Below are 57671 nucleotides of genomic sequence, written 5' to 3' on the forward strand. Positions count from 1 at the left end.
GGATTAACTGTAACTCACATCATCGAAGGATATCCTGATCAAACATTTCGTCCGCATTCGATACTGACCCGCGCTGAAAGTGCGGCGATGATCGATCGTGCGATACAGAAGTATAGGCTTGCAAAGGCAGTGAATTAAAAAGTTGTATAGAAAACAATACCGGAAATATCCCGTATTGATAAAATGCAGATCAGCCTACAATTAGATAGGAGTACGGGTTGTAATTCGCTCTAAGTTGACCAGAAATATATCAGCTTAGGGCTTTTTATATTTCTTCTTATTTACATATTTTACAAATGATTTCCCGAGAGTAAAAATTAAAAAATGAAAATTAAAGTGGACGTATTGAGCACAATACACAGTTGATGAAAGAGGTTGATGAAAGAAGAAGGAGAACCCCTAAGTTTAAGCTGTTTTTAAGACTTTGGGCTAGCATAGCAGCGCAGTTTGTGGTTCACTGAAATAAACAGTAGTTTTTTCATTGTTTTGGATAGAATAGAAGGGTGGAGAGAGTTTTGATCGAAACAAAACGTCTTATGATTAGAGAAATGGTGTATTCCGATTATGAGGCATTATGTAAAATATTGTGTGATGAGGAGGTAATGCATATTGGTTATGGTAGCGCGTTTAATTTAGAAGAAGCGCAAAATTGGCTTCACAGGCATTTTAAACGATATAAAGAGTGTGGTTTTGGATTTTGGGCTGTCGTCTTAAAAGAAACGAGCGAAATGATTGGTCAGTGTGGCTTGACCATGCAAAACTGGAAAGGAAAAGAAATTTTAGAAATAGGATATTCATTTCAAAAAGCACATTGGCACAAAGGCTATGCAACAGAATCAGCAATTGCTTGTAAGGAATATGCTTTTTCCGTTCTTGATGCAAATCAGGTTTATTCTATCATCAGGGACACCAATATAGCTTCCCAAAAAGTGGCTATTGGAAATGGCATGAAGATTATTGATAAAGATACTAGAAATTTCAGGAATATAGATATGGAGTTGTTTCTGTATTGTGTAGAGCGAACCAAATAAACATATGAGTAGGTTGCATTGTTTAGAAGCATCATGGTGGATATACACTTATTAAATAGAGTATAGAGTATCGTTTTCGATAGTTATACATATGTACAAAATACGAGTTTTGTGAAAAAGTTATCTATATACTGTTTAATTTCAATTAGTTTATATCCATGAGTGTATACAAAAATCAAGCGCTGATCATGTCAGGATTCTCCCTTAATAATTAGCGCTTGATTTTTGAGTCATTTTGTATTTATACTACTACTTTTGTTACAAAATCTCTGATGTTTTAAGTATGACTTCTTCAGCCATAAATTGTATTAATGGATACATCCGTGTTTCAAATGAAGTTTTTCTTGCCAGCAGAAAGTTTCAAAGCGCTTTAGCGAAGTTAACCTTCTTTAACTGTTAAAAAAATAAATACAGCCAAGTGCCAAACTCGCTGCTCTTTCTTTTTCTGCATCGGCAAAGTCGTCATGCATCTTACTTAGAAATATCATGCCACTCTACAATAAACTCTCCTTCAAAGTCGCTGTCCTCATGCTTGCTCCGTTCTTCGAGCGCATTCCCACATTCGCAGGCCATTTGGTCGGCGCCATAATTGTCCGTTCCAAAACTAATACGCTCATTTCGAAAATTGGGACGTCTTCCCGGCACGAGCTTCTGTTCCTCGCCGCATTTCAAGCAGCGGATCATAAATCCGGCTTCCATACTGCCACCGCCTTCTGTAGTTGTTCATAATGTGAGCTTATTCCAAAAAATCTTTCAATCGCTGGCTGCGACTTGGGTGTCTCAGCTTGCGCAGCGCCTTCGCCTCAATCTGACGAATACGCTCGCGGGTAACGCCGAACACTTTACCCACTTCCTCTAGCGTTCTTGTACGGCCATCATCCAATCCAAAACGAAGACGCAGAACATTTTCTTCGCGTTCGGTGAGTGTGTCCAGCACATCCTTCAGTTGCTCCTTGAGCAGCTCATATGCAGCGGCATCCGCGGGGGCTAGTGCTTCCTGATCCTCGATAAAATCACCAAGATTCGAGTCGTTTTCTTCGCCGATTGGCGTCTCCAAGGACACGGGCTCCTGAGAGACCTTCATGATCTCTCTCACCTTTTCTACGGTAATTTCCATTTCCTTGGCGATTTCTTCCACAGTGGGCTCGCGCCCGATTTCCTGCAACAGTTGCCGGGATACCCGGATCAGCTTGTTAATCGTCTCCACCATATGAACCGGCACGCGGATAGTTCTGGCTTGATCGGCAATCGCTCGGGTGATCGCCTGCCTAATCCACCAGGTTGCATATGTACTGAATTTGTACCCCTTGGTATGGTCAAACTTCTCCACCGCTTTGATCAGCCCCATATTGCCTTCCTGAATTAAATCCAGGAACAGCAGGCCACGGCCGTTATAACGCCTCGCAATACTGACGACTAGCCGCAGATTCGCTTCAGCCAATTTGCGCCTCGCGACTTCATCCCCCTCCTCGATTTTTTGAGCCAATTCCACTTCTTCTTTTGCGGATAGCAGGGGAACACGCCCGATTTCCTTCAAATACATCCTAACTGGATCATCTATTTTAATGTCAGACGGAAGGAGTACGTGCTCCTCCATATTCAGATCATCCATCACAGGAGCATCTGAGTTATGCGGCTGCTCCTCTTGGGATTCGTCGCCTACATCAATCCCATTTTCAACCAGGTGCTCAAAAAATTCATCGAGCTGCTCCGGGTCTTGATCAAACGGAGCGAGCTTATCTATAATTTCCTTGTAGGTCAGCGATGCGTTTTTCTTTCCTTGTTCCAATAAAAACTCTTTCGTTTGTTCAAGCGTAAACTCAGTGTCTAATCCTGCCTGCTGTTCGTTCGTCATCCTTCAGCTCCCTCTGCTTTGAAAACAGAACTTACTTTTGTATTTTCAAGCTTGTATAAAACCATTCTGTTTCCCGGTCTTGACTATTTCTCTACAGCTGACATCTGAACGGCTGCGTTCGTCCAGTAGGTTGTAGAGTGTAACTATCAGCATCGCAATCATCGTTGGCAATGAAAATTGCACTAACAGCCTTCCGATCTTATCTTCGCCCAATCTTTAAAATTGATTCATGATTCGCCCAATCTCTCAGATTACATACCGTTTCAATTGCTTTCTTCATCGTCGTGTAAAATCGTCGTGTAAAATTTTTTCGGTACTTGACACGCTCTTTGATTTATGTTAAATTAATATAAATATTGTGAATATATTATATTGCAATATTGCGCCTTTTTCAAATTTATTTTTACTTTAAATGATTTTGTGCATTAAGTTGTCTGTTCAACCTTATTTCGATGCTTAATCGGGATAAGGTTTTTTTGTTTTAGCCAGCGTTATAATAGGCGCTTGCATCCTACAACAAAACAAGGGTGCATTCTCAGATTCTCTGGAAATACCCCCTTGTTATCTAAAAAATGTGCCATATAATGCCTATCAACAGTTCACTTTAATATACATTTTGATTTCTACTAGCTGTAGATCGCCAATCTAGTACTTTGACCGAGATTAATTTGATTGTTGAATCTGTTTTAAGGTCGCATGGATCAGCATTTCAATACACAATCAAAATTAACATTTAACTTGGTCGAGGTACTAGTAGCTTGTCTCGGATAAATTCACGGTATGCCTAGTTCATAATTGCTTGACAATGAACACGTTTAGGTATGTGTGAACCTGATTTTTATTTGAGACAGCCTACTAGAACCATTTTAAGCTTTACGAAGCACATGTCTTTCGCTCAACTTACAAAGCATATCTTTCGTCATCGCCTTCAAATCATAACGGGCATGAAATCCCCACTCCGTTTTTGCTGCCGTTGCATCTATAGAATGCGGCCAACTATCTGCAATTGCCTGTCTTTTAGGGTCTATATCATAATCAAGGATAAAACTAGGAATTTCCTCCCTAATTGCGGTGGCGATCGCTTCGGGATCAACGCTCATAGCGGTGACATTAAATGAATTTCGGTGCGTCAACTTTGATGAATCCGCTTCCATTAAATCGATGATCGCATTCAGCGCATCTGGCATATACATCATGTCCATATTGGAGTCTTTGGCAATATAAGAGGTATAGCGACCGGTCGTTACGGCTGCGTAATAAATTTCGACCGCGTAATCCGTCGTTCCTCCGCCAGGAGGTGTCATATACGATATCAAACCTGGGAAGCGCAGCCCTCTCGTATCCAAGCCGTATTTGTGAAAATAATAATCACACAGCAGTTCGCCGGACACCTTATTCACACCGTACATCGTATTCGGTCTCTGGATCGTATCTTGCGGCGTATTGTCTTTCGGCGTCGACGGGCCAAAAGCGCCAATCGAGCTTGGGGTGAAAAATTGGCAACCTAGCTCTCTAGCTACTTCCAGTGCATTCATCAATCCACCCATATTCAAGTTCCAGGCAAGCAGCGGCTTCTCCTCCGCAGTAGCGGATAACAATGCAGCCAAATGGATCACCGTATCAACTTTGTATCGCTTGGCGATTTCGAACATTGCCCTATCATTTGTCACGTCTAACAGCTCGAATGGCCCGGATCGTGTAATTTCGTGGGCAGATGACTTCAGGTCTGTAGCCACCACATGATCAGCACCATAGATTTCACGTAATCGTATCACTAACTCCGAACCGATTTGACCTAATGCCCCAGTCACCAAAATTTTGTCCATACGACATTCCTCCCGAAATAGACTCTCGCCAATTCATCTAAATCAGCTTCATTTCCTTGCCTACTTTTTTGTAAACAGCGATCACCTGATCGAGCATCTGCCCGGTATGAGCAGCTGTCGGCATATTGCGTATTCTTCCGGTTCCTTGCGGAACGGTTGGAAACACAATCGCTTTGGCGTACACGCCTTCTTCATAAAGTCGTTTGCTAAACTGTTGTGCTGTTACTTCATCGCCAATGATACAAGGTGTGATCGGCGTTTCACTTTTGCCTATATTATATCCAAGCTGTCTCAAGCCATTTTTCAAATTTATGCTGTTGTCCCATAGTTTCTGGATCAGCTCCTGATCATTCATCAAAATGTCGACCGAAGCGCTACAAGCAGCGATTGCAGCTGGAGGTAACGATGTGGAAAACAGAAACGGGCGACTTCTCAGCTTCAACCATTCGATCAATTGCTGTTTACCAGCTACATAACCGCCGACAACACCGATCGCCTTGGAAAGTGTGCCAATCTGAAAGTCGATGCGGTCAGACAGTCCAAAATGCTTTACCGTGCCTGCACCAGCTCCAAGAACGCCCGAACCGTGGGCATCATCTACATACGTGATCAGATCGAATTGTTCTGCGATTGCTACGATTTCAGGCAGCTTGGCTATATCCCCATCCATAGAGAAAACCCCGTCAGTGATGACCATGATTTTACGGTACTGACCGGATTGTTTCGCCTCTTTCGCCTGCTGTCTCAAATCATCCATATCTGAATGTTTAAAGCGAATGACTTTAGCTTTGGATAGGCGGCAACCATCAATAATCGAAGCATGGTTCAGCTCATCCGATAAAATAGCATCATGCCCATCCATGACTGCGGATATAGCAGCCATATTACAGTTAAATCCCGATTGATATACAATGACAGCTTCTGTTTTTTTGAACTTTGCCAGCTTTTGTTCAAGCTCAATATGAATATCCATTGTGCCATTAATCGTTCTTACAGCCCCTGCCCCTGCACCGTATGTTTGTGCCGCTTGGATAGAAGCATCGATTAAGCGCTGATCTGTTGCCAGCCCCAAATAGTTATTAGAAGATAAATTGATTAGTGATTTTCCATCGATACGAATAACAGCACCATTTGCGCCTTGTAGCGTATCAATAACGTTGTATAGACCTTTTGTCTTTAAATCTGCGATGTTTGAACTTAAAAATTGCGCTAATATGTGACTTGACATTTCATTCCCTCCTCAGTACACATATGTCCTCTCAAGGAAGACATACATTTTTAAAGAAAACGCTTTCAAATTAGGTATTAAGCTACTTTTAATGTATCATCTTTTTTATTCTTTGTACACACATGGAGGACAAAAACGAAGATTGTTAGTAAAAAGACAACACAATGGGCAGAGTTATTTGCGCTTTTGCTACAATATTTGTGAATGTTATAAATATCGCTCTTATCGTGTAATAACACTTTCTATAAAAACACTTTCTATAGAAATCCTTTTTTGGAAATCGTTCATTCGAGCATAGAACAATTAACAAATGGATAATGCCTTTACAACTAAAAACGCCGTAGCTATGATTTAAAATCACAGGCACGGCGTTGTTATCATCTCATTGTTATGATCATTTCGTCAATTAAACCCACCGTTTACACGAATCGTCTGTCCGGTAATCCAGCGTGCTTTATCACTTACTAACAACTGTACCGCATTAGCGATATCTTCAGGTTCTCCTAAACGACCAAATGCATTCATGCGTCGAAATGAATCAACCAGCTCATCAGATTTGCCTTTTAAAAACAAATCTGTTGCGACTTGTCCTGGTGCAATGCTGTTAATTGTAATCCCTTTTGGACCCAATTCTTTGGCTAGTTGACGTGTTAGCTGCTCTACTGCACCTTTGGTAGCGCCATACAAACTGTAGCCTGGCAGCATCGCTCCAGATACCGATGTGGAAAAATTAATAATCGTGCCGCCTGCCCGCATATGCTTCATCGCTTGCTGACAGGCAAAATAAGTTCCTTTTACATTCAATGCCATATGCTGATCGAATTGTTCCTCTGTTACTTGATCCAATGTTAACGTATTCATCATACCAGCATTATTGATCAAAATATCGATTGATCCATACTGTTCTAACGTTTCAGCAAATAGGCGCTCCACTTCGCTCACTTTACGTATATCCGCGTGAATCGCAATTGCCTTACCGCCAGCAGTTTGAATCAGGTCAACGACTTGCTTTGCTTTTTCGCTACTGGATGCGTAGTTGACTACAACTTGAATACCCGATTCAGCGAGTTGAATGGCGACTTGACGACCGATGCCACGAGAGGCTCCGGTCACAATTGCTGTTTTACTCATTTCCATTTTATAATCTCTCCTCTACACCGGGATATGGATATGTCCTTCGCCTCAATCTCCATCCGAATGTGACAGTCCTCGAACATACGTATCCAAATACGCATTGCTAAATTTCCCGTGTGGATCATACTTTTCAACGAGTTTACGGAACTGTGGGAGCTTGTCAAATTGCTGTTGTAGCGTAGCTGCGGGAACCGTGAATAGTTTGCCCCAATGCGGTCGTGCTTGGAACGGTGCGAACGCTTCTTCAAGCAGCGGTAACACACGCTCGACAGCTTGCCAGTCGTCTCTCCATGTAAAATGAAACGCAACGGACGGTTGCGCATAAAATGGGCTTAACCATAGCTCATCTGCGGCGATCGTACGCAGCTCGCTTACGAGCAAAATCGGTGCCAACTGTTCGCGCAGCCGATGAACTGCAAGACTCGCTTCATAGATGTGCTCACGCGCCATAATATACTCGCTTTGCAGCTCCTTACCTGCACTTGGTGTAAACTCCATCCGGAAATGTGCAAGCCGCTCATGCCACATGCCGGGCTTACCGAGCTGTTCGGTACAGTTTTGCGCGTGCATATTTGGCAATGGATGCAGAGCTTCAGTTGCAGGGGTTGCTCCGTAAAAATCCGCTCGTCCTGTATAACTTTCTCCGTCTTCCTCCCTGCTTTTCGTCCATACTTGATGAAAACGCAATTGCTGCCAGTCGGTAAACAGGCTAACACTGTATGCGCTTGCGAAAATGGCTTCGGCATGTTGCTCAAGCTGGGCTACCGGCAGATTTTCATACACAAATTGCCGGATAGGATATGCCGGTACCACTTGTAACGTCAGCTTGGTGACGATGCCAAGTGCGCCCAGATTAATAACGAGCCCGGCAAATTCGTCGTCCCCGGAACGGGCTGTATGCAGTTCACCATCCGCATCGATCCACTCGATCCCTTGCACCGCTGACGCCAAACTACCATTATTGCTGCCTGAGCCATGTGTCGATGTAGCTACCGCACCCGCAATTGTAATATGTGGCAATGAAGCAAGATTGTGCAGTGCGTAATCGCTTTCAGCAAGCTGCGCGCACAGCTCGCCATATGTAGCCCCAGCTGCTACCGTTACTGTACTGCGTGCTTGATCCAATGTTAGCAAACGGTTCCAATGTCGCAGCGATACAAAAACGCCGTCCGTATCGGTCACCGAATTGAATGTATGACCGCTGCCAAGCACTTTAATTTGGCGATGCTGCTTCACTAACTGCTGCAACTGCTCTATGCTGTCTGGACGAATCATATCTGTTGCACCATATGTATAATTGCCTGCCCAATTTTGATAGCTCACTAAATAGCCTCCCTTAATCTCAACTAGATGTTTTTATATTAATTCCTATAATATAGCAAACTTCCGCGCTATAAATCCAGCAGTCGGGTTAGGATCATCAATCCACTAAACGCCGAGCAAGGCACGATCAGTAGGCTGTCTCAAATAAAAATACGGTTGGCATGTACTTAAACGCGTCTGTGATCAAGTCAGAATGAGATCGATATTACTATGAATGTATCTGAGACAAACTAATAGTACATTGACTGCTTTCAATATTGGTTTTGAATCTATACTCTCTCTTTATTTATAACGGTCATCTGCCTGATTTTACATTTACAGTTAAAGCGGTCAGAGTATTAATAGGCAGACCGTGCTAAATGTGCAGTATACTCACTCTCTACGACGAGTATATAAGCTAAATATATCGCTAGCTTACGACTGTCCAATCAAGGGATGAGGGTCGTACAATACTCTGAATTGCTTTCACAAAGTAACAGCAACAGCGTACCTATGAGGCGCTGTTGCTGTTAGTGTGTAGCGAATTTTTATTACAGTTTCTCTCGGTATAGACCTTTTGTCTTTAAATCTGCGCTGCTGCTTAATCAATGCCAAGTTTGCTTGGCCAAGTGCCATACCAGGCGTAACCTGCTCTCCGTTCTTGCTCGATATCCTGTAGCTTATATTTCACCACCCCATCGCGTCCGACAAAGATAGGACGATTGGTGTTAATTTCGTAAAAGCGTGCCCAAAGCGGTGGTGCAGTCGGATCAGCGATCAGACGACCGTCCGATTTGTTGCGTTCAAATCGATAGCCTTTGATTTCAACTGATTTGAGCCATTTTTCCGCTGCCTGAATCGAAGTTTTGATACGTGCATCGTCCGGACGCGTTTTCAGAAATTGAATAATACCAACACTTTCACTCGCTGTAATTGCTGGCACTTCAAATGAACGCGCGCCTGCTGGTTTAAGCGTTTTCTCATTGTATTGCTGGCACCAAGCGGTTAATTTGCCATTGGACACAATTTGAGTCTTTAAAATGCATTCTACCCCTTTGTGTACCGCTTCTTGCGCTTGTTTTGCCAGTGCGTTGCTGATGAATGAAAAGTCTCCTTTTTGATTGGAAACATCCTCTAGCAAAAATAACACATTGGTCATCGCGTCATCATTGAATGTGATCTCGGTATGATAACCTTTACTTTTATACACTTGCGGAAAACCGCCATTGGCATACTGCATATTCAGCAAGAAATGAATCCCTTTGATGGCTGCATCAGCATACTGCTGATCTTTCGTTTTTGTATATGCATCCGCTAGTCGTCGAATTTCGGTATAGGTCGCTTTATTATCGATCGAAGATTTCGCCCATTCCCCTTCATCTTCCGTATAAAACTTTCTCCAACCGCCATCTGGACGCTGATTTTTTAAAATGTCAGACAAGCTTGCTGTCGTACCTGAAGCATCGCCTTTGAAGAATTTCTTGTCAGAGGAACTTTTCGCCATTACGAACGAGTGCGGAACGGTCATAGCAACACCGATTGAACTAAGCAACGCGACAGACAAAGCACATGCCAATGCACGGTTTTTCATTTGAATGTCTCCTTCAATGATCTTTTAGTGAATTTTAATGTTGTTAATACGTTGTTTTATGTCTTAATCGTGATGAGTGTGTGTAAAATTGGCGGTTGTGTTTGATGATTAATATAGACCACTTTACATCTTCTTGAGACAAGTCACTAATCCATTGAGTACAGGACAATCCGCTTCATTATGATCCAGGTAACGAAGTTAATTATGTCCTTATTACTATAATAATAGATCGTAGAATCAATATCAATTTTCGTAAAAGTCATATGATGTTTAGAATTATTTTACATTTTAAAAATATGGATGAAAAATAAATTTCGCTATACTTGAATTGCACGATCGCTAAGCTTACGTACCGATTATGTATCGCCTAATCGCTTGGCTGTGAGCAAATTTAAGCATAGGTAAACTCGACTTTTTATTAAGACAAACGACTAGTAGCTTGTCTCAAATTTATCCAGGGATTGCGTTCGTCTGAATCCTGCACGGTTCAAGCAGGGTTCAGATGGACGTAACCTTACATCTTCCTGAGACAAGTCACTAGACTTTCAACTGCAATAATATTTAGGTATACTATTTATATCAAGAGATAAGCAACTACTACTTTGACCAAGTTCAATGTTAATTTGGATTGTGTGCTGAAATCCTGATCCATGCGATCTTAAAACAGATTCAACACCCCAATTCATCTCGGTCAACGTACTACATATTTCTTGCCTATTCATATTTGCATATTTTGTACGATAGGAGCACATTATGGACAATGCGATCGAACAGCTTAAACATATTCGCCACAATGTTACGCGTTTTATGATGATGTATGAGTTTGCGCTTAAGGAATTGGAAACGAAAATTGAAATTTTAAATGATGAGTTTCTGGCTCTGCATGAGTACAATCCGATTGAGCATACAAAATCACGCGTCAAATCGCCGGAAAGTTTAATGAAAAAACTGCAACGTAAAGGTGGTGCGGAAAGTCTGGATGAGATTCGCGAGACGATTCGCGATATTGCCGGGCTGCGGATTACATGTTCATTTACCGAGGATATTTACTGGGTATGCGATATGCTCAAAAACCAGACTGATATTCAGGTAATCGAAATTAAAGATTATATTAAGCATCCAAAGTCGAACGGTTATCGGAGTTTGCATATGATTATTCAAGTACCTGTATTTATGTCGGATCGCCAGGAATCGGTCTATGTTGAAGTACAAATTCGTACGATTGCGATGGATTTCTGGGCAAGTCTGGAACATAAAATCTTTTATAAATACGAAGGCGCCGTGCCACCACAATTAACTAGCGAGCTGAAAGATGCTGCCGATTCGGCAACAGCGCTTGATCATAAAATGGAAAAACTGCGTCATGAGATCGAATCGATGAAGCTTGCTGAACATGCCGATGAGCATTATGAGCTGATGGATAGCTTAAATGGCGAAAAGATAGTGTTACCTGATGCGCTGTTAAAACTGGCTGGTGGACAGTTAAATACGCTGAAGTAATGGGCTGAAGAAACGCGGATTTGGGAAGTAGCGGCTGCATTGTATATTAAACATAAACATCATATCTATACGAAAAGCAACAGTATACCGTATCCGGTGCTGTTGCTTTTCGTATGCGCTGAGTAGCGAGGTTTATTTATCGTTACCCGTTCATATGCAGTTACTGATCGTTCAAGATCACACGATTCGTGTATCGTGCTGTCCGTGTACGATACTTTCCGGTATTCTCGACATTATTAGTAAGAAGTTTTATTCATTTCATTATGAATGATGTACTTGGATCATGCTGCGGTTGATTTGTACAGTTGCTTTGATTTCTGCTATGGCAATGGCATAAACCTGAAATCAAAGCTCATAATCGAAATAAGCCCATCCACTAATTAATGCCAATCTTACTTGGCCAATTGCCATACCAGGCGTAACCGGCACGGCGTTCCTGCTCGATCTCTTTCAAATTGTATTTCACTACGCCATCGCGTCCGACAAAGATCGGTCTGTTCGTATTCAGCTCGTAGAAACGTGCCCAGATTGGGCTTGCGCTGCTATCGGCAATGATGTAACTGTCAGAGCTGTTGCGTTCATAGCGGAAACCGGTAATTTTAACCGCTTTGAACCAGTCTTCCGCTGCTTTGATCGACGCATTAATTTGCGAGTTGGATGGTCGTGTTTTCAGGAACTTCACGATACCTACACTTTCTCCTGCACTGAGGGAAGGCACTTCAAATGCGCGTGCACCTGCCGGTTTGAGTGAGCTGGCATCATGTTGTTGTCCCCATGCGGTCAGTTTGCCACCGGACGTTACCTGTGTTTTCAAAATACAGTCTACTCCTTTGTCGACCGCCTGCTTCGCTCTGCTTGCTAGCCCGCTATCGATAAAAGAGAAATCGCCTTTTTTGTTTGCCACTTCGTCCAATAAGATCAGCACATTAATCATCGCATCGTCATTGTACGTAATATGGGTGTGGTAGCCGGAGCTTTTGTAAATTTGCGGGAAACCGCCGTTTGCATACTGCATATTCAACAAGAAATTGATTCCTTTTACCGCGGCTGCGGAATATTTGCTATCTTTAGTTTTCATATATTCGGCAGCAAGCCGGCGAATTTCGGAATAGGTCGCTTTGTTGTCGATCGTCGATTTAGCCCAATCGCCGCTCATTTCGGAATAGTCCTTTTTCCAACCGCCATCGGATTGCTGATTTTTCAAAATATCCGCCAAACTTGCGGTCGTACCGGAAGCATCGGCTGCCATGACGACAGTTGTTGGTGTCAGCATCGCCGCCCCCATTGAGCCAAGTAGTGCGATAGACAGTGCACATGCGATCGTACGTTTTTTCATAACAACGTCTCCTTTGAGGTTCATTTGATAAGCATAATTCCTATTCAATGAATGATGTGTGTTTTATGTAATCGCCACGATGAACACGAGACTCATTCTAGCGAAGGGGTGAATATATTGTCAATTATTTACTTTCAGTTCTAACGAAGTAACTTAATGAATGCAATTGCTTTTGTTTCTTTATTGTTATGTGCGTTCGCTTACGAATTAAAGGTCGATTTTTTCATATTTACATAAATGAAAACGTTAACATTTTATATTGGAATGGATAAATGAAAAAAAGTGCATTGCTGCTTCCACTTGTGAATTACACTGCACAGGTACAGATTCGCTGTTTGCAAATAAAAACAGGATTGCCTCTTTCATCAGGCAATCCTGAAAATGATAGCTCCAACTCCAACAAAACGGAAATGGACGCTATCATTCGCTCATTTCGCTTCATTGGCGATTGCGCATCGATATGCATAAAGGCGCTCCACAATTTTATGTCGATTTTAGCTAATTTTCGGCTGTCTAATCGCGCGAATGACTCGTTCCGAACAGAACAGCATGATCAAAATAAAGGCCATAATGACAAACGGGAACAAGCCGATATGCACATAAGCAGCAACCAAGCCAAACAATGGCGGCAGCAGCGTAATACCGGTATAAGCAACCGCCATCTGGTAACCCATCAGACGAGCTGAATTGTCAGTGCCAAAACGTGCTGGTGTCTCATGCAATAGTCCCGGAAAGATAGGTGCCAACCCGATTCCGATCAAAATAAGCCCAGTCATCAGCAATACATTGGGCATTGGCAACATCAACAGTAGCGTCCCTATCGCAGCACAAAGCTGTCCTAACAAAATAAGCATCCGATTCGTCACCCGCAATGTCAAAAACCCAGTAATTAGTCGACCGATCGTAATCCCGGCAAAATAAAGCGAAATCCACCCGGCAGCAAGCCCTGGCTCAATTTGCCGTGAACCGACGAGAAAGCTTGCGCCCCACAGACCGACCGTCGTCTCGACTCCACAATAAAAAAAGAACGTTAACAACGTAAAACGCACACCTGGCAAACGAAACAAGCTCGCACGGCTAGTCACTGTCTCTTGGTTCGCCTGGCTATCGGATCGTGGCGGCTGACTATTGGCTGACTGTTCTGCGACTGTTATAGATTCGCCTGCTGACCCGGACGCCGCATCTAACTGTACCGACTTGCTCCCTGTTTGCCCGGTAGCGGAAGCTGGTAATGGCTCTTGACTACCAAGCTCTGCCAAACGTTCCGCTTGCCGCAGCTTGACTACCTTTTTCCACAATGGCAGTGTAACGAACAGAATGAATACGAGCACAAACTGGATCATCGCTACTGCCGTATAGCCGTTACGCCAGGAACCTTCAGTTGTAATATAATGCGACATAATGATCGGCCCGGCGGTTGCCCCGACACCCCAAAAGCAATGCAGCCAGCTCATATGATGTGCCTTGTAATTGGCGGCAACAAAATGATTAAGCCCTGAATCGACCGCGCCTGCACCAAGACCGAGCGGAATGCAAAGCACGATCAACCATCCGAGTGTAGGCACAAAAGCAAAACCGAGCAATGCGCCCGCCGTCAGGCAGCAACTCACCAATGTGACCCAGCCTGTACCGATCCGCTGGATTAAACGTCCACTTGCCAGACTCGATACGATCGTGCCGCAGGAAGCGACGATCGATAGCATCCCGGCTGAACCGAATGGAGCGCCGATATCACCATGCATAACCGGCCAAGCTGCTCCCAACATCGAATCAGGAATGCCTAGACTAATAAAAGCAAGGTAGATGACGATTAGAAATAATGTAGCCATGATATAACCTCCAAATATGTAATTCACCCATCTACGTACAGATTATGGAAAATCACGACTATCATATCATCAATCACCAATTTTGCAAGCATGCTGGAACTTAAGTAGGCAGTACTAGAGGAGCGATGAGTAGTAAGGATAGTTTCGTCTCTTTGTTAAGCGAAATAAATCGGGTAGCAGATTTTTGCCTGCATCAAAAAGCTTCAACTTCATTACACGTAAAATAAGTTCATAATCATATCGACATAACATATCCAGATCGTCAATGGAAATGACACCATGTTGTTACGTATAAGAGCGGGTTGCAGGTGAATGATCGCTTAGACGCAGCCCGTCATTACTGCAAGCGGCATAACCAGCAATACTTTTACATACCTTTTTCAAACGTGCCGCTTCACCGACAATTTCATCAACCGAGCGATATGTCCGTTGTCGGTTGCTCACAATGGCAATCGACAGCGTGACGAGCGGGATCGGGCCATAATTGCCGAGCCGATCCTCAGCCATGACATAACCAAGCTGTAAGTCGTCGGTATGATACATTTCCTTTTTCAGCTGTTCAAACTCGGTTAAGATTAGGCGGCAGATTGGCTCTACGTCATAGTGATTCATCACGACGATAAAGTCATCCCCGCCAATATGTCCAAGAAACTGATCGGGTAGCGTAACGACCCGGCTAAGCACATTAGCGGTCTCTTGAATCATACGATCGCCCATTTTAAAGCCATAAATATCGTTATACGTTTTAAAATGATCCAGATCGATATATAACACACTATACTGCGCTCGCTTCAAAGCAAGCTCTAGCTGCTCATCGATAATGCGGTTCCCCGGCAAGCCGGTCAGTGCATTGAGGAAAGTTGCCGATTCGGTGCGAAGATCAGCGACGGCGAGCAGCAATTGCCGGATCGTGACCGCACCGTACAGTTCACCATCTTTGCTCACTAGCAACAGATCGTACAATTCTTCGTCTTTACGCTGCATTGCCTTCACACTGACATCGGTAATGGATTCACAATAATCGACAACGAGTGGCTGCCGGTTGGCAAGCAGGCGAATAGGTCGTCCCATGTATAAATTATAGCCGTAATGAGTCGCCAGATGCTGATAGAAACCGACACGCATCATTAAAGCCGGTTCCGTGCCACGTCTACGCACAGCAAGCCCTTCACATTGACGATGAAGTTTGAATAATGCATCCACTTCACTGCAGCAAGTATCCGCTTCTACGATCGGAACTTGCTCTGCAATCTCACCGATCTTTGTAAACATGGTGTTCACCCCTTATTGTTTCCGCTTCTCCCACTTGGCGTATACTCATGCTGTTATCCTAAAAGGATGATATTATCGTAGCAAAAAGCAAGCATGTTTGCGTCAACGTAAGGTAAAATGTGAGCAATCAGTAGCTTTTATAATGTGCTGGCACGCCTGTTCGAGCGATAGTTGCTCATTTTCGCCAGTTAATCGGTTCATCCATTCTACCTGTCCATTGCTAATACCTTTACCGATAATCAGGCGAAGCGGAATACCGATCAGATCAGCATCGTTAAATTTAACACCTGGGCGTTCATCTCGTTCATCAAGCAATACATCGATACCGCGCTGTTTTAATTGTTCGTACACGGTAATCGCCACTTCGCATTGCTGTGCATCCTTCATCGAAATGACGATCAGATGTACATGATAAGGCGCAATCTGTAGCGGCCAGACGATTCCTTGTTCATTGTGATGCTGCTCCACGATCGCTGCCATTAGGCGGGATACGCCGATACCATAACAACCCATAATCAAAGGCTGTCGATCTCCATTTGCCAGTTGTACATCTGCTTGTAATGCTTCACTATATTTGGTGCCAAGTTTGAACACATGTCCCAGCTCCAGACCACGCTTCATGTACAGCTTGCCTGTCTGACAGCGCGGACAGCATTCTCCCTCAATCGCGTTACGAAAATCGCCCTGTTCCACCTGTTCTAAATCACGCGCAGGTACGATATGACGGTAATGATCATACTCGGCATTTCCGCCCATCACCGCTTCCGGCATAGCATATACCGCATGATCGATAATGATCCGAATGCGCTTCTGATCCGCTTGCCCATCATTCAACCGATACGCACCGAGAAATCCAATCGTTGTGCCGGTCATATGCAGTACCGTATCGGCATCGGCAAGCACTAACTCTGTCGCTTGCACATAATTTTTCACTTTTACTTCATTAACGTCATGATCGCCGCGAACGACAACGAGCAGAGGCACACCATCTGCTAAAAATAATAGGCTTTTCGCAATCTCGCTTGTAGAAATGTTTGCTAATTGTGCAACGGTTCTAATATGTGGCGTATGAACCCGTTCCGGCTGTGCATAAACATGCAAGCGAGTTGAATTTTGCGGGATATGGCGATATTCCGCCTTTTCCAAATTAGCAGCATAATCGCAGTCACTGCATAACGCAATGATATCTTCCCCCGCATCTGTCAGCGCGACAAATTCATGTGTTGCACCAGCGTCAGCGATTGTCCCCCCATCGGCTTCTACCGCCCGAAACTGCAATTGACAATGTGAAAATATAGCTTCATATGCGTTGTACATCGACGTATACGTCTCATCCAGCTCCTGCTGATCAGTAGCAAACGAATACGCATCTTTCATCAAAAACTCACGTCCACGCAGCAAACCGGAACGCGGACGACTTTCATCCCGAAATTTGGTCTGAATCTGATATAACGTTACTGGCAACTGACGATACGAACTAAGCTCATTGCGCAGCACATCGGTAATCAGTTCTTCATGGGTTGGGCCTAATATGAATCGCCGCTCATGTCGATCTTGCAATTGCAGCAAATTGTCTCCATATCCTTCATATCGACCTGATTGTTGCCACAGCTCTACAGGCTGCATAGCCGGCATTAGTAATTCCTGCGCACCCACATAATCCATCGCTTGACGGATAAGCTGTTCCAAACGATGAAGTACCCGACATCCAAGTGGCAAATACGTATAAATGCCAGCTGCGGTCTGCCGAATATAACTGCCGCGAACTAACAATCGGTGGCTTGCTGCCTCTGCTTCGGCAGGTGCTGAACGTAATGTGTGAATAAAAGCTTGACTCTGTTTCAATCCATTCCCCTCCTTCATCCATTCTTGATCCATGTATAAGCATCGTATAAGCGCCAAAAAAGCAAAAAGACACACTCGTCAGGGACGAATGTGTCGTGGTACCACCCTAGGTTTGTTTATTTTAGCGTCTGTTTGCATAAGCAGACCCAAATAAACCTCAAAGCTGATAACGGAGCAACCGGCGCTCAGGATATACCTGGTACGCAACTCACAGGATAGGACTTGATCCAATCGCATGCAGGAAATCTTTCAGCCGATGAATTTCCTCTCTGTATTGCGGTCTGGCGGAACAAGGGTCCTGCTCATCGTCGTTAAAGCGTATCTGTTCTCATCATATGTAGAATCCAGAATAATGGATGATGCATCGTTCGTCAACCCACTTCTTGTAAAAGTTGGCTACATATTTGTAGCTTTTCGCTGCTGAGGCTGTATTTGACCTACAATCTGCTCGATAATCTGGTGTGTAAGAGCGATAGATGGACGTCCAAGCGCGTAACCCTGTCCATAACTAATCCGTTGCTGTTGCAGAAACATCAGCTCCTCCAGACGTTCGATACCTTCAGCAATAACAAAGGTGCCTGAACTTTTGGCAAATTCCTGCAGCATTTTCACGACATGCTGTTGATCGGGACGGCTATCGATATGTTGCACAAGTGAGCGATCCAGTTTGATAAATTCGGGATTTAGGCTCACAATAGATTTGAGACTGCTATAACCTGACCCGACATCATCGATCGCGATACGAAAACCTTGCTCCCGGTAACTGGACAATACATGCTTAAATGCTTCAAAATCTTCTACTGCCTGCTTTTCCGTTAATTCAAATACGATTTGCTCCGGCTTTAGTCCATAACGCTGTAAATGACGGATCGTCTCACCGCTACGATGGTTCGTATCGCGCAGCACATCAGGATGCACATTCAAAAAGACGTTACAACCTTCAAACATCGATGAATGTTGCAATGCTTCACAATAACGTTTGACCGACAATTCACGGCACAACAGTTCAAATGCAAATACTTGATTAGTCGTACCAATATACTCATAAAACGCATCCGTGTTAGGGAACCATTCGGAAAACGGCGGACGATTTAATATTTCGTAACCTAAACAACTTCCGGTCTGAATATCCATAATCGGCTGAAAATACGTCGTCAGCTGTTCTTTTCTCATAATGTTATGCAGTTCAGCGAACCGGCGATTGGAACGAAAGAAATGTTTGGTCAAATAACAGAAATATTCGATGTAGCTATACGTTCCATAATCAGTCTGTTTTTGGAGAAATGGGATTCTCATCAATGTATTCATCCTTTAAGTCAAAAGACAGGATTGTATGTCCTATCTCAAACATTTGATAGGTCTATAGTAACATTTTTTTGCGCAAAAATCGTTAAATTAAAATAAAAAATGAAAAAGAATGGACATCTGTCGCGAAACAGATATCCATTCTCTACCGTAAGCTCGCCTAGAGCTAATATTCAATGAAGGAGGACACTTCCAAATGTGTATCGATAAGTGATGTTGCGTAAGCTAGACGATATAGGGGCTAACTCGTTATCGTCGCTAAGATTACTGCTGCATGTCAGTCTGCCTGACTGATGTTGCTAAAGCACATGCCATGTTTTGCCGCCGTCGATCGTCTGCATAAGCAGTGAGCGACGTTCTTCATTTTGCGATACGAGTAACCAGCCGACTTCGCGCGAGAAAAATTGTAGCTTGACTAACTCCGGGTAATTGACAAGTGTTTTTTGCAATGTATCGCTTTTCGGTAATGCCTTCCAGCTTTTGCCTTGATTGTCCGTGTAATACATAATGCCATCGATAATCGACCAGCCGGTTTGTTCATTCAAAAAGGTGGGACCCATACTTTGATTGACTCCGCTTTGCGGCTGTAGCGCAAATGGGGCAATCGTCCAATTTTTGCCGCCATCGATCGTAAAATAACCAAAATAACGTGTTCCAGTACTACTTACACAGCCGATATTCATCCAGCCTTTTGTTTTGCTTGATCCGAAAAATTCCGGCTTCCCCGTTGTCAGTCGATCACATATATCGACATCTTTGGGCACCAGTTCTTTGCCTTCCGACCAGGATTGACCACCGTCTGCGGTTGTGTACAGCCTCGGCATCCCGTCATTTTGCAGCGTCACAAAACCATTCTGTGCACTGCGAAAAGACATATCAACGAGCAGACCATTTTGCGGGATCGCATTTGGCGTCGGATTTTTAGCGACAAAATCACCGGTGTTTTGCATCAGCTTCACCCAGTTTTTGCCGCCATCCTGTGTGCGATACAGCGCCTTCTCTTGCTTGTTGTCCGCCGAATCGGTTGATGTCATCACCCAGCCTGTATTTTCGTCTACAAAGTATATGCCGAGCACAGTTGCATCATTATTAAACGTATTCACGTTCCAATTTTGACCGCCATCGATCGTATGCAAAATGAGCGTCTGACCGACACCGCTCGCATTACGCGCCACCCAGCCATTTTTTTGATTTAAAAAAAATATGCTGCTACCGTACACTGGTGATTCGTAAAAAGCGACCGTTTTTGCTGGTGATACATTGTCCCATGTTTTGCCATTGTCCTGGGTCACATAAATGCGCAGCTCATTGCGCGTAATCCCCCACGAAACCCCTGCCTTTGCACTAAGTAATTGAAAGTCGGTCAGTCGGGTCTGGATTTTGTAGCCGGATTCGGTTGCTTGTCCGCCGCCACCTTTATTTATATTGTAATCGGTCGTCTTCTTAAGTGTTATCGTTTGTCCTTGATCTTCTTTTGACTGCTGGAGCTGTTCACGTACTGACTCACTGACAGGAGCAACATCCCCGCCTGTTGACGTACAAGCTGACAGAAGAAGGATCATCGAAATTCCGGTAAGAAGCGACTTGGTGATATTCCACTTCATAGGTAATTCTCCTTCCACACACTTGCCCTAAGCTAAAGCGTTTCATTTTCACAACTTCTACTAGAGTAAACTATAATTTTGATAGGTGGTTTACAGAAAAGTTACAAGCGATTACAGATGCGGGTATTTTCGAAAGGAAATGTACTGTTTTTCGATCGGTTTTCCGCAATGTTATTTTTACTTTGCCCCTTCTTTCGGCTACAATAGTAGCGATTCTGTAACACAAACTGTGAAGGAGATGATAATGTATGCCCCAATCCGTATCCAAACCCCATCGTGTCGTCGTCATTGGCACAGGCGCTGTAGGTGCGACAACCGCCTATACGCTGTTATTGCGCAACCGCATGTCTGAGCTTGTGTTTATTGATGCCAACCACGACCGAGCGCTAGGCGAAGCGCTTGATATGAATCATGGACTGCCTTTTGTAGGTGGAGTCAAACTGTGGGCTGGCGACTATTCTGATTGCGAGGACGCCGATATTATCATCATTGCAGCAGGTTCGAATCAGCGTCCAGGCGAAACCCGTATCGATTTGCTAAATCGTAATGCTGCCATCTTCGACGACATTATTAAAAATATTACCAAGTATAACAATCACGGCATTTTGCTGATTGCGACCAATCCGGTCGATATTCTCAGCTATGTATCTTGGAAAAAGAGCGGTTGGCCGGCGAATCGAGTCATCGGCTCCGGTACGCTGCTCGATAGCGCGCGCTTCCGCTATTTAATCGGCAAGCACAAAGGAATTGATCCACGCAGCATCCATGCCCATATTATCGGTGAACACGGCGATTCCGAGCTGCCGGTATGGAGCCTTGCCAACGTTGCTGGCGCAGAGCTCGATTTTGAGCAAGCCGAACGTGACGATATTTTCAATAGCACCAAAAATGCCGCTTATGAAATTATTAACGCCAAAGGCTCCACCTCATATGCGATCGCGCTGGCGTTAGATCGGATCGTCGCCGCCATCTTGCAAAATGAGCATGCGGTATTGAACGTATCTTCCTTGCTCGATGACTATCATGGCATCTCTGATGTGTACCTCGGCGTACCGTCCATCGTTGGGCGTGAAGGCATACGGGAGAAGTTGCAAATTCCGCTGAATGTTCACGAGGAGGAACTGTTACGTTCTTCAGCACAGAAACTGAAAGATCAGATTGCACAGTTGAACATTTAAACGTACCCATTCTCATTCCGATGACCTTTGCAACAGCAGCGCTCGTATGGCCTAAGCCCGAGTGCTCTGTAGTAAAGGTCTTTGTTGCGCAGAGAAAATGCGTCCTGTTTATGAACAAAATTTCAGGCAAAACTTACATATTGTCCAAAAGGCATGCTTATTTATTGTAAACGTTATGTTGTCTAGTTTCAACGACAGGGCATAATCTTCGCTTAAGCAGCGGCATAATATGCGTAACAAACAGGATCGACGGTATAGCAACCTGTGATCCTTTTTTAATGCTTATTAGTCTGAAATGTGTATTTATTAGTCTGGACATTTGTAAATGATGTGTATCGACACGTACCCCTTCGATTTGCGCTCTTGTTGCAGCGAAGTTGAATGATCGTAAGCTGATATGAATGGCTTACCCATCATATTGTACGGGTAAGCCATCGAGAGTGTATTATCCAATTAGTACGGCATCTCATCATCCTGCTCTGGCGGACGATTCGCACGTTCAATCAACTGTTGCGCCAAATTTTCAAAACGATCCGGTTGCAGTAACTCCACCGGCGAGAAGCCTTTTTCAAACGTAAACGCATCCCCTTCTACTACCATTGCATAATGATCGCCCAATTTGGCGATATGCAGACGGAAGCCAAAGTCAGCTAGCAGACCGCGTACGCTCGTATCGCCTAGTTTCACCCGTATCTCGATCTCTGGCTTAATCTCAACGATGCGTTCTGCCGCTTCGATCACTTGCTGCGGCTCCCATTTCTCCTGCAAATCGCGCTTATCGCTCGCTGCCCATAGCTCCAAATCCTGCTCCTCACGCTGGCGATCTTCATTGCTCGCATCGGGCCACTTTTCCTCCACATAGGTCTGCACATAGTCCATTACCCGCTCATTGACAATTTCCGGAATGGACTGCTCATACGTCACAAATTTCAAAAAGTCCTCAAAATAACGCGCATGGGACGACTGATGCACCTTTAGCTCCCATTCTTCAATCATGCCTTCTTCCGGCATATGCGGATATTGGATCGACTTCATATTGCGCGCGCTGATCGCCATTTCGACCTCACTAATCAGGCTGCGCTCATCGGAAATACGGGCGATTTGTTTCTCGAAATCGCATTTCATCACAAATATAAACGGATCGTCTAAATGTGTATCCAGCTTCACCTGCGAGATGATCAGCGCGCCGCCGCGTACAGAGCTTGTATCCAAATAGCTGCGCACCAGATCATCGCCGGCATTTTTGAAATCGTCTTTGTTGTCGACCGTACGCAGACGAGCAAACAGGTTAAAGTTCGGGTTACTCGTCAGTTCATGCCCTGGCTCCACCAGAAACGTACCGATCTTGGTCGGTGGCTGCTCGCTTGATGGATTTTTTTCCACCTTACGCTTGGCGGTACGGGTAAACTCAGCATGCAAAAATTGCTTAAGCTGGCTTAGTTCATATTCGTCCTCGTCCAGCGTCTGATAATGTTTGTAGTTTTTGGTAGTCTGGCCTTCTTTGCCTTCGACCTGTAACACGAAAAATGATAAATATTGAACGCTAAATCGCATGATGTGCTCCTTTATGTCATTTCGTTGTCCGTTATAATGAGTATGAGTTATGATCCGTATACATCGTATAATCTTTGGCTACGTAACAATGCTGTTCATTGCAACTCGTGTTAGATTATGCCCAAACACTGAAACCGTTCCATTGGTGACTAAGCTTAAAGATGAACGTGTTGCCAACTGGATTAATGGCTACCCTCTACACTATACTTGAAATGGAGACGAAACGTAAGTTTTCAATTGTATCTACTTGCGTATGGCGATGGTGCTCAAACCGTGGGCTAACGTAACCGAATAACCGGATCGGAGGCTATTTTATGTCGGACATTAAATGTAAACGTATTGACGTCTCTACCGAGCAAGCCTTGCAATTGCCAAATGAACCGTTTGATTCGCCCGGCAAATTGATCGTTACGCGAACGAACACAGGTTGGCAACATAAGGAACTATTATTCGCTTCGCCTGAACGTCAGCAGTTTCCAGATGAACATTATCAATTGGAAGCGGTGAATCAAGCCGGGTTTGCGCTCGGCGCTTTTGCCGGAGAAACTTGTGTCGGTATCGCCGTATTTGAAAAACAATGGACTCCTTATTTGTATTTGAGCGATTTAAAGATAGCTGCAACGCACCGACGGCAAAATATCGCTTCCAAACTGCTACATGCAGCAGTGCAGATTGCCCAAGCGCAGCAATTAAAAGGGCTATCGACCGTTGCGCAAGACAATAATTTAAACGCGAATCGGTTTTATTTAAACTATGGTTTTGAAATCGGAGGATTGAATACAAAAGACTATCATTTTACGAATCAACGCGGCAAGTATGATATATACTATTATTTGGATTTTTCAGTTTAATGTTTAAAATAGCCAAGCAGCTGCATATACGCAATGCCTATCCTATTTACTACAATCGGAGGTTACATACGATGAAAATGGACTTTGCTCACCAACAGCTAACTGCTTTGCCGCAATTGGATCATTCTCTGCAAGCAATAACAGACCTGAATTTGTTCGATAACGCGTTAACCGAAATTCCAGTTGAAGTATTTGCAATGACAGCGTTACAAATACTCAATGTATCGGTCAATGCACTCACGCATATCTCGCCGCAAATTAAGCATTTAACACAATTGACGATGATCGATTTGGGACATAATCGGATCACAGAGGTTCCTGCCGAGATTCAACATTTAAGCGCATTGTCTGACTATTTGTATGTACATAACAATCAGATTACCCGGCTGGGCGCAGAAATTTGCGCATTTCCGCTACTGCGCTATCTTAATGTAAGCGATAATCCGCTTCAGCAACTGCCGGCGGAAATTGGGAATTTAACCGCGCTCGTTGAACTGCGCGCGATGAACAACAAGCTGACTGCTGTGCCGGAAGCGATCGGTCGATTGGAGCATATCCGCGAGCTGCATCTGCGCAACAATGAGTTGTCTGCATTGCCGGAATCAATTGCACAGCTAACTACGTTACGTGTGCTCGATCTGGAAAGTAACCTATTGACTGCTCTGCCTGCCGGAATCGGGCAATGTCGGCAGCTACGTCGATTGAATGTGCGGCATAACCGATTGTCTATATTACCAGAATCAATCGGCAATTGTCAGTCTTTGCTGGAAATCGATCTGCGCAGCAATGAGCTGAAATACTTGCCCGAATCATTACGCCAGCTGACAGGGCTGGAACGGCTCGATTTGCGCTGGAATCATCATTTGCAGCTACCGGAGTGGCTAGGGGAACTTGAACAGCATGGCTGTATCATTTATCGGTAATGAGCGTTCAGTGATCGTATACACCTGTTTTCATTTGCCGGAAAGCTACAGCAGTTTGAAGGCGTCATCATATGATCGATCCCATTGTCGTTTACGTTGTCGTTATGCCATATGATCGCTCCGCTACATTACGAATAAACACCGTTTCTGTGTCGTCTATATAACGATAATAGAAAGCTTAAGTATGGATAGTACAAGCAGCAAGCGTCACTTCGTCTCGCCCTGTATCCTAATGATCGTGAACCTTTAATGCAACTACTGTATGTTCGTTTGGGCGCGCTTGCCTTTACTCCGTTTCCGGCTTGCGCCTGGTTGTCGCATCGATAGCCAGGCATTTACGACGACACCACTTACGACAAGCACCATTCCCGCCCACATGCCTAGCGAAGTCAGCATAATGCCAAGCAATATCCATTCACCAAGTAGTGTAAACACGACTTCCAACGCTTGTGTCGCTTCGACCGCAGCAAGACGTGCCGGATGGTTACGCGCCTGATCGGTAGCGCCGAAAAACAGCACCGTTGCAATCACCCCGGAAAACAGTGCCACTAACAAAGACTGCCCCACCTGTCCAGCGGAAGGCAAACCGCTATGTACCCATCCAAACAGCGATAACACGAGCCAAAATGGTAAGCTGGCAATGCTCATGCCTAATGTGCGTTGAAAAGCATTCAATCGTCCGTCACACACTTCCATCATTTTCCGATTACCGAGTGGGTAAGCGATCGCGGCAATTATAATTAAAATGATCCCTTGCCAGCTACCTGCTCCTGCTTGTGCCTGCTCTAACTGCATTAATCCGATGCCTGCCAGCATGATGAGTGCAATACCAAGCGCACTGCGCGGAATGCGCCCACGCTGACGTACGCCTCCATGCGCTCCGCTAGACGTAAACCAAAACAGCGGTGATAACAACATACCTGCCACAATCGTCAATTGAAATCCTGCTGCGGTTAACCAAGCAGGAGCGTACATTGCTGATGCGCATAATGGCGCATAAAATAGCCCAAACCCGACCGTGCTCCAAAGCAACCAGCGCAGCGGCTGACGACGCAGCTCCTGCCAAACCGATCTCAGTTCCTTACGCAGCAGCACAAGCATACCGAGTAAAGGCACCATAAAAAAATAACGCAATGCCCCACTCCACACCCAATAACCGCCATCCACTTCCATCAGCCGATTGAGCACAAAACTGGATGCAAAGAAAAACGATGCCGCCACACCGATCCATACCGCTTTCATCGTGACTGCTCGTTATTGGATGAATTGGTGATGTTTCGCACAGCTGTAACATTTGCGGGCTCGGACAGATGTGGCATATCACTATTGGTAGAAAGTAGATTGGTTGGTCGGTCAGCTGACGGCGCTGTTTCCAGCCATTCTGCTAGGCTTAGCCAGTTATTTTCCATTTCGCGGGCAGCAAGCACTTCATCTTGTTCACGGCAAGCAGCGATAATCCGCTTATGATCTTCCGGGGAATGTGTATGATCGATACTGCTGAATTTTGCCAGCTCCAATCGTCTAATATTGGACATGACCGATGCTAGCGCTTTGTTCAACTGCGGATTGGCGCATACATGTAGAAATACATGATGAAAATCATCATCTGCTGCAATCGCTGCTAGCGCATCTTGCTGTTGCAGCGCAGCAATCAATTGCTCATTAGCATGCATCAGCTTATAGATATGCTGTTCGTTTAGATGCGGCACTGCAAGTCGTGCAGCAAGCCCATGCAGAGACGCGGCAACTGGAAACGCATGCCGTGCTGCATCCGTATAAAGCGGTGCAATTCGTGTTACCGCACCCGGAAACGACTCGATTAGTCCCTCATCTTCCAAACGTTTAAGCGCTTCTCTGACCGGCGTACGGCTAACACCGAAACGTGCCGCCAATTCGGTATCGTTTAACTTTTGCTCCGGTGCGAGTTCCAGTGTAATAATGCTCTGGCGCAAGGCGGTGTACACTTGATCCCGTAGTGAAATACGGTTAATTTTTTGAATGTTAGGCTCATTGGTCGTAGTCATAGGAAGCCTCCTTGTTTATGGTGGAGCTGGTGTGCACGATGATGCTATGGTGTATTTTAGTTTAAGTTACGTACTGTGCAAATTGACCTATTTTAAAAGAGAATAAAACCAATATATTGCATATTAATAATTGACGCAACAGTTTTCGAATACGTTGTTAACATTGCTAACACTTAACACTGTTCTACTGTTCTGTGATCTTCTAAGCAAAAACAGCTACAATAACCGTATCGCTTTACTGAAAAGATTTGAGTCTGCGGCAAAATAGGTTGAATAGACCGTTCAACTTATGTATTCCATCCATGTTCCTACTGCGTATAAGTAAACATAACAAAAAGCGCGTCCTTCCCCCATACGAAGGAAAAACGCGCTTGGATCATATTATTATTTGTAAAAAACCAGTACCTTGACCGAGATTAATTTGAGTGTTGAATCTGTTTTGAAATCGCATTAATCAGCATTTTAGTACACAACCCAAATTAACATTTGGCTTGGTCAATGTGCCAGTAATCCGCGATCATCGTCCTCCAACTTATTGACCGCGACCGAGTAGACTGTGGCGGCGACCATAAGCGAAATAGACCACCAGCCCGATTGCCAGCCAGATAAAAAATGTAATCCAAGTCAATGCTTGCAGTTGAAGCATCAAGTATACGCAACCCAGTGCGCTCAAAATCGGCAGTACCGGTACGAATGGTACGCGGAAACCTCTTTTCAGATCAGGTTGCGTACGACGTAATACGATAACACCGATACTTACAACCGTAAAGGCAAACAGTGTACCGATATTGGTCAATTCCGCCAGACTACCGAGCGGAATAAAACCAGCGAAGAAAGCGATAATGATGCTGGCTACCCATGTACCTGTTGCAGGCGTTTTGCTTTTGCCGCTAATTTTGGAAAATACCGGTGACAGCAAACCGTCACGCGACATCGAGTACAGCAGACGGCTTTGACCGTACATCATAACGAGCAATACCGTTGTAATACCGGTAATCGCACCAAGCGAGATCAATGCCGCCAGACCATTCATTTGAATGTATTGCAGCGCATACGCTACCGGATCGCTAACATTGAGCAAGTGGTAAGGCACAATACCTGTCAAAATCAACGAAACGATAATGTACAACACCGTACAAATCGCAAGGGAAGCGATAATACCGATCGGCAGATCGCGCTGCGGACGTTTGACTTCCTCCGCAGCAGTCGATACGGCGTCAAAGCCGATATACGCAAAAAATACCGTTGCTGCACCAGCCGTTACGCCGCCCCAGCCAAATGGCAGGAATGGTGTCCAGTTCGACGGCTGTACATAAAATACGCCTACCGCAATAAAGATCAGTACGACGAGCAGCTTGATCGCTACCATCACGCCATTGGCGCGTGTCGCTTCTTTAATGCCGCGTGTTAACAGGAAGGCGATAATTAATGTGATAGCAGAAGCGATCACATCAAAATATGTGCCTTTTGCCGGATTGAAGGCACTTGTTAAGGCGGTTGGCAAATGAATGCCGAAGCCTGAAATCAAACTTTGGAAATAACCCGACCAGCCACTGGCAACCGCCGCACTGGCGAACCCGTATTCCAAAATCAAATCCCAGCCCAAAATCCAGGCGATAATCTCGCCAAATGTTGTATAGCTGTACGTATAAGCACTGCCAGATGCCGGTACGGAGGATGCAAACTCCGAGTAACAAAGTGCAGCAAACGCACACACTAAGCCTGCAAGCAGAAAGGATAATACTAAACCTGGGCCAGCATATTTAGCTGCTGCCACACCTGTCAGTACGAAAATCCCTGTACCGATAATAGCACCTACACCAAGTGTAGTCAGATCAATCGGTCCCAGCACACGTTTCAGATTTCCCTCAGCAGGGGCAATCGGCTTGCGCCGAAACAGTGAAGTATTCGGTTTAAGGTTGCTCATATAACAAATCCTTTCTTCCTGTAAGGTATATTTACATTATTCACTTATGTTAAACGCCACCTATAAAAAACTACATAATCCTACACTTTGCTGCGTTAAATTGTCGCATTATTTTTTTCGAGAGTGATACTAAAGCTTCCACCGTATTGGAATGCGATAAGATTATATACACAATTTTCGTCATATTATTGTGCTTTTGCGACAAAAAGTTTTTTAAAAGCCGATTATTGTGACTTTTTTGACGATTTTAATGCAAAAAGCTGTCGATATGGAGTGAGGAATCAGAAATGAATCCTTTGCCTGGATCGACAGCTTGTTTGTATATCATTCGATTCATGTTGTAGGCATACATTTCGATCAAGTAACCGCGAGTATCAAGACGCGAGTGCCAAGATCAAGTTAAATTTTAACTTTGATTATGCACTGACATCCTTACCAATAAGAGGTTGAGCCCGCTTCGATATTCAAGTTAATCGCGGTCAATATACCGGGTTGGCTATAGGCGTAGTTTAACACCATGCCTCAGACACGCAGATCATTTGCTGACAATGTGGACACTCGCTTTGCCAAATACGGTGTTCCGTTTACTCCATAGTGGACTGTGCAGCTCAACCATGTTTGTCCTCCTCAGTGGCAGGATGTAAAGCAGGCAGTTGAACATGCAGCTTGGAAATCGCTTCCTCCTTCTCCTGATCGCGCACATGCGTATAAATGATCGTCGTTTGAATAGAGGAGTGACCGAGCAGCTCCTGCACGGTACGCAGATCGGTACCCTGACGCAGCAGCATCGTTGCAAACGAGTGCCTTAACTTATGACTGGAATACGGCAGTCGGCGGGAAGGCTCTACATCGCTCTGGAATCGATCGAATGTATCGGCGGCGATCTGCTGAATGTTGCGAATCGACAATCTTGTCCCTTTTTGCGAAATGAACAGCGCATATTCTCCATCACGCCACGGGGTAAGGCGTTCAGCGATCGCTTGTGCCAGCATGGTGGCAACCGCTTCCGGTACAGGCAATGTACGCCATTTGCGACCTTTTCCGAACACTTGCAATGTGCGGCGTTCTTCGTTGTAATCTTGCACATTTAGCAAATGAACTTCACCTACCCGCAGCCCCATATATGCCATCAACAAAAAAATCGTCAAATTGCGCGTACGATATTTGCCAGCGATCGAGTTGAAAAAATCAGTTAATTTCGTCTCATCGAGGTATAACGGTTCTTTATTTTGCTCGGTTTTGGCTTTTTTGATGCCTGCTGCTGGGTTGCTGACCGCCAGTTCCATTTCGATCAACGCTTTGAAAAAACAACTGATTGCCGCATGTTTGCGATTACGCGTTGAATCGCTCACCCCGCGTGAACGCACACTGCTAAGGTAGGACAATACATGTCTTTTTTTTAGCTCATCCAGCGATTTGCCCTGCACGGAAGGGGCTTGTAGAAACTCATGAATATCATGTTCATAGGAGCGCCGGGTATAAGCGGTATAACCAGCATCTTTCATCCAATCTTGAAATGCCTCCAATTCCTCGTCATAGCTTGCCAGTATGTCGGCAGTTTTTTGATCCTCGGCAAAAGCAGCAGAATCCGTTGCACTATCGTCTATTTGGTTAGACAAATGTTCTGCATTACTGGAAACTTCACTAGCAACTTCCATATCGAGATCGGACGGTTTGCGCTGACGACTGTATGGCGAACGGGTTATTGGATGTTTATTCAGATGTTTATTCATATGACATTATGTTTCCTTTGCGGGATTGGTATTGTAAGCCAAAGTATAACAGATTCGTGCGTATGCGTGTATTAGGGCGTGTACGCAAACCTGGTAGGTTGAGGCAAACACCACTGCGGTCCTTCCCCTTATTTCCTTCCCTCCGTTCTCTACATCTCGGATCATACGAGTTTGTGTACACGTCCTAAAGCGGATGTTGCTTATTGAATTGGAGTGTGCTACTATTTAATTATTAAATTGTATACAATTTATTTTTATGCAAAATATAAAGACGGTGAAATGCAGCTATTTTCATTTCAAAATCAATACGATTGCCAAATTGGATGTTTTAGGAAATGCAAATACGTTTATTACTAATTTGCAAAGCTCGTTAGTATCATATCGATAAATGAAAGATTTCTTTTGATCATGATATTAGAGTTTTCGGCAACATATGACGATCACCTACCTATCTATTTTTTGAGGAGGCTTTACTATGAGTAAAGAAAAAAGAATCGTATTGGAACCTGCAGCACAGAAATTCGCTGATGATAACGCCAAACCACCATTTCTATATCAACTCGGCCCAGAAAAAGGTCGTGAAACCGTCAATGAAGTGCAATCCGGTGACATTGCCAAGCCGGATGTTGATATCGAAGATTTAACATTGCCGATCGGCCCTAAAGGTGAAGTGAATATTCGCATTTTGCGTCCGAAAAACGCGCCAGCACAGCTACCAGTACTGCTGTACATTCATGGTGCTGGCTGGGTATTCGGTAATTCCCATACGCATGACCGCCTTATTCGCGAGCTGGCTGTCGGCAGTGAAGTCGCTGTCGTTTTCCCGGAATATAGCTTGGCGCCTGAAAATCATTATCCGGTAGCGATCGAAGAAATTTATGCGGTACTGGAGTGGATTGCCGAGCAAGGCAGCGCACAGGGCTTTGATACGTCCCGTCTGTATGTTGGTGGCGACAGTGTTGGCGGTAATATGACGGCTGCGATGACGCTGATGTCCAAAGAGCGCAGCGGCCCTACGATCGCGAAGCAATTGCTGTTCTATCCGGTCACAGATGCGAATTTTGATACCGGTTCTTATGATCGTTTTGCTGAAGGCTATTTCCTGGCGCGTGAAGGGATGAAATGGTTCTGGGATCAATATACGACCGATGAATCCGAGCGTGCTCAGATTACCGCCTCCCCACTGCGTGCTACGACAGAGCAATTGCAAGGATTGCCTGAAGCGCTCGTCATTACCGGCGAAGCGGATGTACTGCGCGATGAGGGCGAAGAATATGCAGCCAAACTGCGTGAAGCAGGCGTAACGGTAACGGAAGCACGCTTTGGCGGTATTATTCACGACTTTATGATGCTGAATGTACTGGCTGATACACAGGCGAAAAAAGGCGCGCTTATTTTGGCGAATGCGTTTCTGCGTGACGGTATTTAACATAGCATTTCGTTGCTAGCGTGTCGATCGGTGGGCGTATCCGTGCTGATGATAGGCTAATGACTTGTCTCCATTTCATTCACGTTCATTCACGGCATGCCATTTTTATGATCGCTTCAATATGAACAGTTTTGGAAGTGCACAAACTAGACGTTTAAGTGAGACAGAGTACTCGTGTCGGAGCGAGCTACGAACAGCTCATTTGCCAGCCGCTGTCGTCTGCTATGCGAAACAGAACTATAGATAGATATGGAGAAAATAGGAAAAAACCGCGCTGTGCGCTTCGTTTGGAGTCGAAGCATACAGCGCGGTTTTGTTATGAACTGAAGGTATTGCTCTACTCTGTTTATTACCTATTGATCGCTTACACCGCAGACATCGCCTTCATCGCCCCAGCTGCTTTCGCTTTAATGCGCACAAATTCGGATGTAACATACGCCATTGGCAGTTCTTCCAGATCGATCAGTTCGACGGTAGCTGGATCGGCTCCGGCGTCGATTGCTTTCTGCTTTGCTTCATTTGCCGCTTCTTCCAACACCAGCTCGCGCTTGCGTCCAGCCATCGAGAACATTTTGTCGATATCACCGCTCACTTGCGCAATCGCTGCGCCGAGCGCATTGGCACAGCCGGAATGCGGCGGACGAATAACCTCAGACGCCCCTGCAATCCCGCCCGGAATAAGGATCGCACCGCCGCCAACGAGCACGACCGGTACATCTGCTGCACTCGTCTTGATTCTATCGATCGCGGTTTGCACTTTATCGTTAATGTAAGCAATCGCTTGCTGCCATACCGATTCCGGTACGACTGCAAGGCGCGCCGGATCGCAGTTCGGATGATGTACAGTCGCTTGACCAGACGCGAGCAAGCAATCGGTGGCGGTCAGCACATTGCCGCCAAATGCGATACTATCGCGCACGATATTATAGCCTACACTGTCCGGCCCTACAGTAATGCCAGTTTCGGTCTGGCGGACGATGCTGCCGCCACCGATGCCGATCGATACGATATCCGGCATCCGGAAGTTGGTACGCACACCGCCAAGCGTTACCGCCACACTCGATTCGCGCGGAAAACCATTAACAAGAATGCCGATATCGGTCGTCGTGCCGCCAATATCGCAAATAATACAATCTTTCAGCCCGCTTAGCTCGGCAGCACCGCGAATGCTGTTCGTTGGGCCGGAGCCAATCGTCAAAATCGGATATTTGCGCGCATAGTCCAGCGTCATTAGTGTACCGTCATTTTGGGCAAAATAAATGTGCGCCTCAATGCCATAACGTTGCAGCGCCATCTCCAAGCCGCCGGAAACCGCCGCTGCAACCTTTACTAGCGCTGCATTAAGCGCAGCGGAGTTTTCACGTTCAAGCAAACCAAGACTGCCAATTTCGGACGAGATCGTCACCGGAAAATCGTCACCGAGCACCTCGGCTGCCCAGTTTGCAAATTGCTGCTCATACGAAGATAATACCGGGGAAAAGATCGATGTTACCGCAATCGATTCGACATCAGATGCTTTAATTTGCTGCAACACATTCATACATTCTGCCTGGTTGAGACTTTTGGCTGCTAGCGGTCTGCCATTTGATTCACAGCCGCCATGCACATAGTAGTAATCACTGCCTGCCGCTGCCTTGAGTGAAGCATCCCACGTAAACATCGGTTCGACCGCTGTACCAGCAGGCAGACAAATGCGCACACAGGCGATCTTCGCTAGCCGACTACGCTCAATAATCGCATTAGTAGCATGGGTCGTACCGAGCATAACGGAAGAAATGCGCTGCGGATCAATCGCCGATTGCTTCAAAATGCGCTCCAGCGCATCATAAATGCCGGATTCCACATCCTGTGTCGTAGGTGCTTTCACATTGGCGATAATCTGCTGCTGTTCGTTCATCATCACTGCATCCGTATTCGTGCCACCTACATCGATGCCGATTTTATACATGGTGCTCACTCCTTCTCTGCTGAATCTGCTCGACCGGCTCATAATCGGTATCATAGCCAAAATAACGCGGCCCCCATACGTCCAGCGCTGCCGCTGTACGCATAATGTCCGGGGTTGGAATGGCTAGACAGATAACGCGAAAGCCGTATTTGATCGACTCGGTCGTAATCGGCATCCCTGTTTCCTGATCGAGAAAGGTGATCAGATCGGGCACCATCGCTTGCAGCTCGCCGTCGATCAGTGCACACAGATTTTCATTTTGGAAATCGACACGCAGCTCTTTGCCTTCATAGGCGCCTAGCCCGGATACAAGCGCTTTACCGCGCACAAAGCCATCGGTGGATTGGCGCTCAATATCCGTTATTTTACCGCGAAAAATGACTAATGCTTCGCCATAAATCGATTGGCGCGTCACTTCCTTGATCGCTTCAATCGGATCACGTTTGGTCGTCTGCGCTTCACGAATTGCGCGTCCTAGCTCCATACAGAGCGTCATCGTACCGTGAATAGACGTACGCTTCACATCCGCACCGTTCATCATATATTCCGCCACATGAGCCGCCCCGCCCATCCGTACGGCAATGCCGCGCGAAATGTATTCCAACATATGATTGTCCAGCGTTTCCAACATGACCCGATCACCGCGTTCATTGTGTAGCGCCATCGGTGTACCGGAGATGCCATAAATGTGGAACGTCTCCATTTGTAGCTCGGGAAATGCACGCCCCATCCCATCCGCATCGACGAGCGGAATACCGGCTTTGGAAGCGACGACAAACGGCACGGTAGAGTTTAAACCGCCACATTCAATCGGCATCGTAGCATAAGCGATCACACCTGCTTTTTGTTCTAATAAACGCATCGATTTGAGCGCTTCGTCACCGTTTGGTATTTTTTCCATCATAATCGTAGGGGCGCCCATCATCGCGGTCGGAATGACCCATGCTTCATCCGGCAGCTCGGACGGGTCGATCATCCCGATCGGCCCGTTTTCGCGAATACATTTTTGCACCATCAGCTTGCCCAAATACGGGTCGCCACCACCGCCAGTGCCGAGTAATGCCGCACCGACCGCCAAATTTTCGATATCTTCTTCGGTAATCCATCTCATGCATGTATGCCTCCTTAGGTGGACTGTTTTCGATGCGATATTGTTGAATCCGCTATTATGATGATGTTGCTAGTCCCGTGACTGCTTTCCATAGTGGCTGTGCATCCGCTGTATGACCTTATTTATAGCGTAATCTACACCACATCAAACGATATATCAAAAGCGGTCAGCGTACTGGATATATAGGCAACTACGGAACGTATGCTGCCTTATCCTTTGGTCAGATCAAGCACTTTTTTCGGCGCCAGCAACTTCATGCCCACATAATAGACGAGCGAGCTGACGATAATTGAAGTGAGTGCCTGTACGCCCCAAGTAATAAACAGACCAGCGGCAAAGCCAATAAGCCATGAGAAAATGGCAACCGGATTGAACTTTTCACAAAATTCTGGCAATTCACCAAGCGCACGCGATGTGTCTAGCTCCTGACGGAATCGTTTTAAAATATAATAATCAATCGCCATAATGCCAGCAATCGGCGGAATCGCTACGCCCAAAATGATCAAAAAGGCGGTGAATTTATCGAGAATACCGACGATCGACAATACCGTGCCAAGTCCACCGAGAATAAGTGTTAACAAGCCGCGATTCATGTTCATTTTGAAAATGGTGCTAAGGAAGTTGGTAATGCCGAGTGAGGAGGAATACAGATTCATATCATTGATTTTGAGTGTGGCAAAAGCGACGATTGCACCGCCGATCAAGCCGGTCAATTGCATCACGATCGACATAATATCCGCGCTACCGACCGCATGCGCCATCAGCACAGCGATCAAGTTAACGCCAAATTCACCGAGGAATGTGCCGACAAGTGTAATCCAGATCACATCGCGTCCGGATTTGGCAAAACGTGTCATATCCGGTGTCGTTACACAGCCGACGATAAAACCGCCCGCCACCATCGTCGTTGCGGCACCGATCGTCATGAGCGGTCCCGGTGGTGCCATCGTAGCGAGCTGCATGAGCGAGTGATTTTTCAGCACTTCATACACGCCGATACCCATCACGATCAAAAATAGCGGCACCGTAATTTTCGCTGTCCAGCTAATCCATTTGAAGCCAAAATAGACGAGCAATGTCGTACCGATCCCAGTAATAATGGATGCGACTACAAAGCCAAGCTTGCCGCCGGTTACCCCATCGATCCCTTCCGCGAACACCGAGTTTTGTACACCGAACCAGCCTGTGAGCGAAATGGCGAAGATCAATCCGATAATGCTGGAACCATACTGTCCAAAACCCGACCAGCGGGCGAGCAAACTGGTTGACATGCCTTCTTTTGCTCCAGCGATACCAAGCAATGCCGATACGACCTGCAAAATAACACTGCCAAACATCGTTGCCCAAAATGCGTCCCATAGCGTCATACCGTATCCGAGCGCGGCACCGATCAGAAACTGCGAAATGCATGTTAACGCGCCGATGCGAACGAGCATAATACTAAACATCGACTCCCGGCGATCCATCGGCACCCGTGACAATGAAAAATCATCCGCATTACCATTTTGACTCATTCTGAATCCCTCCCCATTACCGGTTCGCACCGGATATGCTCCTATAGTAGAGTATAATTGCTGTCATGATAATGGGGTTTGCGACTGAAAAATTAACATTTTCTTTGTTCAAATGACCAAAATGACGATATTATGTTAGTTAAACTAACTTTAAATGAGCATAATTAAGGTATATATTTCAAGATGGCGAATAAATATTAACATAATCTTATACATAAACATCTTTATTTATGGTCAGCAATAACCGCTACGGTTTCGGTTAGCGCTATTTCGTATATTTTCCATTGATCGGACTGGATTGTTGGACGATATGATGCACAAGTAAAGCTAATTCAAACTGCATCCGATACGGATTTTCAAACGGATTAATGCCCAAAATTTCGGTAATGCGCTGCTTGCGATAATTCAGTGTATTGCGATGAATATGCAGCACATCCGGCAATTCCTGCTGTTCAGGATAAAACAGAAAATATTCCAGCGTCACCATAAAGTCAGCATTCATACGTTGATCATAGTCGATGAGCGGTTGTACCAACGCGCGCAACGGACTTAGCCATGTCGCTGTACGACTCATCCGCAGCAAATGAAAGATCGGTAATCTGGCGGCATCCATCACGTCTGGCAATGCAGGGATACGCTGCCGAAAATAAAGCACATCCTGCAAACTGCGATATAGTGCAGCCCCCTCTTGCGCGAGTTCATGTGCAATGCGATTATACATAATCGTATGATCGATCGCGATCTGCCGCCGCATCGATGTCAAAAAAGCTTCATATTCCGACGCTGCCTTTTGAGCAGGCTGTTCCAGCAGCAAAACGAGCTGATATCCGTGATGAATGATCATACAACGTAGCTTGTGCTCATTTGCTTTACACCAGTCAGCCGTTTGACGGGCAAGCTCGTGATGTTGTTCACGATCATCTGCGGTAACGATCGCCATTCCGGCAAATGCGTGCAGATCGTACCCTGTTTCCCTCATACTGCGCTCCAATTGGTCGGGCGTAATTTCCTGTCCATTCAGCCAGTGCAACAGCACCGTCTGCTGATAATCACGCGTAGCACTTTGAATCGCATCTTCCTGTGAGAAATAAAGCGCCAGACTGACGGCGACCGAATGATACAGCATCTCTTTAAACGGAGGCATCCGTTCCTCACTCCATGCACATAAATAGCCATATACCCGTTCTGCCGACTGAATCACTTCCACGATATAATGTTGTCGATCCAGTTCAGCGTCGACGACACCACTGGCGATCGATTGGATAGGCGGCGGGATACAATCATACGTCGGCTCACCGGTAGGATTAGAATGTGGATCATTTGACGGTTCCGTTGTATCGTCCATATCATTTGCCGCCAGGAAAGGCGTTTCGTAGGAAGCTTCCACAGGAGCGGTATCCGGTACGATGTGCTTTCGTTTTGGCTCGCAATCGTCGGCTGTCTCATCTGAACAGTTGCCATCATCTGACGTTGCCGCTTGTGCTGGTTGCGCCAATATATTGTGTTTGCCAGTATATGACTCGTCCAGATGTGTATGCTGTGAAGACAACTCGATCTGGTAGCTTGCCAGCTGATTGTACTGCGCATCGACGAGCAGCAACGGATCACCGAGAATGACACCGATATTCGGAATGATCACAGTAGGATCAAGCTTTTGGGCGAGCCATACGGTAAGCTGATTTTGAATTTCGAGCATTTGTTTAATTTCGAGGGAACGATGTTTCTGAATTTCCTGCACAACCGGAGAAATAATATCGATATACGGCACATCACGCGGGATTTCGATAATCGGAATTTGCAATTGTTCCGCCCGCCGCAGCACTTGCTCGGATAGCGTATGATAATGTAAGCCTGGATAACAAAGCGCAAGCGCGGCGGCATGCATAAGTTTCATTTTATCTAGCAATGCCAGCTGACGCTGTACATCGTCTCGAATATGATAAAAAGCGGTAATGATCAGTTCATGCCCTTTAAACCATTCTTCCGAATCCGGTATTTCCAGTACAGTCACATGCTCGATCGGATTTTTTAGCCCACTAAATCCGGCGAGCATGCGCGCACGTTTTAACGCGCCAACTGTCATCGCTTCTTCGACCGTAATACTGCTCATTACGTATTCCCCCTTGCCTGTGCATGCACCGTTATTTGCTGTAACGGGCGCTATTGTGCGCCTAACTGCGGTTTTGTCACTTATTATATAAGTTTGCCGAAGATTGATGCAAAGTAAAATTACAAGCAGCGGTAAGGCAATGGATAGTGCAAGGCAAGGAACAGTATCGGTATAGTCAATTGTCCAGCGGTAAGACGGTACAAGCGCAAACACTAGTACGTTGACCGAGGTTGATGTGATTTTTAAATCCAGGTCAAGCTCTTATTCATAAGGATTTCGGTGCATAATCAAAGTTGAAATTTAATTTGGGCTTCGCGATAATCTGCTAATAAACAAAGCGCATTGCTCAAGCAGGGAAAAGAGCGATCTACGCTCATCGCGGTCTTGTTTGTCTTCTCTATCCTCGCTAGTGCAACTATGCTTAAGTTTAGAGCAGGACGAGCAAAATCATGAGCCGGCTTCGCTATCACAACATCATACCGACTTCAGGGCTACCGATCAGTCCGTTTAGCAGTGCAGTATAGGCGAAAATGAGAAATTATTAAACATAATTATTATTATGTAAAATAATCACTGTTTTTTATTACGAGCAGCAGGTATACCTAACAAAAGCGCCGTTCGGTAAGTCGAGCGGCGCTTAGTCATAAATAGATCGATGCTTGCTGTTATAGTGCTATTGCAGTTGAATAACGGCAACGGCTTCGTTTGTCTTGCTTATTCATTGCCCGCCTTTACGGGAAGCGTAAAATTCAGCTGCTTTTTGCAGCATTTGCTGTAATGAGCCGAATTGTGTATTTTGACTGACATGGGTGTCGAGCTGTTGTTGGGGCACTTCTTTTACTTTGTCTGCGGAATCGGTATTGTTGCCAAGCCCTGCCTTTTGTAGCAATTCCCCAATCGATTGAAATGGAGTGTACTTTTGCATAAATTCAGGTGTTAGCAGCTTGTCGAGCGGCAGCTTTTGAATAATCTGATCAAGTGGCAATTTGCTAACCATATCCATAATCCCACCGGATGAGCCACTGCCTTCCTTGTTACCGTCTTTGCTGCCTGTTAGCATATTTTTGAGATTGTTCAGATCAAAGTTCATGTGTATAGCCTCCTTGTGTGCAGTATAGTAGAATGCTTGCTCATTAAACGGCATTCCATCACTGCAATATACTCCACTGCGTTATTGCTTGCTAGCTATGGAGCTATAGTACACATTAACCGCTTTACGCTCATCTGAATGCATGTTAAGCGAAATGAATGCTTCATTTTTTAACGATAGCGGCTTCCGTTACAACCATTCCAACACACGATCCCAACAGTTGAGATATTCCAGTTCTTCTTCAATATGGCGTTGCTGTTCTTCCGCGTCCATCAGCATAATTGGCTCGTCCAGTTCATACGTATATTCCATATCATGTACCTCCGGTGTCCCAGTATAGGAAAAGCAAGTGATGGGTTGATTAGTAAACGCAGGCTCCGACGATAGCTCTGTTTATGTTGTAGCTGTATGTGGTTGTGGTTGAATGCATATGTTCATTACGATGGTGTCGCCTGCTTAACGATAAGACTGCTTGGCTTCATTTTAATCTAGCTTGGCGTGGAATAAATCAGCTTTGGGGATGAGTTATTGGCGAATGATCTCAGTCTCTAGATGGAGAAAAGTTGCTTTTTGTGTACCCCTAGTAAAAATATATAAAGCGCGTCCATCGTTCGTACACTTATAACGAAAAAGTCATGCTACCGGTATGAATGCACATATTTCGACGAAGGAAATAATATAAATAAACGAATCGCCTGTCTCCACGCAGTATAGAGAGACAGGCGATGGGGAGCATATGGAGTTGTGTGCTAGCGCTTATTCGTTTGTGGTGCTAGTAATCCCTTCCATCAAACGACTCATCACGACTGCACTCTCGGCACGTGTTAGCAATTGTGCAGGCTGGAAACGTCCTGCCGCATTGCCTTCGATCAATCCGGCGCTATGCAGACGGTTTACCGCAGGCTGTGCCCAGGTAGCAATGGTTGACAGATCGCTCAGACGTTGAGCCGCTGCGGATGTGCGCTCATTTGCCACGGTATCGCTACGATTGGCGTTAAGATCGCTAAATGCACGTTCTAGCATGACCGCCATTTCCTGCCGGGTGACTTTTGCAGAGGGACGGAAATTTCCGCGCTCATCGCCTTTGATCCAGCCTGCGTAAGCTGCTGTCTGTACAGCGTTCGCATACCATGCCGAATTATTAACATCGGGAAAGCTTGTCGCTAGGCTCGTGCTTGTTTGCCCGGACAAGCCGAGCGTACGGGTTAACAGCGCGGCAAATTCCGCCCTTGTAATCGCAGTCGCCGGGGCAAATCGCGCCTCTGTCTGACCGTGTACAATGCCGCGATCGCGCAGTTGGTGCACAACGGGTTGCGCCCAATGTCCTTGCATATCGGCAAAATTCGGCTTTGCTGCCGCGGACACGATATAACTGCTGTTCGTATTGCTAAGCAGGATCACGTTATCGTTTTGGATGGAAAATGGAACTGGCACATAGTTAACGTTGCCAGCTGCATCCTGTTCCATACGCATAACGGCGAGTCGCTGCCCTGGACGGATGGAAGCGGATTGAATCGTCCGTGCCACATATTGACCGAGCTTGTGCACGGTTGTTTTGACGCCATCCGGAGCGATAGTGTTCACATTGTAGGCGACTACAGCATACGGTGCATAACCGTCTGCCTGCGCCTGTGCGAGCGCTGCCGTATCGGATGAGATATTAAGTTCTAGCGTTTGCCCGCTTGTTGCCGCTTGCCGTAACAATGCGACCGGCAAATGATACTGCCCAAGCGGTGTAGTGATCGTAATGCGCTGCAGCTGATTTTGCCCGGTCAGCAGCGTACCTGCCGCTTGTCCGATCTGGACGTTAAAGCCGTCTGCATGATTTGCTGCTGGCAGATTAAACTGCAATGTCGTCGCTGTATTCGGCAGCATCCGCTGTGCAGCGGCAATGTCGATGATTGCAGTTGCAATCGTGCGCGTTCCTTGCTGCGCCAACTGCGGTGTCAACGTCCAGCGCACAATTCGCCCGTCTGCCGATGCTCCCTGTGCAATCGGCTCCAACCCGCCTGTTACAGGCGTACCCGGAGTGGTGACGCCACCGCCTCCACCTTGCCCTGTGCCTGTCGTAGTGTCTGTGACAGGCGTAACGCTGGAGTTGCGATTTTTATCCTTATCTTTCGAGTTTGACTTCGGTGTGAAATCAATTCGCGCCAACAGTGGATCATGGTCGCTTACACGCCCCTCTTGCTCCATAAAGTCCGCATTAATATGCACGATATCAAGCTGTGCGCGTTCAGCAAGTTGTGGTGTCATCAGTACATGATCCAGCGTTTGCGAATTGCCTTCATACACATAGGAATAACGCTCATTGACCGGCAACGTATCTACCAGATTCGTCAATTGATTGCCTTTTAAAATGTTAAAGGTGTTGGAAAATTGGAAATCGTTAAAATCACCGACAAGCACAATATTGGCATTGCTGTTACGAGCGAGCGTGTCTTTCACAAATCCGTTCAACACAGCAGCCTGACGCGCACGCTGAATTTCACTGCTGCGCACCGGTGGCTGTGCGGCTCCGTACAATGCCTGATCGCCGCCTTTGGAGTTAAAATGATTGGCGATCACAATGACCGATTGACCCTGGAACACAAACTCGGCAGCAAGTGATTTGCGCGAGTGTTGAAAAGCGATATTGCCCGGGTCAATTCTGCCCGGATTGTACGTCAAGCCGGACTGTCCATACGTAACCGCTGTTACTGAATCACCGGCACCACCAGGTGCGTTCGGTAAGGTGACACGCTGCGGATTGTACAAAAAGCCAACCCGTATATTGCCGCCAGGTGCTCCGCCATCCTGATTGTTTACCGGTGCGATGCTAGCATAGCGATACTGTGCACCACCCGCATCCCGAATCGCCCCAATCAGCGCCGCAAAATTCTGGCTTGCATCGGTCGTGCCATCATCGGTAGCACCATTGTTATCTTGCACTTCCATCAGCGCCAAAATATCAGGCGTATGCAAATGATCGACCACATCACGGGCGATCTGTTGCGTTTTACTTGTAGCTGCTGGGTCATTCCAGAAATTTTCTACGTTAAAAGAAGCAATCGTTAGCTGCTGCGTGCCGTTTTGCAAGCTGGACACTTCGCGTTTCCAGCCACCATCCTGAATGGCAGGCAACGGTTGCTCCGGCAGTATTTTGAAATTGCTGTAGCTGTAGCTCATAATGCCGTTGATCGCTCCGGCAAAGCGATCGCCTGTTTTGATCGGCTGCGCTGGTTTGCCCGCAATGAGCAGTCGGTCAGAGTTAAAGTCGCCGTCGGTAATGATCAGCCCACCGGCTGGTGTACGGCGCGCATGACGTTCGGCAGCGACGGTAACGGGAATTTCGTACGTGTATGGCCCGATAATGTCAGGATGGTTTAACTGCACACGCATGCCTTCCAAACTTTCATAAAAGTCGATGCTATACTTAGTCGGATCAAAAGCGGCTTTGCCATCCGGCGCAGCGATCTGACTTGGAATCGTACGTCCGCCTGCGCCGATAATGATCGGTGCCGGAAGCGGTTGATTCGATGCCAATACGTTGATGGACGAAGCGACGATCTCGGTCGTCGTCAAGTCTGCGGCGTCGGCATACCCTGCTTCCTTGTACTCTTTTACACTTCCATCTACGGTAATCCGATCACCAATCTTCACGCCGTGGGCAGCGCGATAGACGAGAATACCTTCCGATGTGCGCTCGTCTTGATCGGCAAGTGTGTCCGGCATTTGCATATAAAAGCTGGAGCGGCTTTTCACCATCGTCACGATGCCTTCCACACTTTGCACTTGCTGCTCGGCATAGGTGGATGTCTGGGCAGTGCCTTGAATTTGGTTAATCGTCAATCGCAACGGTTGTGGCGAGGAAGGTGAGGCTTCCTTGCCACCTTCGATATCGCCTGCCGAACGCGGAATAAGCTGATATGTATCCTGATAACGGGTAATGACACCGGTGATGGAGGTGTATGTAGTACCGGCTTGGAGCCATGCGTGGGTCGTATATACGACAAATGTACCGTTTGCATCTGAGAGCGTATACCGATTACCGGATACGTGATCAACCTGCACTTGTGATAGCTTGACGAGCAGCGCTTCATTTGGATTGCCAGCCGCAAAGCCGGAGGAATCAATCGTTTGCGGCTGCGGAATGGTGCCGCTCGTGATCGTCTGCACATTGCTGGATGTGGCATTAATTTGCAGCAATTTCTGGTAAGCGCCCAGTTTGCCGGATACTTGAATCGTATCGCCCGGCTGTGCAGTGAGCGATTGCCCACGAATGACGATCCCGGCTTGACCGTCCTGAATGTACAAATTGCTGTAATTGTTGCCGGTATCTTCACGATACGTCACGACTCCTTGCACGGTAACAGCACTACCAATCGGCGCTGTGCGTGCTGTAGTGATCGCATACGTATCATTTTGCACAGATGCACTGGATAATGCAGATAACAATGTAGAAGATAAGGCAGCTGTAGATGATGGCGCAACAGCAGCATAGGTCGTAGTTGTCGCGATGGATACGTTATCCGTTTCAGCAGCAAACGTACGGGCTGGTGCAGGCAATAGTGAAGCGGTTAGCAAAGTGATGGCGAGACCGGTACTAGCTTTCTGTTTCCAACTCCTCATAATAATATTCCTCCAATTTTTGATGAAATATAGTGATGATTTTAAAATATCACAAATTTATCAAGTTGAAATGAGGCAGACGTAAAATAAGCATTAGTGCTTTTAGCCTGGATGCATGGCATACCAAATCAATGATGCTATCGTCTTCTTTTTTTCTATATTTGATTATAATTGTATTTATTTGGAATTTGTAATAGACTGTTAGATGAAGTTTATTGCTTCACACTTATTGGAGGAGGGATACTGATGATTCAAATGAAACCCAAATCGCGTTGGAGTATGCTTGGTGTCGCTATGATGCTAAGTGTCGTGCTGTTTGCCATTCCGGCTTCGGCAGCATGGAATGATACATATTCAGGTTATGCTACGTATACCAGTTCCGGCTATTCCGGTGGTGCCGTGCTGCTTGATCCGATTCCAGCCAATATGGAGATTACAGCGCTTAATCCGACGCAGATGAATTATGGCGGCGTGAAGGCGGCACTGGCAGGTGCTTATCTTGAAGTGACAGGACCCAAAGGCAAAACCGTCGTATACGTAACCGATCTGTACCCGGAAGGCGCAAGTGGTGCGCTTGATCTATCGCCTAACGCGTTTGCCAAAATCGGTAATATCGGTGATGGCAAAATCAATATTTCGTGGAAAGTTGTCAAAGCGCCGATTACCGGCAATTTTAGCTATCGAATCAAAGAAGGCAGCTCGCAATGGTGGGCAGCGATTCAAGTGCGCAATCATAAATACCCCGTGTTAAAGCTGGAAGTTCAGCAAAACGGCAACTGGGTCAGCCTGCCCAAAATGGACTACAACCATTTCCTCGGTGAGCATCTAGGCGCACAGCCACTCAAAGTACGTATTACAGACATTCGCGGGATCGCGGTGACCGATACTATCCCTGCTTTACCAGCAAGTGGTGGTGCAGGTGCTTATATTGTGCCTGGTAAAGTGCAGTTCCCGGATTGATCGGAACGAGCTAACATTGCAGGTTCATAGTTATTATCTTTTGCGTTGACGTCAAAATCGGTGACGGCACGAACACCGGCAGCGCCTGGTTCATATTTTCGCACCTTTTACCTTGACCGCGCTAAAGGTGAAATGTAACGTCGACTTTAACACGGGTATGACTTGAAAATGCAGCTTTACAGCTTAATGTAACTGCGAATATGTCTACACCAACGAGAAGGAGCGCGACAGATGATGATATGTGTCGCGCTCCTTTTAGCTCACTCTAACAGTGGACAGCTTCCCGATGCCTTGCAAGCTCTAAACGTACCTCTGCTTCACTGCGGGGCATTCTCGCCATAAAAAGGATTATGACCATATCCTTTCCCCGACGGCATCGCACCAGGTACGCCGTCCGCTTCCAGCAGCGGACGCACGATCAGCTTGGTCCGCCACTGCGATGCTTCGAAAATGCAGCGATACAGTAGTTCACGATCAGCTTCTGGCAATTGCACGGCTGCCAGTGCTTTTTGCCAAGCGGTTGCAGTAATTTGCCATAGTTTCTGTTCATGAATGCCATAGACATTTGCCAACGATTCCATAATCGCTGCCAAATTCACCTGTGTGCCAAGCGATTGCACGTAGAAAATAAGTTTTTCCAGCGTTTCGTTATACAGACTGTTGGAATAGCCCGGACGAATATGATAGCGCGGGTCTTCGATTCCGTGACGCTCGGTATAAGGCGGATGCAGACGTACCGAATCATGGTCGCGGAATAGCAATCCACTTGGACGATGCTGATCCAAGACGAGACAGCAGTTTTGCCCGTGAATTTCCGGTACGACGCCAACTTTGAACAGCCGCATCGTCACATCGTAGAAAAGCTCTGCCACATCGGTATAAAATTGCAACACTTCGCTTTCGCTAGGAGCTTTGCCTAATAAACGGGTGAGCAGATGCGTACCATCCAGCTCGACACCAAGCGCTGCCATCGGCACAATCCGTTTCGATTCGTCCAGCAGCTCCTCTGGATAAATGCGCAGCTGCGCAGCAAGATGGCGCGGATGATCATCAAACAGCCCCAAATGGGACGGCATATAGCCCCACCAATGATTTTCTTGACAGAGATAAACGCGTTGGGCGAGCTGCTCATCACAAGCTACCGCCTGCCGCAACATACGTTCACCAGACAATCCATTCAACAGCTTTACGACCGGCAAATAACGCGCCGCACCGAGTGACAATACGCTAACCGGCAACTTCAGCATCGCCGTGCTTGGCTGTACAGATGCCATCGAACGCAGCGAAGAAGTAGCAAGCACATCTCCTGCTTCCGTTTGCAGTACGATCACACTGCCTTGTGCCAATTCCTCGCTATAGTTGGGCAAAATGACATGTTCCAGTTGCCACGGATGAAGCGGCAACAATGTGTAATGATCCGTATCCAAGCCAAGCTGGTGGCATTCCATTTCCAGTAGATGGCGTTCTGCTGGCAATAACAACTCCAGACAGGAATGAAGCGGCTCGTCCGTGCCTGCCTGTACGGTCTCATTGTGCAGCGCCAGCCAGCGCAGTTTGATCGATTGTCCAAATTCAGCGGCATAGTGCAAGCAGTCCTGCTCGCTAAAGCCTGTTTTCGCTTTGGATGATGGATGAAATGGACGATCCCGCAGTGCAGCGATCTGTTCACCGACAATGTACCATTCATACGCTGATGTCGGTTGCAGCTCTTTTAAACGCTGCATCGGCTCATCTTCCAACGCCAGTGCAAGCTGATGTACCGCCGTATTGATGCCGGTTATAAATTCCGCTACACCAGGCTGTGCGTGCGCTTCGGCTGACAGTACATGATGGAGCACGATTTGTGCTAACTTAGCAGGATCAGTGATCTGCTCGACCGCACCGGTTGCCGTATAGTGATAGATCGCAGAGCCAGTTAACCATGCGCGTCCGATACGAATGTTCGGCTGTATGCGTAACAACAGCTTACCTGTGCGATATAGCCATCCTTCGCGGTTGCCAAGCTCATTTTCCGTTACATCGCCCTCGTACAGTCGCCGTTCATCCTCCGTCACATCTTGCCAGCGTACGATTTCCGTCTGCGGCTCTGTCAGCAATTCCTCCGTCAACAAAGCATCGATCAAATCCTGCATAATGCGTCGTTTAGCGATCTGCTTGCCCGATCGGCTCGTTGTTATCGTCTGTGATGACATGCTCACCTTCACGTCCTTCCGTAATGTAATAAAATTGGGGATGCGGATGTCCTAAGAAATCATGATGCGAGATCGTCCAGCAATACGCACCCGATTGCAAAAATACGGCAATATCGCCAACACGGATGCGTCCTACTTGACCATCGGTATGCAGACGATCTTTCGGTGTGCACAGCTCGCCTACAAGCGATATTTGGCAACCTGTCCATTCCGGTCGTTGCCACGGATAATGCCAGCGCTCCGTCGGATACAACTCAAACGGATGATTATGTCCCCATGATGCAGGCAACCGGTTATGATGCGTGCCGCCGCGTAGCACGGCAAACTGTTGTCCATGCGATTGCTTCAGATCGATAATTTCGGCGGCATAATAACCGTGATCCGCCACTAGCAAACGCCCTGGTTCAAAAATAATTCGCGTTTCCGGCAATGCCGCATGCGCAGCGCTTCCCGCAATCCGTGCAGTGAATGTTTCCCAATCGAAGTCCGGCGTCGCTTCGTCATACGAAACGCCAAGCCCACCGCCAGCATTGATCAGCTCCAACCGCTCTAACCGATACCGTCGCTTCCACTCCGCCGCACGGGTCAAATACAGTTCCACCATATCCGCATGCAGTGCGGCATCATGATTGTTAGACAATGAGTGGAAATGAAAACCACTCAGTTGTACCGCGCCGCTGCCTTCCTGCTCAATAATGTCCATCGCTTCATCCAGCAGCTGCTCATCCAGTCCAAACGGCGTCGCTTTGCCGCCCATCGTAATTGCCGTCTTCGGCAAGGAAGCAGTATGCAGATTAATGCGCAGCATAATCCGTACCGGCGCCTGTATAGTAGCGCTTTTCTGCTGCGCGGAGGTTTCGATCTGTATGCGTCGATTGACAGCACTTGTGCTTTCGTTTGGCATCGTCGCCAGCGTTTCAGCGGACAAATCTTGCTTGCCAGCCTGACCGTTTCGTCTGCGCACAATATGAATAATCCGGCGTAGTTCCAGCAAACTTTCCACATGCAGCGCATAGACGCCCTGCTCGATCGCCTGTTCCAGCTCATGCTCTTTTTTGCCCGGCCCGCCGAACAGAATCGGCACCTCACGACTGACGCTGCGCACTTTCATAAGCTCACCGATTGAAGCGACTTCAAATCCACCGACAAGCGGCAATAACGCTTCGATCACGCGCACATCCGGGTTTGCCTTAATCGCATAAAATAAAGACGTGCGCTGCGGCAATGCTGTCAGCATGTGCCGTACCTGCTGCTGAATGCCAGCAAGATCATAAATATAAGCACAGACCGGCTCGGTCGCCGTCTGTACGATCTCATTTAACAAATCGCTTACCGTTTGTTTCATGTCCACCCTCCTGCTGTACGATACAGACTACGCTTGTTCATATAAGCGCGAAAAGCCGCATTGCGATCATCCCCAAGTACGAAAATGCGTACTCCTTTATCCGTCCAACGCGCCATATCCGCTTCGCTGCGCGCTACGGTTGCGTACGGTACATCGCACTGTGCTGCCGTGCGCTGCAATTCATCCAGCGCAGCCTGCACGTCCGGATGCTCGGTCTGCCACGGTACGCCAAGCGATTGCGACAAATCCGCCGCTCCTTCCAGTACAAACGACACTTGCGGATGGGCTAAAATTTCACGACTTGCCTGCACACCGCGCACACTTTCGATCATCGGCACGATCATGATCGATTCATTGGCTTGCCGAATATAATCCTGCAAATTGTATTTGGCAAACGTTCCGGCACGTCCGCTATTCAGACTGCGCCGTCCGATTGGGTAATAATACGCATGCTCCACCGCCGCTTCAATTTGCTCCACCTGTTCCACATGTGGAATCACAATGCCTTTTACGCCGCAATCGAGCAGCCGTAACAGCTCTGTCCGCTCCAATGTAGCGATGCGCACAAGCGCTGTCATGCCAGTCAACTCGGCGGCACGTACCATTTCTTCTACCGCGTCCAAACTCGTTGTCGTATGCTCACAATCGATAATAACAAAGTCATACTCCGCCGCTCCGATCATTTCCACGATGATCGGATGCGAAATCGAGACGAACAAACCGAATACAGGCTGTCCGCAGCGGATTTTGTCCATTAATGTTGCCATAGCGGTTGGTTGCTTCATTGGAAGTGCCCATCTCTGGCGAGTTGAAGCGGATTGCTCACACTGCGGAAATACAGCTCGCTATCCCCATACAATCTGCGTTTGGTCATTTCCTCAATTAAGGCATCCGGGGCAAACAGATCATAATCGTCGTATCGTGCCGCATATTGCGGATGCTGCCGCTGATAGTCGGTAATCGTATCTGCACACAATTTCCAAAATGCCGCTTCCGGCAATCCAAACCGCTCCAACGTAAATGCCAAATCAGTCATACAAATAAAGAAAAAGGCATCATACGTATAATCTCTCACCTCAGCGACCGTTTCCGCATGGATGAACGAATAGCGATTGAATTTGCGATGCGTTTCGGGAATCGGATGCAGCTTTGGCGCTTGTTCAGGATATAACAATTGCTCGGGTACATAACGCACACCATCATGCAAGTCTTTGACGATAATACGTTTTGGCAGTTCATTTTCAAGCACAAGGATAATGTTTTGAGCATGGGATTCCAGAGCGATGCCATGCGCATATAACAGATGCACGATCGGCAACACAACCGCTCGGATGAGCGCTTTACTCCACGCTTCAACCCCATGCCGGGCAATCGCTTCTGCCGCAAAGGGTTGTCCATTCGGCTGAATGAGCGATACCGCATTTAGCGGCCATGCCTGTTCCTGCGCGCTTAGCTTGCCAGTAATATTTTCGCGCCAGATCGTCCCGAGTGAACCGTACGCTTCGCCATATTGTAGCGTAGGCAGCTCCGCATAACGGAACGATACACCGATCATCTCACGTAAAATAGCAAAACCTTGCTCCTGCAGTAGCGTATCCTGCTGGATCAACCCGTGCAGCCAGTCGCTAATGAGCGGGGCATTTTGCGTCGTATGATGTGCCAAAATACGGCTGGTGGACGTATTGGTCATATGTAGCGCCAGCTTAACATAAGGTGCATCCGCCGTAACACGGCTCGACAACGAGCGAATCGATTGCTGCGGGCGGTAGGTTGCTTCCGCCGCACCAAGCGGGATGAGTGTGCCGTCAAACCGCTGCCGGGTAAATGCCGGCTCGATCCGATGCTCCCACTGCCACGGATGAACAGGCAACAACGTATACTGCTGCGGATCACCGTGCACGGCAATTTGCGCTGTAAAACGCTGCCTATCACTTGCGGTTAAATGCTGTGCATACAGCGCCTGCGCGTCAAATTGAGCCGAAACCGCTGTATCCGCCCAGTCTTGATGGACAGCGACCCAGTATAGGCGCACCTCCGGGTTAAATTCCGGCGCATAGGCGGCATTGTCACGCAGCGAGAAGCCCAGTCTTGATTTATAGCTCGGATGATACGGATGACCGTCGGTCATATAGCTTTCGAGCGCATCGTAGTGTTTGTCCTGCGCTGGAATCTGATCATGCAGTGCCGCCTGACATTGACTATCTTTGGCGAGCGTTTCCAGCAATTCCTGAATAAAAGGCTGAATACGCTCCCCTTCCAGTCGCTCGCTCACCAGCTCATGCAAAAACAGGTGCACATCCACACAGCGCTGTCCTTCACGCTGAATCGTACCCGGTTCAATCCGTATCCGTCCAAAAGACAGCTTTGCCGCTGCCCGGCAGGAGTACATGACAGCCTGCCCAGACGCATTTCGCCCCTCTGTCTGCCAAATGTCCCCCTCACCGCGCTCATACGGCAAAATCCCTTCAAACCAGAGCGCCTCCAGCGTCTGACGCATAATGCGTTCCTGCACCCGTTCATATGCCGAGCTGTTCAACTGTGATACCGCTTCGATCGTTGTGCTTGTTCCCATTGTTGCTCACTCTCCCTTTACGTTTAACATATTGCGTACTTGTACATAATCCGGTGTATCGCCATGCCCGTGCAGACAACTGCGCAAATTTTGCTTGGCGTTGAAGCCGTCCGCTGCCAGCAGTTCACGAATGAGCTGACTATTTGTACGCTCCAGCTCTTGCTGTAACAGCGATTTGGCAATTTGCCAGTAGTGTTGTTCTGCGCATTCCGTATCACGCGCCAGCACATGCAGCAGCGAGCCAAGATGATTCACGATAAAATAATAAGCTGTCCGCGCTCGCGCCGCTTGCTCGGCATAAAACAAAATATCATCGCCTACTTCCGGTAGTTGCATCCGCCGCTCCACACTAACCCCTTCCAGATCGCGGATGATAAAATGTTCCGGCATTCCATCTTTTAGCGTCACTAATGTATTTTGCAAATGAGCTTCAAAATGAATGCCCAGACGCTCACCCGCTCGCATAATCGGTAACAATGACCGCTCCAAATACCGGTGCAACCATTGCTCGGCAATGACGCGTATAGGGACGCCAGCCTCAATGCCTGTTTCAGCAATCTGCTCCAATAACTCATATAACTGTGAATGTCCACCTGGCTGCACCGATTCGACTAATGCGGACAGCACATACGTACAGGACGGATCAAATTCAATCGGTCGATACGCCACCGTGAACAGGCTTGTCCATTCGTCGGAGTCAAAGCGGCATGTTGCTGTGCCTACCTCACAGGCGATATGCGTATACGGCTCATCGGCAAAGCATTGCTGCTCCAATACGTAACGCGTCGCCGCCAGTGTGCGCTGCATCTGCTCCGCACTGTTAATGCGCAGCAAATTCGTAATTTGAATATGTAGCGGCAGCTTAATATTGCAATTCAGCTCCGGCAAAAATACCGTCCGTACCGATGATGTCGGATACGCCAGTGGCCCACATTGTCCTAGCAAAATCAGCTTGCGTTGCTCGATATACTGCCGAATGACCGGCAATGTCTGAATATAACCATACTGCCACGGATGCATTGGCAGCAGCTCGTACTGTTCTTCATGCAGCCATTTGGTGAGCAGACGATCTTGTGCCCCCTTTTCCGTGCTTAACAGTTGCTGTCGCAGCTGCGTCATAATCTGCTGGCGATGATGATCGACCGCCCAATCTTGACTGTACACATCTGTGCTAACCGCCACATAACAAAGCGCAAATGCACTGCCCAACTCCGGGCTGTATTTCAACACATCCTCCGCACTAAAACCGAGCGTGCTTTTCGGAAACGGATGAAACGGATGTCCGACCAATAACGCTTGTTCAGAGCTTCGATAATCGGTCAACGGTTTGCCGCTTCGTCGTGCATATTCCATATACAGCGCCGTATTGTGCACACTGTTATCGACCCGTTGCCGAAATTGCTGCGCCCGCTCCGTCGTTAACTGCGTCCCGTCATGCAGCTCGGCAATGATCGCTTCCAGCAGCAATAGATGATCAGCACATTTCTGCTCATATGTTCCCTGCTGCGCGGCGTGCTGTCCCTGCTTGTCTGGGCTACCCGATGCTGTCACTGGGGATGCAGTTCCCCAGCTAAACGAACGATACTCGTGCTCCCCTGTTGCTGAATAATAAGCGAGCTGTGCTTGCATCTGCTTGCCGCTCGCTGGAAAATCGATTTTGATGCTACCGTGCTGCCGATCTAGCCTGATCTGTGCCGGTCGCTCTGCTCCAAGCTCGCGAATATAACAGTTCAGCAGCAGCTTACAAGCATGCCGTTCAGCGTGCAACATACAGTCAGGCTGTTGGCTGTTCCCCGTCTTCAAGCCTATTGTGTTCAGCAATGATGCCAACCTTCTTTCTTGTTATCGATAAAATGACTGGCAATGTCAGTAGCAGCACCGTCCCCAATAGGACAAATACTTCCCGCAACGCCATCCATTGCGCTGCCTGACTCGTATAGCCGGACTGTGCCAACATATGCCAGCGTCCATCATAAAATAATGTCAATATAATGAGAGCAAACGACGAGATTAAACGCTGTAACGTCGTCGCCAGCGCCGAACCTTCGTGCATATCTTCTTCTGGCAATGCCTGCAAACCAAGCGCCGACACACTCATACCGGATAAGCCCATCCCCGCGCCACGGCATGCCATTAGCACGATCAAGACGATCATCCCGATGCTCTGCGGCAATAGCACAAAGCTAAACAGCGCCAGCACGACAATGAGCGTCCCCCAGGCGATAAACCGTTTACTATGTCTGCGATCAAACCAGTTTCCACCAATCCACATAAACAGACTCGTCGCAATCGCACCCGGCAGAAACATCAACCCCGATACCGATGGCGACAATCCGAACACATTTTGAAATAGCAGTGGCAATGCAAATATCGCGCCAAACATGACGCAATCCTGAATCGTTGAAATAAGCACACTCCAGGCAAAAATAGGGCTACTTTTTAACAAACTGTAGCGAATCATCGGCTCTTGTCGCCCATTTTCCAGACGTACAAAGCCGATCAACAGCAGCAAACCGAGTCCAAATAACAACCATGAGCACAGCGTCGGCACAATCGTCGACGAATACAGCTGAATGCCCAAGCTAAGGCTGGCAATTCCGCCCAGCATCAAGCTAATACTGCTAAATTGAATATGTTTGCGCCCTGTTGGCACATAAGGACGAATATAACGACCACACCAGAACAATGCGCCAATCGCAAACGGTACATTAAGCCAAAACAGGATATCAAGACGCCCAAATTGAATAATCAAGCCACCAAGCGTTGGGCCGATCGCAGGCGCAATCATTAACAGCATGCCCCATGCTCCTGTAATCCGCCCCCTAATCTCTGTACCGTAATTGTCAAATAACAATACGAGCGAGAGCGGAATCATTAGCCCTGCCGCAGCACCATGAATAAACCGTACAACGAGCAGCACTGACACATGCTCATACAGCAGCGCGCCAAGCACTGATGATACGCCATATAACACGATGCCAAGCATATACGTCCGCTTACGCCCTAGACGATCAACCACTAACGACGCAAGCGGCATCGTCAGTGTCATCGCCAGCATATACAAAGCGATAATCCAGCCGCCAGTCAACGTCGAAATTCCATAATAGGTCACAAAATAAGGCAGTAGCACATTAAATGCACTATTCGTTAGCACAAGCGAAAAGGCACCGATCAAAATGGAGCCGAGCACCGCGTATTGGCGCAGCCCTTTTGCCTGACTCATTGCTCTGTTAACTCCGCCAGCGCTTCATGTACTGAACGTTCGAACAGGTGCAATATCGTTTCCGTCTCCTGCTCGGTTATGACGAGCGGTGGCAAAAAGCGCAGCACCGAACTATTGCGTCCGCCCACTTCAATAATCATTCCATTGGCAAAACAGCGCCGTTGTACCGCTTCCGCGATCCGTCCACTCGCTGGCAAATGCCCTAACCGATCGCGTGTGCCGGATGGATCAACCATTTCAACGCCAATCATTAGCCCGCGTCCACGCACATCACCAATTGCCGGTACGACCGCTTGCAGCGTCCGCAGCCGCTTCATCATCTGTTGGCTACGCTGCTGCACATTGTCCAACACACGCTGCTCACGCAAATAACGAAGCGTGGCAAGTCCAGTCGCCATCGCCATCTGATTGCCACGGAATGTACCGGTATGTGCCCCCGGCTGCCAGCGATCCAGTTCTTCTTTGTACAAAATAACCGACATCGGCAAGCTGCCACCGACCGCTTTGGAGCAAATGATCACATCCGGCACGATGCCAGCATGTTCAAATGAAAACATTTTGCCTGTGCGTCCAAAACCAGTCTGCACCTCATCGATAATGAGCGGAATGCCTCGTTCTTCCGTCATCCGACGCAGTTCACGCAGCCATTCGATCTGCGCCGGAATCGCTCCCCCTTCGCCTTGTACCGTCTCGACAATTACACCGCACGGTGCAGCGATCCCGCTCTCACAATCATCCAGCACATGCTCGATATACTGTGCGCTTAGCCGTCCGGTCATCTCGCCGCCAACGCCAAACGGACAACGATATTCATACGGGAACGGCAGAAAATGAACATCTGGCAGCAAACTTTGCAAATGCTGCTTTTTGCTCAAATTACCGCTCATCGCCATCGTCGCCTGTGTCGAGCCGTGATAACTACCATGAAACGCCAAAATTGAACGTCCGCCTGTCGCCGTTTTAACCAGTTTAATCGCCGCTTCGACCGCATCCGCTCCACTCGGCCCACAAAACTGAATTTTCGACCGCTCACGCATCTGCTCCGGCAACAACGAGAACAGTTCCTCCATAAATGCAAGCTTGAGCGGTGTGGCGAGATCAAGCGTATGTAACGGAATTTGCTGATCGAGCATCTCCCGAATCGCCTCCACTACCACATCCGGATTATGTCCAAGTGCCAGCGTTCCTGCTCCTGCCAGACAATCGTAATATTGTCGTCCTTCCGTATCCGTCACGATCATGCCTTTCGCCTTGCTGATCACGAGCGGGAAATGCCGTGGATACGACCTCGCGTTAGACTCCTTTTGCTCTTGCAATTTTAAATACTCACTTTGGATTTCCAATGACATGTTAATCAACGCTCCTTTGTATAGATGTTCCCGCAATTACAGGTTCCTTTTGCTCACTAAATAAATAATCAAGATAACGTCCAGCAACATCACGCGCTTGCCCTGCGTACGGGTAAGCATGATTGATCATATCCGGTAAAGCATTCACTTCCAGTATGCCGCCTTGCTCCAATGTGAGCGGACGCGCAATATCATGACAGCGGATGTCGATCCCAGCCACATCAATGCCCAGTGCAGCGGCAGCGGCAACAGACAAATCGATATTTTGCCGACAAATAATATCCGTACAATCGGAATATAATTCGCAAATCGCCCCGGCTTCCATATTTTCCGAATTATATACATTTACCGTTTGACCGGGCGCTGGAATAGTATGCATAGTATAACCTTGACGCTTCAATTCCTTATTAACTGAAGTACATTCGTTATTTATCGCAACAAATCGTTCAATGATACCGATAGCGGTCTGTTGTGTACATTGTTCATTCACCTGTGCGATCAGCTCGGCAATCGTACATATCCCGTCTCCAACGAGTTGTACCGGTCGATAACAGGTAACCGCTTCTACTTTGCCAGCAATGACCAGCACCCGATAATCGACTCCGGTCACAAACTGCTGTAGCATTATCGAACTGCCATAAGCGGCTGCACGTTCGAGCGCTTGTTCAAGTTGCTCGATTGTGCGTACATCGAGTGTTACACCATCGCTTCGACTGGCATCAAGCGGCTTCACTACAACTGCGCGCCGTTCCGGCGACAATTGCTCCATAAAAGCGATCGCTGCATCGATGTCCGTCACCACCGTATACGGCGGAACAGGCAGCCCTCGTTGCTGTAGCAGCAAATTTGATGCTTGTTTGTCCTTAGCGAGCAGACCGGACAATAGCGGCAGACGATGAGAGCGTGTTTTGTTAATGATGATCGTTTGTCCATTTTGGCTTAAACGAAGAAAGTCCTCACAGCCTGGAACGAGCAGTTCACAAGCGATGCCCATTTCCTGCGCTCTGGCGGCAATGAGCCGATTTTGCAGGTTTTGCATCTTATTTAGGAACACCAAATATCCTCCTCCAATTTCAGAAAAATGATAATGATTATCAATATCATTTGTTCGATACCTATCTTAAAGGACAATGCTTATCGTTGTCAACAACCAACTTTTTAGCCAAAAATAGAGAAAACGATATGGCATACAGGGAAACGTGGATAGAAGCGAGGATGAATAGGGATTGGCATAGCCTCGCCGCAATTCGTATGATGCTTATAGTGTGCGGGATCGCGCAGCGGGTAGACGGTAATTTGATCGTTTATGATTGGCACAATTTGAGACAAAATACGAGGTTAGTCCTATGCGTACAATCAAGTAATGATG

General features: G+C 46.9%; 40 protein-coding genes and 1 pseudogene (1 of these 41 running past the window's edge). 8 read left to right on the plus strand and 33 right to left on the minus strand.

Going from position 1 to position 57671, the window contains the following annotated elements; all coding sequences use genetic code 11:
- Both U1I11_RS10400 and U1I11_RS10405 read left to right on the plus strand, forming a co-directional pair.
- Positions 1-138 carry the 3' end of an S-layer homology domain-containing protein gene (locus tag U1I11_RS10400; RefSeq protein WP_322906032.1) on the plus strand. 5646 nt of this gene lie to the left of the window's left edge, so the window shows 138 of its 5784 coding nt (coding positions 5647-5784); its start codon lies beyond the left edge, outside the window; it ends in the stop codon at positions 136-138.
- Positions 139-515: 377 nt separating this feature from the next.
- On the plus strand, positions 516-1031 hold the full coding sequence (locus U1I11_RS10405; protein WP_322906033.1) for a GNAT family N-acetyltransferase: 516 nt from the start codon (positions 516-518) through the stop codon (positions 1029-1031).
- A gap of 471 nt (positions 1032-1502) precedes the next feature.
- Here the strand turns inward: U1I11_RS10405 and U1I11_RS10410 are convergent, their stop codons facing one another.
- From U1I11_RS10410 to pelA (U1I11_RS10440), 7 genes are all read right to left on the minus strand, one after another.
- The gene (locus U1I11_RS10410; protein WP_322906034.1) at positions 1503-1730 is read right to left on the minus strand and encodes a hypothetical protein; all 228 of its coding nucleotides are present in this window, start codon (positions 1728-1730) and stop codon (positions 1503-1505) included.
- Between the two features lie 37 nt (positions 1731-1767).
- The gene (rpoD, locus tag U1I11_RS10415) at positions 1768-2886 is read right to left on the minus strand and encodes an RNA polymerase sigma factor RpoD (RefSeq protein WP_322906035.1); all 1119 of its coding nucleotides are present in this window, start codon (positions 2884-2886) and stop codon (positions 1768-1770) included.
- Between the two features lie 866 nt (positions 2887-3752).
- The gene (locus U1I11_RS10420; RefSeq protein WP_322906038.1) at positions 3753-4712 is read right to left on the minus strand and encodes an L-threonine 3-dehydrogenase; all 960 of its coding nucleotides are present in this window, start codon (positions 4710-4712) and stop codon (positions 3753-3755) included.
- 37 nt (positions 4713-4749) lie between these two features.
- Positions 4750-5940 carry a glycine C-acetyltransferase gene (locus tag U1I11_RS10425; RefSeq protein ID WP_322906040.1) on the minus strand — a complete coding sequence of 397 codons (1191 nt, stop codon included), beginning with the start codon at positions 5938-5940 and terminating at the stop codon, positions 4750-4752.
- 402 nt (positions 5941-6342) lie between these two features.
- Positions 6343-7077 carry an SDR family oxidoreductase gene (locus U1I11_RS10430; RefSeq protein WP_322906042.1) on the minus strand — a complete coding sequence of 245 codons (735 nt, stop codon included), beginning with the start codon at positions 7075-7077 and terminating at the stop codon, positions 6343-6345.
- 45 nt (positions 7078-7122) lie between these two features.
- Positions 7123-8397: an FAD-binding protein gene (locus U1I11_RS10435; RefSeq protein ID WP_322906043.1), complete on the minus strand. Its 1275-nt coding sequence runs from the start codon at positions 8395-8397 to the stop codon at positions 7123-7125.
- 580 nt (positions 8398-8977) lie between these two features.
- The gene (gene pelA / locus U1I11_RS10440; RefSeq protein ID WP_322906044.1) at positions 8978-9967 is read right to left on the minus strand and encodes a pectate lyase; all 990 of its coding nucleotides are present in this window, start codon (positions 9965-9967) and stop codon (positions 8978-8980) included.
- A 753-nt stretch (positions 9968-10720) separates the two neighbouring features.
- On the opposite strand from pelA (U1I11_RS10440), the gene U1I11_RS10445 reads away from it, so the two are divergent.
- Positions 10721-11467, plus strand: coding sequence for a GTP pyrophosphokinase (locus U1I11_RS10445; protein WP_322906045.1), 747 nt, complete (start codon positions 10721-10723; stop codon positions 11465-11467).
- A gap of 376 nt (positions 11468-11843) precedes the next feature.
- Here U1I11_RS10445 and pelA (U1I11_RS10450) read toward each other — a convergent pair whose 3' ends face one another.
- The 6 genes from pelA (U1I11_RS10450) to U1I11_RS10475 all read right to left on the minus strand — a co-directional run bounded on the left by pelA (U1I11_RS10450) (position 11844) and on the right by U1I11_RS10475 (position 20658).
- Positions 11844-12803, minus strand: coding sequence for a pectate lyase (gene pelA, locus U1I11_RS10450; protein WP_322906046.1), 960 nt, complete (start codon positions 12801-12803; stop codon positions 11844-11846).
- Between the two features lie 494 nt (positions 12804-13297).
- The gene (locus U1I11_RS10455; protein WP_322906047.1) at positions 13298-14632 is read right to left on the minus strand and encodes an MFS transporter; all 1335 of its coding nucleotides are present in this window, start codon (positions 14630-14632) and stop codon (positions 13298-13300) included.
- A 285-nt stretch (positions 14633-14917) separates the two neighbouring features.
- On the minus strand, positions 14918-15904 hold the full coding sequence (locus tag U1I11_RS10460) for a GGDEF domain-containing protein (protein WP_322906048.1): 987 nt from the start codon (positions 15902-15904) through the stop codon (positions 14918-14920).
- A gap of 102 nt (positions 15905-16006) precedes the next feature.
- On the minus strand, positions 16007-17749 hold the full coding sequence (locus tag U1I11_RS10465) for a proline--tRNA ligase (RefSeq protein WP_322906049.1): 1743 nt from the start codon (positions 17747-17749) through the stop codon (positions 16007-16009).
- 396 nt (positions 17750-18145) lie between these two features.
- A complete protein-coding gene (locus U1I11_RS10470; RefSeq protein ID WP_322906050.1) occupies positions 18146-19045 on the minus strand; it encodes an EAL domain-containing protein in 900 nt (299 codons plus the stop codon).
- Between the two features lie 308 nt (positions 19046-19353).
- Positions 19354-20658: a WD40/YVTN/BNR-like repeat-containing protein gene (locus U1I11_RS10475; protein WP_322906051.1), complete on the minus strand. Its 1305-nt coding sequence runs from the start codon at positions 20656-20658 to the stop codon at positions 19354-19356.
- A 248-nt stretch (positions 20659-20906) separates the two neighbouring features.
- On the opposite strand from U1I11_RS10475, the gene U1I11_RS10480 reads away from it, so the two are divergent.
- Positions 20907-21836 carry an L-lactate dehydrogenase gene (locus tag U1I11_RS10480; RefSeq protein WP_322906053.1) on the plus strand — a complete coding sequence of 310 codons (930 nt, stop codon included), beginning with the start codon at positions 20907-20909 and terminating at the stop codon, positions 21834-21836.
- A gap of 453 nt (positions 21837-22289) precedes the next feature.
- Here the strand turns inward: U1I11_RS10480 and U1I11_RS10485 are convergent, their stop codons facing one another.
- Positions 22290-23390, minus strand: coding sequence for a DUF3900 domain-containing protein (locus U1I11_RS10485; protein WP_322906054.1), 1101 nt, complete (start codon positions 23388-23390; stop codon positions 22290-22292).
- A 314-nt stretch (positions 23391-23704) separates the two neighbouring features.
- Here U1I11_RS10485 and U1I11_RS10490 point away from each other — a divergent pair, with 314 nt between their 5' ends.
- Positions 23705-24241 carry a GNAT family N-acetyltransferase gene (locus U1I11_RS10490; RefSeq protein WP_322906056.1) on the plus strand — a complete coding sequence of 179 codons (537 nt, stop codon included), beginning with the start codon at positions 23705-23707 and terminating at the stop codon, positions 24239-24241.
- Between the two features lie 71 nt (positions 24242-24312).
- On the plus strand, positions 24313-25164 hold the full coding sequence (locus tag U1I11_RS10495) for a leucine-rich repeat domain-containing protein (protein ID WP_322906057.1): 852 nt from the start codon (positions 24313-24315) through the stop codon (positions 25162-25164).
- Between the two features lie 255 nt (positions 25165-25419).
- Here the strand turns inward: U1I11_RS10495 and U1I11_RS10500 are convergent, their stop codons facing one another.
- The 4 genes and pseudogenes from U1I11_RS10500 to U1I11_RS10515 all read right to left on the minus strand — a co-directional run bounded on the left by U1I11_RS10500 (position 25420) and on the right by U1I11_RS10515 (position 30848).
- Complete coding sequence (locus U1I11_RS10500) at positions 25420-26406, minus strand: DMT family transporter (protein WP_322906058.1); 987 nt, start codon at positions 26404-26406, stop codon at positions 25420-25422.
- Positions 26407-26537: 131 nt separating this feature from the next.
- Positions 26538-27188: pseudogene (locus tag U1I11_RS10505) on the minus strand (GntR family transcriptional regulator); the annotation flags it as partial.
- Between the two features lie 532 nt (positions 27189-27720).
- Positions 27721-29115, minus strand: a complete 1395-nt coding sequence (locus U1I11_RS10510) for a branched-chain amino acid transporter BcaP (RefSeq protein WP_322906059.1) — start codon at positions 29113-29115, stop codon at positions 27721-27723.
- A 608-nt stretch (positions 29116-29723) separates the two neighbouring features.
- Positions 29724-30848 (minus strand): tyrosine-type recombinase/integrase, encoded by a 1125-nt coding sequence (locus U1I11_RS10515; protein WP_322906060.1) that lies wholly within the window; start codon positions 30846-30848, stop codon positions 29724-29726.
- A gap of 475 nt (positions 30849-31323) precedes the next feature.
- Between U1I11_RS10515 and U1I11_RS10520 the strand changes: the two genes are divergently transcribed.
- The gene (locus tag U1I11_RS10520; protein ID WP_322906061.1) at positions 31324-32277 is read left to right on the plus strand and encodes an alpha/beta hydrolase; all 954 of its coding nucleotides are present in this window, start codon (positions 31324-31326) and stop codon (positions 32275-32277) included.
- Positions 32278-32641: 364 nt separating this feature from the next.
- Here U1I11_RS10520 and U1I11_RS10525 read toward each other — a convergent pair whose 3' ends face one another.
- The 7 genes from U1I11_RS10525 to U1I11_RS10555 form a co-directional block, all read right to left on the minus strand.
- Positions 32642-34225 carry a hydantoinase/oxoprolinase family protein gene (locus tag U1I11_RS10525; RefSeq protein WP_322906062.1) on the minus strand — a complete coding sequence of 528 codons (1584 nt, stop codon included), beginning with the start codon at positions 34223-34225 and terminating at the stop codon, positions 32642-32644.
- The gene (locus tag U1I11_RS10530; protein WP_322906063.1) at positions 34218-35336 is read right to left on the minus strand and encodes a DUF917 domain-containing protein; all 1119 of its coding nucleotides are present in this window, start codon (positions 35334-35336) and stop codon (positions 34218-34220) included. The genes U1I11_RS10525 and U1I11_RS10530 overlap by 8 nt, the downstream gene beginning before the upstream one ends.
- Positions 35337-35545: 209 nt before the next feature.
- Positions 35546-36850: a purine-cytosine permease family protein gene (locus U1I11_RS10535; RefSeq protein WP_322906064.1), complete on the minus strand. Its 1305-nt coding sequence runs from the start codon at positions 36848-36850 to the stop codon at positions 35546-35548.
- A gap of 265 nt (positions 36851-37115) precedes the next feature.
- Positions 37116-38960, minus strand: a complete 1845-nt coding sequence (locus U1I11_RS10540) for a PucR family transcriptional regulator (RefSeq protein ID WP_322906065.1) — start codon at positions 38958-38960, stop codon at positions 37116-37118.
- A gap of 718 nt (positions 38961-39678) precedes the next feature.
- Positions 39679-40050, minus strand: coding sequence for a hypothetical protein (locus tag U1I11_RS10545; protein ID WP_322906066.1), 372 nt, complete (start codon positions 40048-40050; stop codon positions 39679-39681).
- Positions 40051-40239: 189 nt separating this feature from the next.
- Positions 40240-40362: a hypothetical protein gene (locus U1I11_RS10550; protein WP_322906067.1), complete on the minus strand. Its 123-nt coding sequence runs from the start codon at positions 40360-40362 to the stop codon at positions 40240-40242.
- Positions 40363-40806: 444 nt separating this feature from the next.
- The gene (locus tag U1I11_RS10555; RefSeq protein ID WP_322906068.1) at positions 40807-44661 is read right to left on the minus strand and encodes an S-layer homology domain-containing protein; all 3855 of its coding nucleotides are present in this window, start codon (positions 44659-44661) and stop codon (positions 40807-40809) included.
- A gap of 255 nt (positions 44662-44916) precedes the next feature.
- Between U1I11_RS10555 and exlX the strand changes: the two genes are divergently transcribed.
- Positions 44917-45621, plus strand: a complete 705-nt coding sequence (gene exlX, locus U1I11_RS10560) for an expansin ExlX (protein ID WP_322906198.1) — start codon at positions 44917-44919, stop codon at positions 45619-45621.
- A gap of 317 nt (positions 45622-45938) precedes the next feature.
- Here the strand turns inward: exlX and U1I11_RS10565 are convergent, their stop codons facing one another.
- The 8 genes from U1I11_RS10565 to U1I11_RS10600 are packed head-to-tail and all read right to left on the minus strand — an operon-like array spanning position 45939 to position 57356.
- Complete coding sequence (locus U1I11_RS10565) at positions 45939-47813, minus strand: IucA/IucC family protein (RefSeq protein WP_322906199.1); 1875 nt, start codon at positions 47811-47813, stop codon at positions 45939-45941.
- Positions 47764-49158: a type III PLP-dependent enzyme gene (locus U1I11_RS10570; RefSeq protein ID WP_322906070.1), complete on the minus strand. Its 1395-nt coding sequence runs from the start codon at positions 49156-49158 to the stop codon at positions 47764-47766. Before U1I11_RS10570 ends, U1I11_RS10565 begins: the two co-directional genes overlap by 50 nt.
- Positions 49155-49943 (minus strand): HpcH/HpaI aldolase family protein, encoded by a 789-nt coding sequence (locus U1I11_RS10575; protein ID WP_322906071.1) that lies wholly within the window; start codon positions 49941-49943, stop codon positions 49155-49157. The genes U1I11_RS10570 and U1I11_RS10575 overlap by 4 nt, the downstream gene beginning before the upstream one ends.
- Positions 49940-51730 carry an IucA/IucC family protein gene (locus U1I11_RS10580; protein WP_322906073.1) on the minus strand — a complete coding sequence of 597 codons (1791 nt, stop codon included), beginning with the start codon at positions 51728-51730 and terminating at the stop codon, positions 49940-49942. Before U1I11_RS10580 ends, U1I11_RS10575 begins: the two co-directional genes overlap by 4 nt.
- A 6-nt stretch (positions 51731-51736) precedes the next feature.
- Complete coding sequence (locus U1I11_RS10585; RefSeq protein ID WP_322906074.1) at positions 51737-53551, minus strand: IucA/IucC family protein; 1815 nt, start codon at positions 53549-53551, stop codon at positions 51737-51739.
- Positions 53505-54953, minus strand: a complete 1449-nt coding sequence (locus tag U1I11_RS10590) for an MFS transporter (RefSeq protein WP_322906075.1) — start codon at positions 54951-54953, stop codon at positions 53505-53507. The genes U1I11_RS10585 and U1I11_RS10590 overlap by 47 nt, the downstream gene beginning before the upstream one ends.
- Entirely contained in the window at positions 54950-56302 is a 1353-nt protein-coding gene (locus tag U1I11_RS10595) for a diaminobutyrate--2-oxoglutarate transaminase (protein ID WP_322906077.1), read from the minus strand. Before U1I11_RS10595 ends, U1I11_RS10590 begins: the two co-directional genes overlap by 4 nt.
- A gap of 1 nt (position 56303) precedes the next feature.
- Positions 56304-57356 carry an ATP-grasp domain-containing protein gene (locus tag U1I11_RS10600; RefSeq protein ID WP_322906078.1) on the minus strand — a complete coding sequence of 351 codons (1053 nt, stop codon included), beginning with the start codon at positions 57354-57356 and terminating at the stop codon, positions 56304-56306.
- Positions 57357-57671 lie beyond the last annotated feature (315 nt).

It is taken from the genome of Paenibacillus campi (assembly GCF_034659835.1).
GTDB lineage: Bacteria > Bacillota > Bacilli > Paenibacillales > Paenibacillaceae > Saccharibacillus > Saccharibacillus campi.

Coding starts and splice junctions, on each gene's coding strand:
- U1I11_RS10410 (WP_322906034.1), bottom strand. CDS start 1,730: ATGGAAGCCGGATTTATGATCCGCTGCTTGAAATGCGGCGAGGAACAG.
- rpoD (WP_322906035.1), bottom strand. CDS start 2,886: ATGACGAACGAACAGCAGGCAGGATTAGACACTGAGTTTACGCTTGAA.
- U1I11_RS10420 (WP_322906038.1), bottom strand. CDS start 4,712: ATGGACAAAATTTTGGTGACTGGGGCATTAGGTCAAATCGGTTCGGAG.
- U1I11_RS10425 (WP_322906040.1), bottom strand. CDS start 5,940: ATGTCAAGTCACATATTAGCGCAATTTTTAAGTTCAAACATCGCAGAT.
- U1I11_RS10430 (WP_322906042.1), bottom strand. CDS start 7,077: ATGGAAATGAGTAAAACAGCAATTGTGACCGGAGCCTCTCGTGGCATC.
- pelA (WP_322906044.1), bottom strand. CDS start 9,967: ATGAAAAACCGTGCATTGGCATGTGCTTTGTCTGTCGCGTTGCTTAGT.
- U1I11_RS10445 (WP_322906045.1), top strand. CDS start 10,721: ATGGACAATGCGATCGAACAGCTTAAACATATTCGCCACAATGTTACG.
- pelA (WP_322906046.1), bottom strand. CDS start 12,803: ATGAAAAAACGTACGATCGCATGTGCACTGTCTATCGCACTACTTGGC.
- U1I11_RS10455 (WP_322906047.1), bottom strand. CDS start 14,632: ATGGCTACATTATTTCTAATCGTCATCTACCTTGCTTTTATTAGTCTA.
- U1I11_RS10460 (WP_322906048.1), bottom strand. CDS start 15,904: ATGTTTACAAAGATCGGTGAGATTGCAGAGCAAGTTCCGATCGTAGAA.
- U1I11_RS10470 (WP_322906050.1), bottom strand. CDS start 19,045: ATGAGAATCCCATTTCTCCAAAAACAGACTGATTATGGAACGTATAGC.
- U1I11_RS10475 (WP_322906051.1), bottom strand. CDS start 20,658: ATGAAGTGGAATATCACCAAGTCGCTTCTTACCGGAATTTCGATGATC.
- U1I11_RS10480 (WP_322906053.1), top strand. CDS start 20,907: ATGCCCCAATCCGTATCCAAACCCCATCGTGTCGTCGTCATTGGCACA.
- U1I11_RS10485 (WP_322906054.1), bottom strand. CDS start 23,390: ATGCGATTTAGCGTTCAATATTTATCATTTTTCGTGTTACAGGTCGAA.
- U1I11_RS10490 (WP_322906056.1), top strand. CDS start 23,705: ATGTCGGACATTAAATGTAAACGTATTGACGTCTCTACCGAGCAAGCC.
- U1I11_RS10495 (WP_322906057.1), top strand. CDS start 24,313: ATGAAAATGGACTTTGCTCACCAACAGCTAACTGCTTTGCCGCAATTG.
- U1I11_RS10500 (WP_322906058.1), bottom strand. CDS start 26,406: ATGAAAGCGGTATGGATCGGTGTGGCGGCATCGTTTTTCTTTGCATCC.
- U1I11_RS10510 (WP_322906059.1), bottom strand. CDS start 29,115: ATGAGCAACCTTAAACCGAATACTTCACTGTTTCGGCGCAAGCCGATT.
- U1I11_RS10515 (WP_322906060.1), bottom strand. CDS start 30,848: ATGAATAAACATCTGAATAAACATCCAATAACCCGTTCGCCATACAGT.
- U1I11_RS10520 (WP_322906061.1), top strand. CDS start 31,324: ATGAGTAAAGAAAAAAGAATCGTATTGGAACCTGCAGCACAGAAATTC.
- U1I11_RS10525 (WP_322906062.1), bottom strand. CDS start 34,225: ATGTATAAAATCGGCATCGATGTAGGTGGCACGAATACGGATGCAGTG.
- U1I11_RS10530 (WP_322906063.1), bottom strand. CDS start 35,336: ATGAGATGGATTACCGAAGAAGATATCGAAAATTTGGCGGTCGGTGCG.
- U1I11_RS10535 (WP_322906064.1), bottom strand. CDS start 36,850: ATGAGTCAAAATGGTAATGCGGATGATTTTTCATTGTCACGGGTGCCG.
- U1I11_RS10540 (WP_322906065.1), bottom strand. CDS start 38,960: ATGAGCAGTATTACGGTCGAAGAAGCGATGACAGTTGGCGCGTTAAAA.
- U1I11_RS10545 (WP_322906066.1), bottom strand. CDS start 40,050: ATGAACTTTGATCTGAACAATCTCAAAAATATGCTAACAGGCAGCAAA.
- U1I11_RS10550 (WP_322906067.1), bottom strand. CDS start 40,362: ATGGAATATACGTATGAACTGGACGAGCCAATTATGCTGATGGACGCG.
- U1I11_RS10555 (WP_322906068.1), bottom strand. CDS start 44,661: ATGAGGAGTTGGAAACAGAAAGCTAGTACCGGTCTCGCCATCACTTTG.
- exlX (WP_322906198.1), top strand. CDS start 44,917: ATGAAACCCAAATCGCGTTGGAGTATGCTTGGTGTCGCTATGATGCTA.
- U1I11_RS10565 (WP_322906199.1), bottom strand. CDS start 47,813: ATGTCATCACAGACGATAACAACGAGCCGATCGGGCAAGCAGATCGCT.
- U1I11_RS10570 (WP_322906070.1), bottom strand. CDS start 49,158: ATGAAACAAACGGTAAGCGATTTGTTAAATGAGATCGTACAGACGGCG.
- U1I11_RS10575 (WP_322906071.1), bottom strand. CDS start 49,943: ATGAAGCAACCAACCGCTATGGCAACATTAATGGACAAAATCCGCTGC.
- U1I11_RS10580 (WP_322906073.1), bottom strand. CDS start 51,730: ATGGGAACAAGCACAACGATCGAAGCGGTATCACAGTTGAACAGCTCG.
- U1I11_RS10590 (WP_322906075.1), bottom strand. CDS start 54,953: ATGAGTCAGGCAAAAGGGCTGCGCCAATACGCGGTGCTCGGCTCCATT.
- U1I11_RS10595 (WP_322906077.1), bottom strand. CDS start 56,302: ATGTCATTGGAAATCCAAAGTGAGTATTTAAAATTGCAAGAGCAAAAG.